The sequence below is a fragment of the Nitrospira sp. M1 genome (assembly GCF_965152605.1).
This window is the reverse complement of record NZ_OZ224217.1, coordinates 1,112,914-1,170,584: the sequence shown is the minus strand read 5'-3', so window position 1 is coordinate 1,170,584 and position 57,671 is coordinate 1,112,914. Positions and strand designations below refer to the sequence as shown.

Genomic DNA, 57,671 nt, shown 5'->3' with positions numbered 1-57,671 from the left:
TGGCGATTGAAACCCAACATCATAAATATGGAAACCAAGATGCATAAACTTCCGATCAAGATGGAGAAACGGAAAAGTGCCATCTAATGGCATTGACGGAGCCAGCTTCACAACCCCAGTTAGCATCAGTGGCGCCACTTCACCCGTGGCTCGCGAAATCGCTAAAATAAGGCCGGTTAAGATACCGGGCATCGCACATGGAATCACAACACGCAACAACGATTCCAACTTCGTAGCGCCCAACGCCAGTGATCCTTCACGATATTCACGCGGAACTGCCGACAATCCCTCCTCTGTTGCGACAATGACAACAGGTACCGTCATGAGCGCAAGTGTTAACGAAGCCCACAGCATCCCACCTGTCCCGAAAGTGGGATTGGGTAACGCTTCAGGAAAAAAGAGTGCATCGATAGATCCCCCAACGGCATACACGAAAAATCCTAAACCAAAGACACCGAACACAATGGAGGGTACACCGGCTAAATTGTTGACGGCAATTCGGACAATTCGAACAAGGACGCCTTGTGTGGCATATTCCTTCAAATACACCGCAGCCAACACACCAAACGGCACAACCGCAATACTCATGATGAGCACCATAAGTACCGTTCCAAATATTGCCGGGAATATACCACCCTCTGTATTCGCTTCTCGAGGTTCCTCGCTTAAGACAGTCCAAACATTCCCAAGATAGGCCCAAGCCTTTTCACCGAATCCCATGGCATTCGGTTGTAACATCCGAATAATTTGTCCGACCGCTAATTCCTTCTTCGTCCCATTCACATCTTCTAAGACAACTGAGTACTCATCCATCTGACGATACAACACTCGAAGCTTGTCAGCCTCTGCTTCATACTGGCTTTGCAGTGCCGCCACTTGCTGTTTGCGTTCGTCAACTTCAGATTGAGTACTCTTCTGCCCCTTGAGCTCCAGTGCCCTGAGACTGAGACGCTGCGCCTCTATTTCATGATTGATGTCACCAATGACGCTCCGTTCGAGATAATGAATGTCTTCTTGAATCTCATTAGCACGATCAATTAAGGGGAACAGCGCTGCCGTAGCCTCTTGATGTCCAGAAGCCACCACCTCCTCTCCCTGCGTCACGCGATACGGACGGCCATAGAAGTTCCCCCACTCCCGCCGTTCAAGAAACACGACATCCATAGGTGTGGACGTGGCTTGGATTTGACTTTCATCTATCCAGCGGAAGTCTAACCCGTACAAGTCTCGATTTCCCACCTTTAACTGAATGCGCCCTTTGCCTTCAGGTGAGTCTGAATTCACAGAATCATGAATGATTTCATGACCCGTGACTTCACCTAAGACGGACGAACCATCCTGTAAGGTGTACTGGACAAGATCTTTGGGCCAAAAATACCCCATGCCATTGATCAAAATGAGCACTAACAACCCACCGATCATCAAAAGCGAAAGAGCCAACCCGGCCCCGCACATCCAGACAAACAATGTGCCGGAATCGAAAAATTTTCTAAAGGATACAGTTTGCATACGCGTCAATACTGACTATATTTTGTGCGTAACCGCTGCCGCACAATTTCGGCAATGGTGTTGATCACGAACGTGAACGTAAACAAAAGGAGTCCTGAGAGGAAGAGGACGCGATACAGCGTCCCGCCATGCGGCGCTTCAGGCATTTCAACGGCGATATTGGCAGATAAGGTCCGAAACCCATTAAAGAGACTCCAATCCAGAATCGGCGTGTTACCCGTAGCCATCAGCACAATCATCGTCTCACCAACAGCACGCCCAAACCCGATCATCAAGGCCGAGAATATTCCAGGACTTGCCGAGATCAACACCAATCGTGTCAACGTCTGCCATTGCGTGGCACCCATTGCTAACGACCCGGCGATGAGATGCTTCGGAACGTTGGATATAGAGTCTTCAGAAATACTAAAGATGATGGGAATGACCGCAAACCCCATGGCCATGCTGATCACCAAGGCATTTCGCTGATCATAATGCAGATCAAGGACCGATCGAAACCATTGCTTATAATCGGCGTCAAATAACCAGGATTCAATAGAGGAATTGAGCATCAGACAGCCCAAAATCGTCACAAATAACACAATGATGAGTACGCTTAAATCAACACCGGACTGGCCTCGTAGTTGAATTGATCGCGGCATAAACTGCCATCCGATACACGCTGCGGTTACGGTGAGCGGCATCAGAATCATCATACCCACAACGGCAGGAAACACTTGCTCGAGCAGAGGGGCAAGCCAAAGACCGGCTAAAAAACCGAGCACGACTGATGGTAAGGCTGCCATGATTTCAATAATTGGCTTGACGACCCCTCGAAGCTTGGGGCTCATAAACATTCCCGTATAAATGGCTCCCATTACAGCCAGAGGTACGGCTAATAACATGGCATACATGGTCCCCTTTAAGGTTCCAAAAATGAGGGGCCACAGACCAAACTTTGGTTCAAACTCATCTGACCCACTGGAGGACTGCCAAATATATTCAGGGTTCGCATAGCCTTCATACAATACTGGACGAAAGAGCGTTTCCGTGGTGATCTCCGGATGAGCATTATCGATGCTGACGACATGAAATGTTCCTTCGGTATTAAATGCCACGGCACCGTTCGCTTTCGGAGCAAACATGAGTCCTTGAATGGATGCATCGCCTACCGTCATCTCTAGCAGTGTTTGGTTTGAGGTGGAGTGATGGAGAAACATTTCTCCCGTCGAATCAACCGATAAAAACCCCTTATCACGGCGAGAGGGAGACAATTGCGTCACGGAGCCATCATGAGACTTAAATGAACGAACCAGCTGATATGGGATCGGCCGTACAGATTCTTCGGATGGGACTGGCATCCATATGGAAACCGTCCCCTTATCTGTCCCGACCACCAGACTTCGATCGCCTAACAGAAACGAAAGTGCCGTTACCACATCCTTTGTATTTGGCAAGAGATATGTATGACTCAATACAGGTTCATTCAGCTCTTGCAGATTCCAGTGAAGCAAAAGCCCATCTGTTGTCCCGATCATTAACGTCTCAGCCAAACTATCTAACGCCAAGGTCGTGATCTGACCATCTGGGTATGTAGCAAGCAACGTTTGCGTGACAACGGGCTCATTAGCAAGCATCAGCCCTTCACTTTCGCCAAGGGCCGTTACCCATAATTCTCCGGATTGGCTCAGCATCACAACCGCAAATCCTGCATCGGTCTCCTGATAGGCCAGCTTTGCAATTCCAGACTCCGTCGGATCCACCAATATGGGTTCGTCATACGTCATGCTTGGGATGATCGTTCGAATACCGTCATGAAACGTCGGCGTTAACCCCACTTCCACCGGCACAATATGACCATCATCTGTCCCAAACGCAAAATGATGGCCACGGCCAGCCGAATGGGCAACGGACACGATCTTCTGCGTGAATGGACCCTGACCTGTTTCATACGGAATAGGCTCGCCACTGGGAACTTGAAAAAACCCAATGTGGCCCTTATGAATGAGATAGGCCACCTCTTGATATTGATCAATGCCAATAGCCAACGCAGGGTCCGTCAGCGGCTCGGTCATTCTCGATTGAAACGTCGCGGACGATTCACTTTCAGGGGGAATAAAGAGAGGAGCGACCTCTTTAAAGAGATACAGAAAAATGCCCATGATGCTCAGAATCGTGGCAAGACCGCCGACCCACACCACACCTGTCGCAACACGATCCAGCAAGGCTCGCACTTTTCTCTGAGAACGTCCTTGAGTCACGAGTCTCGACTTTGCCGGGGGCAAAGAGGGCAGATCATCTATCGGGGCGGTATAATCAGACGGTGGCATCGTATATCGTCAATGGAGAGTGAAGATGTGCAGACATCAGATGAGACAGGAGGGTTCGGTTGTTGAGAACACCTCCTGTCTGAAGTTGAATAATCACTATTGAAGTTGTTTAAGCTGAGGGGCAATGACTTCGGCGGACATTGGGAAATAACCATCCTTAATCACGACCGCTTGCCCTTCTTTGCTGTAGACATATTTCAAAAATTCTTTCATGAGAGGCGGCAATGGCTTCCCTGGCGCTTTGTTGACATACACAAAGAGAAAGCGCGCAAGAGGATATGCGCCTTTGGCCGCATTTGTAAATGTCGGTTCAACAAAAGGCTTACCTTCTTTGGCGGCTAACGGAATAGCTCTCACGCCGGAGGTTTTGTAGCCAATGCCGCTATATCCCATACCTGCGCGATCTTCAGTCACGCCCTGCACCACAGAAGCCGAGCCGGGCTGTTCTTTGACTTGGTTTTTAAAATCACCATTTTTTAAGACCGCCTTTTTAAAAAACCCATAGGTTCCAGATGCCGAATTTCGGCCATAGAGACTCACGGGATTGGCCTGCCATGAACCGTTCATGCCAAGGTCCCCCCATTTTGCAACATCTTTCGACGCGCCTCGTCTCCGTGTCTTCGAAAACGCAGCATCGACTTGCTCCATCGTCATCCCCTCAATGGAATTATCTTTATTCACATAGACCGCCAACGCGTCGATGGCGACAGGAAAGGCCGTCGGCTTATACCCGAACTTCGCTTCGAACTTATCCTGTTCTTTCCCCTTCATCTTCCGGGACATCGGTCCAAGCTGAGCCGTGCCTTCGATCAAGGCGGGAGGAGCGGTACTGGACCCCTTCCCTTCAATTTGAATTTTGACATTGGGATACTGTTTACGAAATCCCTCCGCCCACAAGGTCATCAGATTGTTGAGCGTATCCGATCCAATACTATTGACATTCCCAGACACGCCGCTGACTCGCGTATAGGCTTTCCAGTTAGGATCCTCCATAGAGTCGGCTCCTGCCCATACAGCTGAACCGCCGCCAACAACCAACCCCATGGATATACCGGCAATACCGACGGCGCGTACGATAGACGTGCGCATGACATTCATTCGTGGACTCTGTGTCTGTTGCATTAAAATTCCTCCTACCTATATTATGAATAATGATATAGAAATGACATTTCTGCCTTGTAACGTCCATGTTACGAAACTGTTAACTCGCTGAATTCTCACCCCATTTCCGCCTCCGCTTACCCACCAATTGGCCACGATCTTCCTCTGGAATCGAATGAATCATCAATTGGCCTTGATACTGCTCCAATTCAAGCCGCTCCTCTCCCCAGAGTTGACTGACTGCCCTGAGCACATCAACCCAACGGAAAAGGGGAATTTTCTCGACCAAGACCTCAACCGGCATCGGACCATGCAACTGAAGCGTTCGTAAAACTTTCTCATGAATCTCTAGTACCTCAGAGCCCGGACTATCGACAAAAGACCGTGGTGGTGTTTGTAGCAGTTCCATACGAACCTCCATAATGAGAATGTTGTTCGTGAGCTTGAGGCATCATAGTCAAGGAATATTACAGACCCAGGGGCACAACGTTACATCAGTGTAAAATTCTTTTTTGATAGATGCGCAGCCGCACACATCCTCAACGGAGACCTCGCACAGACAACATGACAGAGATGAAATGTGCCGTAGAGAAGACCATCGAAGAGTCTTTACTTGTTGAACAACACATACGCTGGTTAATGAAAACCTGGAAAGTCGTAGACTATACGGAAGCTATAGCCGTTACTTTTCACTTTCGCTTATGCGATGTGTGTTGTTACGCTGTGCACGTGATGCACATTCGGCTAAACGTTGTGTGGTTTCGCTATAATTAAATCGGCGATAGAGACTTGGGAGGAAAGAGATAGGAAATCTTTCAAAAGGCCTATGAACCTCTCACAGACAAACTGACCGGCAACGAGACACCCACTGTCGTTCCTTTTCCTAATTCACTGTCAATCTGAATGGTTCCACCGTGGACATGCACGAGATGCTTGACAATGGCGAGTCCAAGCCCTGTGCCGCCCTCTTCACGGGAGCGAGCCTTATCAACACGGTAAAATCGTTCGGTAAGACGAGGAAGATCTGCTGAGGGAATGCCTTGACCGGTGTCGCGTATTTGCAACGTCACATGCCCAGGCATTTCAGATGAAGAGACAGTCGTAAACGTAACATGTCCCTCCTTTGACGTATACTTTAACGCGTTGTCAACGAGGTTAACGATGATCTGACTCACTCGATCTCGATCCACCCATACATGGATATCCGGAGAAACCCGAGTCACAATGGACACGCCTTTTTTGATCGCTTCATTGTGATAGATACCCGCAACCTCGCTGACGACTTCAGCCAATGGGACAAGATTTCGCTTTAACGTAATTTTTCCTGTTTCAATATCTGAAAGATTCATTAAATCATTGACGAGCCGTCCTAAGCGGTCCGCGTGGGCCAGGGCCACGGAGAGGAATCGCCGATACATCGCCGGATCCGGAGATGATTCATCAAGTAACGTTTCTAAATACCCCTTGATCGCAGTCAATGGAGTGCGAAGTTCATGTGACACATTGGCAACGAATTCTGCACGTACTTTTTCTAGGCGACGAAGTTCGGTAACATCATGCAGCACTAAGACCAACCCGCGTCGTTGCTCGACTAATGCCAGGGGCATCGCATTGACCTCAAGCACTCGACGTTGAGGCATCGTCAGCACGACCTCTCGACTGCAGCGTTCAGATATATCAAGCGATTGACACCATTCGACCAAATCCGCCAGTTCCCGGTTTCGCACCACTTCTAACAGTGAATAATCCTCTAATGTGTCATGTTTGAAATCCAAAATTCGTCGGACACTTGGGTTGGCCACCAAAATTCGTCCCTGCTCATCAAGAGCCATCACTCCCTCAACCATGCTATCAAGAATAGCGGTGACCTTCGCCCGCTCACCTTCAAGCGTGTGCATTCGTTCACGTAACCGCGATGAGAGATGCGTCAACATTCGCCGGGTATCGTCTATTTCATCCCCATACTTGGCAATTGGTTCGTTAAGGCCACAGACAAGCGCCAGCTCTTCTGCGGCTTGTTGCACTTCAGTAATCGGAGACAGCCATTGCGTCATACCCCACAACGCACATCCAACAACAAGGCCCAACAGACCCAGTAGGAGAAGGCCAGGCACCACTGGCATTACGGAAAGACCCCAGCCAGCGGCAATTCCGAGCACCACGAGGGCAACAAGAACCATTGAAAGTTTTCGATACAATCGTGTGCTCATGCTCTACAGCTCTACTAATCTATTCCACGTCAGCATTAAATCGATACCCAACTCCTTTGACCGTCATAATCCGCACATGCTCGGGACCAAGTTTTTCACGCAAGCGTCGGACATGGACATCGACGGTTCGTGACTCGATATCAATCGCATTTGTATACCCCCACACGGACTCGAGAATTTGGTTACGGTTCAACACTCGCCCCTTCGCATCCATGAGCGCACAGAGGAGATCAAATTCTTTGACTGTTAATTCAACTAATTGCTCAGCCACCCGCACTTGATGCTTCGCTTCATCCACATCGAGTGCGCCCACCTTTTTCCGCGGACTCTCTGCCGGCTCCCGGCCACGCCGTAACACAGCTTTGACACGCGCCACAAGCTCGCGAGGGCTAAATGGCTTGACAATATAATCATCCGCGCCCATTTCCAAGCCCACAATCCGATCCACCTCTTCAGCTTTGGCGGTTAACATAATGATCGCGATATGCGCCGTAGCAGAGTCCTTTCGAAGCATTCGACAAATTTCCAAACCATCGATACCAGGTAACATCAAGTCCAGAATCAACAGGTCTGGCTTTTTCTCCCGTGCGAGGCGAAGGGCCGCTTCGCCCTCGATGGCCTCAAAACAGTGCAGTCCTTCTTTTTCGATGTGAAATCGGACAAGCTCCACGATATCAGGTTCATCATCAACAATAAGGACTGACTGTGCCATAACGGTGCATTCCTTTCTAAATGAGTATTGACTTCACTGTTTCCTGACGAACCCAAGAGTGAGAGTTTTCACACTCCAACAGCACTTCCACGTCTATGCATTTCAACGATACGGGAACTGACGTGCCATGGACGTTCAAGTGCCAGATTGTACATGGGAAATACCACGTTACAGATCATGCAATCGCGACATATATGGACTCATTGTACGAGGTAACTAGTAAGGAGTGTATCAGGAAGTTCACGATTGAAAAAGACAGGATTTTCGCTCTGACCAATTGTGAGCAAAGAGAGGGATGTATGCGACGAGGAGAAACATGAGAGAACCACTGCGACCCGTCACCGTCGAGGCGGCTCAGGAAAATGCATCATTCGCAGCGTCAGATACGCGGCTCGACAAACCCGCCCGAGCACTACATCACGACGGGTGAAAGGCGAACACAGGCGTCAATAATCTCCATCTTCTACAGCAGCCTGTTCTTCTTCCACGAAGAAGTACGTATGGCAAGCACGATCAAGCAGCGCCCGATCAAGCGTCGGAGGAATGTCTTTAAACTTCGCAATACTCACGATTTGGTCAACCAAATCCCGTGGGTGACAACTTCTCATACTGAGATGATATTTCTTATAAATATGTTCAAAGAGATATTCGACAGCCTCAGATTTATATGGGACACCTTTTTGGCCACACACGACTTCAAAGATATGCGCAAACTGTTTTTGAGAGGGATCGGCAATGTAGACTTTGTTCCGGATACGTCGCAAGAAGGCTTCATCGGCAAGTTTTTGCGGTTCAAGATTCGTGGCAAAAATGACAATCGTATCGAATGGAATTTGAAATACCTTTCCACTATGCAGCGTTAAATAGTCCACCCGCTTTTCGAGAGGAACAATCCATCGATTGAGCAAATCACGTGGACGAACCAGTTGGCGACCAAAATCATCAATCAAAAAGACTCCACCGTTCGCTTTCACATGGGGCGGAGCCTTGTAATATTTCGCAATGGGATTAAAGGACAAATCTAACATGGCCATGGTCAATTCTCCGCCGGCAAACTCGACGGGGCGATGGCAGAGCTCCCAACGGGCATCACGTTCAACTTTTGTCTCTAGAAACGAGCTTGAGGATTCGACAGGTGGACCAACCGTCACATGGGAAATCGGATCAAACACCTGGATAATTTGCCCGTCGACTTCAACGGCATGCGGAATATAAATCTCTCCACCGCCTACCATTTTCAACATGCGGCCGATAGCCTCCGCAATCACGGTTTTCCCATTGCCGGGAGGGCCGTAGAGAAAAATCGGCCACCCGGAATTAATGGCTTCACCAATTTGCTCGACCGTTTTTTCAGGAAGCACTAAATGCTCCGTGGCCTGCTCCACAATCGTTCGATTAATTTTCAGTTTTCCAATCGGTTGACAATTAATCATGTTTGCATAATGAGCAAGGGTCACCGGAGCCGGGCCCACATAGCGGCTGATCTCCATCGACGCCTGTCCCCGCCGTCTGCCCTCATCAGTTAATGTGTACCGGTACAACACGCCTAGTGGCTCACCATGCCCTCGAACTTCACACAACTTGTCTTTCTGGAGAATGGTAAACAGTTCCTTCATCACACTATACGGCAATTTCAAGAGCCCTCCCCCAGTCGCTTCCGTCAACTCACCCGTGACAATCAATGTTTTGAGCAAGAGCTGAGTCAGGAGTTCTTCAGAAAGCCCTGTGTCCTTGAGTGACGCAGGAGCGATAGGGATATTGCTTGAATGATGAGAAGTTCCATTCACCTCTGGCGTCGTTGCGATTCCGGCGGCATGACTCATACATTATCTCCACATGTTCGTTTCATACAGTAATAATGAGAACAAGACACATTGCTGTCTATCCCCTGATAATACGGAACTCTGAATACGTCTCCACCATGAGAGTTGGAGAAACTCGTCACATACGGTATCCTTAGAAGAAATCCATGGCGTGCGGACTTACCTACAAATATCTTCAGCGAAGCATGGCCTTCCACTCTGTGTTGGTCCTGACGATCCTGGTTCTCATCGGAGGCTGTTCTGAGCCACGCTCAGACAACACCCTGCGTTTTGGACTCGCCAATACTCCAGCAAACTTGGACCCGCGATTTGCCACCGATGCCACCTCGGCACGAGTAAATCGGCTCATCTATTCACGCCTGGTCGATTTCGACGAAGCCGCTCGACCGATTCCCTCGCTCGCGACATGGGAGCAAATCTCGCCAGTCCACTATCGATTTTCCTTACAAGACACTCGACAACCATTCCATCATGGAGACAGGCTCACGGCCAACGACGTCAAAGCCACCTATGAGTTCATCTTAAATCCCGATAATCTCTCTCCACATCGCAGCTCGCTCACGCTGATCTCAGAAATTCAAGCCCCCACGGATGACACGGTAGAATTTTATCTCGACAAACCCGACAGGCTATTCCCTAGCTATCTTGTTATCGGCATTCTCCCTGCGAACCTTATTCGCACCAATCACCCTTTTCATGAACACCCGATCGGAAACGGTGCTTTTACCTTTGTGGATCGGCCTGACGATACGCATTGGCGCCTGATGAGGCACGTAGACCGTCAATATGTGGAGTTTCTTCGAATTCCAGATCCAACAGTCAGGATTTTAAAGCTCTTGGCTGGCGAAATTGATATGATACAGAATGACCTTCCGCCAGAATTGACGGCCTACCTTGAAGAACATGACGACCTTCACATCCAAAGACGACAGGGTGCCAACTTCTCCTACCTAGGCTTTAACCTGGAGGACCCAGTTGTTGGACAACTCCACGTTCGACAAGCCATTGCACATGCCATCGATCGAACTAGCATCATTCATCACCTCTTACACGATACGGCGCACCCGGCCAATGCCATGTTCCCTCCGGAACATTGGGTCGGTGACTCAACCCTGTCCGGATACGACTATGACCCCCAACGAGCTCGAACCCTGTTACGACAGGCTGGGTTTGAAGAGACTCAGCCAGTTCGCATCATCTATAAAACTTCGACCGATCCCATTCGCTTGAGACTGGCAACCATCGTGCAAAATCAGTTGGCTCAAGTCGGGATTGAAGCCTCCATCCACAGTCACGATTGGGGAACCTTTTACGGAGATGTCAAAACCGGTCGGTTTCAAATGTTCAGTCTTTCGTGGGTTGGGCTCAAAACACCAGATATCTTTCGGTATGTATTCCACAGCGACTCCATTCCTCCTCAGGGGGCTAATCGCGGACGATTCATCGATGCACACAGCGATCGCTTGATCGAACAGGCTCAAGCAGCACAAGACCTTCTCGAAAAAAGCAAAATCTATCGACGCCTTCAATCTCATCTCCTCCACACGCTTCCGTATGTTCCTCTGTGGTTTGAAGAACATGTGTTTATCGCACGACGCAACGTCACTAACTACGGACTATCCGCAGATGGCAACTATGATGGACTCCTTACCGTGACACGAACGCCAACTCCCATGATCGCCACCCGACATGATTCCCAATCACGATGACTAGGTTTATCCTTGCGAGATTGGCAAGTGCTCTGCTGATTATTTTCGGCGTGTCTTGCCTCGTCTTCATTCTCATTCATCTCATTCCAGGAGATCCGATTGATGTCATGTTGGGAGAAACCGCGCATCCTACGGACAAAGACGCGCTTCGAAAAGCGATGGGCCTTCACCTCCCCCTCCACATCCAACTCCTCCACTATGTTCAACGACTCCTTCACCTTGACCTCGGGACATCGATTCACTCAGGCCGAGCCGTTACAGCCATCTTGCTCGAACGATTTCCTGCCACCGTAGAACTTGGAGCCGGCGCGATCACGATTGCGATTCTCCTGGCCTTTCCGCTTGGAATTTTCGCGGCGCTACGACAGAAAACGTTCATCGATGTCGGGGCCATGACGTTTGCACTGACCGGAGTTTCGATTCCAAACTTCTGGTTAGGCCCTCTGTTGATTATGGTGGGAGCCTTGTGGTTGGGCTGGTTCCCTGTCAGCGGACGAGAGGGGCTTCTCTCCCTTGTCCTTCCCGCACTGACTCTTGGGACAGCCATGGCCGCCATCTTATCTCGTATGATTCGTAGTGCCTTGCTCGAAATCATTCACGAAGACTTCATACGAACCGCACATGCTAAAGGCTTGAGTCAACGCCGGACGATCTTTCGCCACGCACTGCGCAACGCCCTCTTACCAGTCCTGACATTACTCGGTCTGCAATTTGGCGCGCTGCTTAGTGGAGCCGTGATCACCGAGACGATTTTTTCATGGCCCGGCATCGGATCATTGATGATTGAAGCCATTCAACAGCGAGACTATCCCATTGTCCAAGCCACCATGTTATTGATTAGCCTGATGTACATCGGCATCAACCTTGTAACCGACATCCTCTATGCCTGGGCCGACCCCCGAATACGCCTCAGGAGCCCAGCATGATTCGTCTGTGGGTTCCTCTGTTTATCCTTGGCATTTGGAGCGTTGTGGCGCTAGTCGGACCAGCCTTGCCGATCACTCCAAATCACATCGACTTGACGCAAATTTTGACAACACCTTCTGCCACGGCATGGCTCGGCCATGATGACATTGGACGTTCGATCGGCGATCGATTGATCATTGGAGCCCGAACATCGTTTATTGTTGCATTATCCGTCGTATTCATTGCCTCCATCGTTGGAAGTTGCATCGGCATCATCGGCGCCTATTGGGGAGGATGGGTTGATCATCTCCTGATCAGAATTATTGATATTTTTCTAGCTTTCCCAGGGATACTTCTTGCCATCGCGTTAGCGGGGGTCATGGGACCAGGCATTGAAAATGTCGTACTCGCCCTCACATGCGTCGGCTGGGTCGGCTATGCACGGCTGGCCAGATCCCAAGTTCTTGCCATCAAAGAAGCCGACCATGTGACGGCTGCTCGCGCACTTGGAGCCTCATCAGGCCGTATCATGTTTCGCCATCTACTGCCCTTACTCAGCGCACCCTTGATTATCGAATTAAGTTTTGGGGTTGCCAGTATTGTCATTGCGGAAGCGGGCCTCTCATTTCTCGGCTTGGGCGTCCAGCCGCCCGATGCGTCGTGGGGCAGCATGATTCGTGATGGAACCCGCTACATGCTCGTCGCTCCCCACGTCGTCATGGCACCGGGCTTCGCGTTGATGGTTGTCGTGTTCGCCATCAATGTGTTGGGAGATTGGATGCGGGACTGGTTAGATGTGAAATCGCTTACACGCGAACGGTGAGATAGGCGTAGCAGCGTGGTATAGTCTCATGTCTTGAAACCTGTTGACAGACCTTACTGATGACTATAGCGAATCCAAATACGTTCCAGTTGAATCATGCGGACTTTCAACGCGGTATCAAGCACTTCAAGGGTACGGAAGTTATAGCCGTTCCAATTTACTTCCGTCTGTACGACATATGTTTTTGCGCTATGTACATAATGTAAATTCGGGTGGAAGTTATTTGGTTTCGCTATAATTGAATCGGCTATAGGACACAGGACCATGCAACAACCAATTATTGGTTTCCATCAAGACGACGTCGGTGATTGGGTGGCTGATCTAGCCTGTGGACATGGACAACACGTCCGCCATAACCCGCCGTGGAGCGTCCGCCCATGGGTTGTGACCGAAGATGGACGCCATGCGCATCTCAACGAACAGTTGAATTGTAAACGCTGTGACGAGGAAGGTGAGGAATGCGATGTGAAATGAAAAGTGCACAATGAACAAGCAGCTAACACTCTTCTCTTCTGGACACATTCATTTTTTTTTACATTGTGCATTGGAGTTTATTGATGAGGAGACTCCATGACGAGCTGATACATGACATCACTGAGTTCCGTCAATGAATAGGGCTTTGTCATCACGGCATGAAATCCAAATCGTTGATATTGCGCCATGATGGGATCATTGGAATAGCCACTCGACACCACCGCTTTGACGTTCGGATCGATTTGAAGAAGTTGGACCATCGTTTCTTTTCCACCCAACCCTCCAGGTACCGTTAGGTCGAGAATCACCGCGGAAAATGGCGTATCGGTTTCTTTCGCCTGCTGATACAACGTAAGCGCCTCTTCTCCATTTTTCGCCATTTCAAAATGATAGCCGCACGCACGAAGCATCTCGCTCGCTAACACACGTATGGATTCTTCATCATCCATGACCAACACTTTCCCAGAACCATTCTTTTTCCCAATGGGAGCTGATGGCACGACCGTCGCCTCCTCAGCACACGCCGGAACATAGAGGGACACGCACGTCCCGACGCCGACCGTCGACTCAACCGTCAGATATCCCTGATGCTTACTCATAATGGTATAGGCTGAGGTTAAACCCAAGCCATAATGGTCCGGCTTCGTTGTAAAATAGGGATCAAACACTTTGGCCAAATCATCAGGACGTATACCTGAGCCATTATCAGAAAATGACACTTTCACGTACGGTCCGGATGGAACCGGAACGGCCAGTGAGGGGGAGGATTCCGTCAAACCTAGATTTTCCCATTGAACGATGAGGCGTCCATCATGAGACAGAGACTCAACCGTATTCATTACGATACTTTGGATCACTTGCCCCATTTGCCCCACATCGACCTCGACGAAGCGAAGAGGTTCATCGTAGACATACTCACGAGCGATAGCGGACCCCGACAAAGAAAACTCCACGGTATTCCTCACCAGTCCCTCCAACGACGTCACCTGCGTAATCGGGTCGCCTCCTTTGGCAAACGCCAATAGCTGTTGAGACAGTTCCTTGGCACGAAGACTCTCAGACTCAGCCATCCGTAAAAATCGCAATTCCGAACTTTGTTCCGACAGGAAATTTTTGGCAAGCGAAATGTTCCCCATCACACCCGTCAACAAATTATTGAAATCATGCGCGATGCCTCCCGCAAGCGTGCCAATCGATTCCATTTTTTGCGATCGTAATAATTGCGTATCCATCCGCCGACGAGTTTCTTCGATGTTCTTCCGTTCCGTCACATCACGACTCACGCCAACAAATCCGATAGCAACCCCCTGTTCGTTTCGAATAAAACTTGCTTGGATTTCCGCGACGATGACCGAACCATCTTTACGCCGATGCTCAAGTTCCAACGTTCGATATCGAGACGGGTTGGCCGTGCCCTGCCGCTCAATTGCCATCTCCTCCCCGATCATCATTCGCGCCGTATCCAGTGCTTCTGGCGTCAACAGATCCTTCAATGACAGGCGCAGGGCCTCATCCCTGGAATATCCAAGCACGCGTTCCACCGACGAACTCATGTAACTGAAACGCGCTCCATCCAACGTCATCACCCAAATCACATCGCTAATATTTTCAGCAAGAAACTGAAAGCGAGCTTCAGATATGCGTAATGAATACGTACGATTCTCAACCAACTGTTCAAGATGATCTCGATGTTGAATGAGCTCACGTTCCATGACCTGACAGGCATTGACTTCTTCAGAGAGCGTCCGGTTTAACACCTTGGCTTTATCCCGTTCTTCGGATAAGTGAGTAATCAGGCTGGAATTCTCTAGGTGAAGACGGATGGCATTCATGAGCACTCCATGGTTCCGCCGCATGGTCATGATCATCATACCCAGGAACAACATTCCCGCTATGCCCATTGCTAGGTGAAATTGGCTCCCGTCAAACAAAAACCTCGCAAGCAGCGGAGTAATTGAGCACACACTGAAGGCAAGAAACACTTCCTTCGAGGCAGCATGAACCGCAGTCGCACCAGCCACCTTGCCGCCAATAATCAAGGCCAGAAATATTTGATGTGGAATAGAGTCATGTGGGTAGAGAAACACTGGGAAGGCACCCCAGACAAGACCAGAGGCCACACTTCTCGCGAAGAATCGAGCACTCCAAATCTTGGCCTGCGCTCCAGTCTTCTGGGTTTGGTGATACTCATAAACTAGCAGGCCTCCAACAATATTGACAGTTAGCACACACCCTACCCAGACCATGATATGAGGGTTAGAAACAACATTCCATTGAACAAACGCAAGAATGAAGGCATTCACTAACGAGGCAATGATACCGATGGGAGCTTGCCCGTACAATTGCTCCACTTGCTGAACACGCACATGTTCGTGCTGATCAGAAAAGGCGGAAGTCGCAATAGGCATGGACGGCGAAAATGATTGAGTCGACATGGCAACAGAGAGGATTCTTTAAAAGAACCACGTGCGTGGGTACTTCAAAGACATCGCATAACGTGACGTGGGATTGAGCCAGTCCGTTACTTGACATAGCCAAGTAATTAGATTGCACTCGATCCCGCATAAAGTCAAGCAGCCTCTGACACGCCGGAAATTGCGTACAACAGAAAAACGGCACAACTCCAGAGGGCTTATCGACACACCGACCTCGCTCTAATCTCTTACGACCTCACGTGTTCAAGGTGCGGCTCCTCATCGCCGGAACAGGCTTATAGCCATTCCAGTTATGCCCAATCTATAGATCACCCCATTGAATACTGATTAACCCTTCGTGATTGAACCATCAATCGTCTGCAGGTCATCCAGGCGGGCATAACTTTCCTTATGTTCACGTTGTATCGTGCGGGGTTCGTTGGGCAACCTCGGTTGGAAGTTATTTGGTTTCGCTATAAACTATAACACTCTCTAGAAAAAGCATGAGTCATCGTCATGGCAAGAAAGTACCACCCAGTCTTCTTGGCCCCATCATCCACAATTTTCTCCGAACAGGACTCTCATCACTCTGGACTCAAGTTCGGCCCTAGACATTGTCAGACTCCTGCAGTCCTGACGTGTGAGCTATGCCCATGCTTGTCCCGTATCGATCACAAGTGATACGCTTTGGAAGACGGACCAAGACCGTATTACGTAAGATAAATCGAAAGCTCTTCGCGAGGCCCAACGGTTATGACACCAACCCTCAAACTCTGGACTTACTCGTCATGGGACAAAGTAATCCTCTGGACAATGATTTGCGTTGCCATGACTATCGTCTTTCCGACATCAGTCTTGTCCAGTGGGTTCCAGTCTCCAGAAGAATGTCTTGCCTACGCCGATAGCGCCCATTTAAATTGCCTCTATGCCTACATTGAAATTCAACAAGACACGATCGCAAAACTCGAAACCCGGATTACCGAAGAACAACGCAACGCGCAACAACTTCAAGAGCACGTGACACGCCAACGCTCTGTGAATGATGAGCTTGAACAGCGTATTCAAGATCACAACAATGTACGCAATGCCTATCGCGTCCCTCGAATACGCGGCTACTCGGGATTCTCCTATGGATTTGGCCGGCCAAGATATTACCGGCGTTTTTTTCACCCTCCCCCTGGTTTCCCTATGGGGTACTATGACCCTTATTGGTAGCAGACACGATCGTATTCACCTCACGAAAACACGCAACACATTTCACCCACGAACACTATGGCAACTCATCGTAAGCATGTGCACGCCCCCTCATCATCGTATTTCACTCATCATTCCATCTTCAGAAGGAGGTCTCTCTCATGCGTGAATTGACGTTCGTTGCTGCAGCATGCATGCTGCTCACATTATCAAGTTGCTCCAGTGCGGGCGGAAGCGCGGCATTAGGAGCACTCGGTGGCGCTGCAGTTGGTGCCGGTGGATACGAGTACAATTTAAAGACACAAAAAGATCGAATCGATCAAGATCTCAAGGATGGAAAAATCGACCAGACGGAATACGACATTCGGAAAGATCAGATCGAGCGAGATTCGCTCATGCAATAACCTCCCTCACAACAACCCTGACGACACTACTAAGCGACGTCAGGGTTGTCTATGACCATCTCTAGTGACTATTGGTTTTAATCATCGTCGTCACCTTTTCCATTTCCCTTCAACCACCCCAGAATACCATTCCAGCTCTTGAAACGATTCACGTGCAAGTTAAATGAATGCCCGATGCCAGTGAGCGTTTGAACCCGAACGGTTGGAGCCCGTGGGTAAAAACTCGCCTCCTGATCGGCCAGACTGGCAGGCGCCAGAACATCAAACTCTCCAAGCTGAATTAACACCGGGACACGAATCCGATTGGATCGAGAAAAATTCTTGATAAATTCCACGTCATCGGCATTTCCCCTCACCATGGCCTGAAGCAGTGGAAGCCCTTGAGTGAAAATACCACGAGGAGTCTGATCGGGAAGAAATCGATTGTCAAAATTCACCATCGATGGATCAGCTTTTGATAAAAAGTAGAAGGCCTGCGTTCGAAGTGCTGGGGGAAACCGTACATATGGACTTTCGAGAGCGGCCTGAACGACATCAGGCATCAAGACGACATGTGGAGCATACGCCCAGGCTGTCACAATTAACGCATCAGCAGCGTGAGGAAATGTTCCCAATGTGTGCACACTCAAAATGGCACCTAAGGAATGACCTACAACAATCACTTTTCTAAACGAACGACGAAGCGGATTATTCTTGGACTTCAAACGAAATAAGACTTGCGCAATGGTAAACGACGACTCGTTGAGCGTGATGAGATCTCCAGCCGGCACGTCAGATTTCCCACTCCCAAGCAAATCAAGCGCAAGCACGACAAAACCTTTTCTCGCCATAAACTGCGCGTACGAATAGTTCCGTCTATTAATCCTTGGCCCATTCCAGTAGTGATGATTATACGTAAGGCCAGGAATTAACGTTTGCAACGGCTTATTCCCCACATTCGCATGAATCAGGCAAGCCATCACCCAACGGTGTGAGTTGTACGACAGGCACGGGTTGACGCGTTTAACTTTAAAGTAGAAAAATCCCGCCATCGTCAATCTCTTACCAGTCGTGAGTGTTACGGGAAAATTGACGCGATGTTCCACAACAGTACCCCTGAGGGACAATACCTTCTTCGGTGTCCAATGGGTATTGCCATGCGCGAATGTCACAGCAGTAGTTACAAGCAGAGCACAGACAACAGACACGAATGCCATCAACAATCGATAAATCATCAGAAACCTCCTTCTGGGAATTCAATGAACACCATGTAACCACAGAGGGGTATCGTGGATTGAACAGATGAGGGAAAATAGCAAAGAAGAGGGGCCGACGGCCAGAAAAAAATGAAAGAAATGTTATAATTTACGCAACACCTTTACAACAGATTCAATGCGCCCTCCTCTGACAGCCAGTTATCATCAGCCGTCTCATACAAAAATTCACACGCGAGGGCCTCGCACAATTCAACCAAACCCTGATACACTCACACTCTCTCATGAACGACCTAGAAATACACAGACCATGTATGTGGGCGGTCGCGCTCGGTCTCGCAAAGCGCCTAAACTACAACAATCACGTAAAACGATGGCCCGCACTCACCGTGTGGTGTTGTCTGAGTATATTCTTCGTCCCCTGCTACTCTCTACCCGCTGACGTTCCACCCGAGTTACAACCCCACCTTCAAGGCATTGCATCGTTTGCTCAACCGTCTCCTCTCGTTTCGATTCCCGAAGGCTTGTTTCTCATGGGAACCAAACGGCGCGACGCTGACGCGTTCCATGTCGACACGCAATATGACGACACCGAATTTCCGCAGCGCAGCATTTGGGTAGACTCATACACAATCGATCAATATGAAGTGACACTCGGAGAATTTTTAGCCTTTTTGCAACAGGACACACGCCCCGTGTCCGACGAGTTACAAGAGTTAATCTGGCACTTGATTGACGTCCACTATATTCCAGATCAAGTGATTGCCCCATGGCCGGCTCTGTACGTGACGTGGCAGGAAGCATCCGCATTTTGCCAGGCTCAGGGGAAACGGTTACCAACCGAGGCCGAATGGGAAAAGGCTGCACGAGGCCTGGAAGGACGCGCCTTTCCGTGGGGACAAGAAAAACCCACAGAGACCGTTGTGGTCTTTGGACAATATCATATGCATCAAATTCCTCTGGTTGCGTCCGTGGATAGCTATCCGGAAGGACAAAGCGTCTTTGGCGTGTACCATATGGCCGGGAACGTCGCCGAATGGGTGGCGGATTGGTTCGGCTCCGATTACTATCCAATCATGCCGGAGCGAAACCCGCCCGGGCCGAAAAACGGGCGCTACAAGAGCGTGCGCGGAGGATCGTGGAAAAGTAAAACCGTCATGCTCCGAACGGCCACTCGCGGCGGAGCATTTCCCCAACAACGGGAAGCCACGATTGGATTTCGTTGTGCACAATAACCTGCATGAAACCATTATGATTTTTATGACGTTGCGGAGGTAGAGAACTATTGGAAACGATGAGAAGGGAGAGCACAGTTCATTCCCAAATCGTACGAACTTGAGAAGAAACGTGATGGAAACGTCTGGCAGAAGCTAACGGCTTACTATAGAGGCATTCGCCATCATCCGATGACACTCGCTCTTCGCCTGCTCACGACGTGAAGACTTCAACATGGATAGGTATGCATGTTACCTGAATCGATTCACACTGTATCCGTTCCGATACTTGGCATTCCTTCACCCGTGGCTACTCAGAGCACGATTGATTACATGGCCGGCGTCAGTGGTGCCGCACCGCACCTATGTGCTGTTCCTTTTAAAAAACAGGATTATGAGCAGAAGCAGAATGGGAAGGCGTAGATTGTACGGCAGCAGGATCAATGACGCCGTCTTTGACTCGAATCACTCGTTCAGTGTGTTCGGCGATATCTAGTTCATGCGTGACCAGCACGATCGTCGCTCCAGCTTGATGGAGCTGTGTCAATAACTCCATGACTTCGTAAGATGTTTTGGTATCTAAATTCCCGGTTGGCTCATCAGCGAGAATAACCTTGGGATTGGTTATCAGCGCGCGGGCAATAGCCACACGCTGACGCTCTCCACCTGAGAGTTCATTCGGAAAATGATTCGCGCGATGCTCAAGCCCCACTCGCGCCAAAAACTCACGCGAACGATCCTGGCGAGTCGCTCTCGGCACCCCTTGGTACATCAACGGTAACAACACATTTTCCATTGCCGTTTTAAATGGTAATAAATGAAAGGACTGAAAGACAAAACCTAAGAGCGTGTTACGATACATGGTGGCTTGCGATTGCGTAAGATCTTTAATCGGCTTACCCGCCAGCGTGTACAGGCCAGAATCATAGTCATCAAAGATACCCAGAATATTCAGCAACGTCGACTTCCCTGAACCGGAAGGCCCCATGATCGACACAAACTCCCCCTGTTCAATGACGAGATCAACACCTCGAAGAACCGGAACCACGCTTCCGTGATCTCGGTAGGCCTTACTCAGTTGCTGAAGATGGATCATGGACTCGGCCATTGCAGTCTCCCGGCGTATTCCTAGGCTCACCCCATCACATGCCCCATGCGAGATCGTGGTTCACCACGACAGCCTGAGGCATACGCCCATACGACTCGACAGCGGCTACTTTGTAAAGACGATGGATTTGATGCCGGATGGAAGAAAGTCCACGTCACCGAAGTCCGACTCCCCGCGAAAACGTCCGTCGATTCCCAAAGGAAACTTTCCGCTCTTGCCGTTGGTAAGATGAATAGTCAGCTCCGGCGCGTTCCCGTTGGCTTGCACCTGAATTTCTTTAATCGTTTCAAATTTCACTTGAATAGTCGCCGTGCCTTTTTTCACAGGAACATGGTGCAATTCATGGGGGACAAAGGACGTTTCATCCACTTGTTCTTCGTAATAAAAACGAAAATTTTGAATCTGGCTTTCGAGACCTTCCGCATCGATAACTGTGGCCTGAAACGGAGAGGCGCTTTCGGCCACAACGGCAACACCCACAACGCTGCACATCACGAGTACCCCTCCGATAACAAACTGACGACACCACGACCGCAATAGATTGATGCTCCTCATATTACCTCCTCATGCAGGCAACCAATGTACGGATTGGTTACGAGTACAATAATAAAGCTGGATGATGTATGTGAACACGAGACGGTCCAACCAAAGACCACAATTCCCTCATGCGCATCGCGCACGGTGGAAAAGATTTGAGATGCCTCACAAGAACAGTGTCGCGGCAAGGAGATTAATTCAATTTATAGACAATCGGAAGATCCACCATTACCACCGGATGCTTGATGCGATGACGTAACGTCAGCGGTGACGCCATTTTGATCGTATTCAACGCCTCTTGGTCCAACAGGTTATGGCCGGAACTTGCCAGCACTTGTACATCTTGAATCTCTCCAGCCGCATTAATTAACACTCGCAATTCAACCGTCCCTTCCCAAATTTTCCTTCTCGCGCGAGACGGATAGCGCTTGAGCTGTTGCACTCGTTTCAGCAGCGTATCGGCAACCCACCCATAGTCCGCCGCCGGAAGCGGCGTCGTCTCCAACTCGCGCACCACAACGTCCGGCAGTTCTTTTTTGATGGTTTTTCGTTGAATAGAGCGGCGAGCAACCGATTTCACCGGAGGCGCCTTCGCCTGCACCGGTGTATGAGGACGCGAAACAGGACGTGGTACCGTTCGGCTAATCGCCCCGGACACAATCGCCGGCACAGGTTTGCTGACCATTTTTGCTTTTGCCTCCACCGCATGGGTTGTAGGCTTGGCCCCATTCCGCGAAACCGCTTGAGCGGTTTGCACAACCGGTTGACTTGTTGGCTGGCGAACCGGTTTGGTCACAGGAACTTTGGCGGTTGAAACTGGACGATGTGTGGCTTGCGGCTCGGATCGAGTCTGCGGTTGCACCTGAGGCTGAACACGAGCCACCTCCGTTTTCGTGACTGGAGTTGGAGTAATTTTTTGTTGCACCGTTTCAGGTTTGAGATCCCGCTGTTGCTTGACCGGCACCGGAACCGACGTGACGGATTTGACCATCTGCCGCTTGACGGGCTCAGTTGGACGCCGCATCTCACGAACAATCTTTTGCTCAACAGGTTGTTCCTGAACAACCTGTTGCACCGGCTTTTTCCGAACAGGCTGACGCTCCAGCACCGGCTTGGATTCGGGAGTGTGTGTCACCGGTTGAGGCTGCTTGACCGGATCGGGGGGAAGCGTCACGAGTGAAATATCCAACCGAAAAGGATCCGGTTTTTTCACTTCCATGACCTGCGACATGGTCAGGACAATACCCGCAATCAAACCGCCATGGATCACGACCGAAAGCAACCATCCGTGAACGGCTTGCGAGGAATTTGAGGGGAACCCGTCACTTCGATCACTCATGACTAACAGGCCTCACGACATCCCAAGTATGAGGCCGATCATGAACGATCATGACAGATACAGTGGCAAGAACAACGCATATGGAACTTTCTTATTTCACGAACATGAAGAATGAAGAAACGCGGAAGAGATCATGTAGCCGGATGGCTGTGATTGACAACCCCACACGCTCTCCAAGCATCCCAATCTCTCAGCAAGAGACAGCCAGGCACAGCTATACATATACACCCCACATAGAATAAGACGAATGAAATGACGTTTTCCTGACCTCTACAATACTTTTATTTTTCCACAATCCCTCCAAAAATAGGTGAAATCACGTAACATTAAATCGCAAGCAATTGAATTAAAAGATAAATTAAAATATGAAAATTTACCCACACTCAAGGACATTTCAACTACAAAGGCAGTAAAACCCTACTTCACTCTACTTAACAAACAGCAAATCCAATACGTTCCGCATATAGGGTCAGACATGACTATTGAATATTATGGAACTTCGATTGCAGAGACACTCATGAGCTACCCTGAAATAAGCAAAACACGCGCTCACGCACATTGCGATTTTTTTAACAATAACAATCTAGTAGGGTAAAAAGAGAGCAATGAGAAAGGGTTCACATGACAACCACGTCTAGCACAATCAAATTGACCTATGAGGACTACCAGGGCTTCCCTGAGGATGGGAAACACCATGAACTCATCGATGGAGAACACCACGTGACTCCTGTCCCCCTCACAAAGCACCAACGTATTGCAAGCAATCTCCATGGTTATATCTTCCAGCATTGCCAATACACCAAGCTAGGCCGCATCTTCTCGGCTCCGACCGATGTTGTCCTCACTAACACTGATGTCGTGCAGCCCGACATACTCTTCATCCGTTCAGAACGGCTATCCATCATCACCCGTCAAAACATTCAGGGAGCGCCTGATCTGGTCATCGAAATCCTGTCCGAAACCACGCGTCAACGGGATGAACGCTTAAAGCGCACCCTTTACGAACAGCACGGCGTCAACGAATACTGGAGTGTCGACCCGGAACTCGACAGCATCAAAATATATCGCCTCCAAGAAGGCCGCTATGGCCCCTGCCAAGAATTTACATTGGAACACCCACAAACAACTCTTACTATGTCGCTCCTTCCAGGCTTCTCTCTACCTCTACCCAACGTATTTGCGTAACTAGGCTCTCAGTTTTCCTCGACGGGATGGAACAACACCTGACTCAGTCACGAACTTATCCAGCACAGTCTACACAGTTCCTTGTGAATCTGACGCCACAAAAGGAGAAGGTAATTATCAGGCGGTTGAAATTCGAATCGGACCTGACTGTTCCTCGACATCTACAGAATACCAAGCCTATGTCGCTCTTAAAAATCTTGAAGCATGCCTGCCCCACTATACACTCTGTCTTTTACATTTCTTCCCCTATCTCCTGTCTGCAACGCATTATAAAATTATCAATCATGTCTGACTCCATTTTAAGATCCAAGCACAGAGTCCTTCCCCCAAAGCGAAATGTTCTTTTTGACTATCGAATATTGACGATATTCGATGAGGCGGGCATAATAGAGACATGAAGAGGGAAAGGAAGACTCACCATGAGCAGCAGTCTCAACTTGACATTAACTGATGAACTGCGCGCATTTATCGATCGAAACTGCGGAGACGGGACGCTCTTCTCGACACCGACCGAATTTATGCGCGATGTATTGCGAGAGAAGAAAGAACGGCTCGAAGCCGCTGAAATCCGAGCGGGGATTCTCGAAGGGTATCAAGATGCCATTGCAGGTCGAACCACGAAATTTTCCGGAGACTTCAAAGCCGATATGGCTCAATTCAAAAATCGTACTCGCTAATCGTGCCGATCTCCCTCAAACTCACCGACAGAGCCCATTATGATCTTCAGAAGATTGAAACCTATTCTCACCGAAAGTGGGGACGGGCCGTCGCCAACCGCTATCTTGAAGACATCCAGACGGCTTTGTCTCTTCTGCAAGAAAACCCGGCATTATTGCGGAACAAACTCGACATTTCCGAACACTTTCAATTTTATCGTGTTTGCGAAGATTTGTTAGTCTGTCTCACCCTCAAAGATGTTCTGCTCGTGCTCACCATCAAACACGGACAAATGGACTTATCTCGTCGGCTGGTAGAGTTAGAGCCCACGTTGATTCAAGAAGCCGACCTTCTCTACCAACGACTGGTCGCTGCTGAAAAAAAACGTCGCAGATCCCGCCAGGCAAAGTCATAGGCCTGCCCCCATAAAGACATCATCACTCGTTCTTAACTCATTTCCGGCCTGTCACTTTACATACTCCGTTCCCCCTTCACCCCCATTTTGCACTTTGCCTTTTTCCCGCTTCACGCTTGCGCGTCGGAGCGCTACAGCGCGCAGGCACGAACGACGCTTCACTCGTTTTCCATCTTCCTCCGCTTCACCTTTCACGAATAACGCTTCACGCTTTTCAATCCGCCCACGGCGGGGTCCATTCCAGATCGGGATCAAATTTCACGCGCAACGTGCCAATCACGGTTAACGGCGCGCCGAATTGGTTAAACCCTCCTATTTGTCCAGGGCTTTCAATAAAGGTCTTATCCAACAGATTGCGTACATTGACCTGTAAATCATAGATTTTTTGGGGAGGTCGATAGAACACCACGGCATCGACGCGCTCAAACGAATCACTCCGGAATCTGTTGGGAAGCTCCAATTCAAATCCGCCATGAAAATACACACCTCCTCCAAAGCCGACCCCCTGCAGGGGACCAGATTGCAATTGGTAGGTGGCGAAGACACGCCCCACATACGAACGTGGAACAAATGCCGGCGTTTCTCCAACTCTGTCACTCGTGTTATCTTCAGTGATTTCCGCGTCCACATATGAGAAATTCCCATTCAGATTCAGCCCCGGCAACACCTGACCATTCATATCAAACTCGACCCCCTGATGCCGCTGTTCACCTATAGCAACCTGAAAGTTCGGATTGTTGGGATCTCGGGAAGAGACATTCTGGCGATAGGAACGGAATAAGGCAGCAGTAAAGAGGACGTTTCCGTCAAACAGATCGACTTTGGCCCCCACCTCATAATTCTCGCCGGTCTCTGGCGGCAACAGCGAACCATCCACAGTCATACTCCCGAAAGCGTTCACCTGAAAAGACGTTGAATATCCCCCATAGACTCGTATCCCCGGAAATAGTTCATAGATGACTCCTACACGGCCGGTTAACTCCTTATAATCTTCGGTAGCCGTACTGTCAGTCCGTCTATTAAGCACTCTTGCATCTGCCCAATCGTGCCGGAAGGCGCCAACCATGGTCAGTCGTTGAATCGGACGCGCTACTACCTGACCAAAGAGCCCTGTTTGAATTATGTCTCGATCTTGCGAGCTAAGGGGTGAAGCTCGAAGCACATCATCTGGAGGTGCCTGAAAATTCGTCGTTGGATTGAAGATGTTGTCGGTCCCGAGCAACTGGAACGCAAGGAGATTGGCACCCTTTTGGTCGCGATGATCAACGCCAAGTAAAACTTCATGTTTCTGCCCAAAGGCGTCAAATTCTTTGCTCACGAAGACCTCTCCGGCATAAGTCTCTACATCGGTATCACGCAACGATGCATAGATATTTCCCGTGCCATCTAGCGGAACACCGGTACCAAAATTATAGAGATACACGACTTTATCGTTATTTTCAGAGTGCGAGTATTTGCCTTTAGCCGACAAGGTCAAATCATTGAGAAATTCATGGACATAGTGGGCTTCATAATTGTGTCCTTCAAAGCGCGCGTTGGCTCCGTTATCGCTTCCCCCGCCAACATTTCTGGTCCGGGGAATGCCTAGGGGCTCCCCGTTGACCTGTAAGGGATTGCCCTTAAAACTAGAGCCATCAAACTTCCGATATTGACCAGTGAGCAACAGGGTCCCCGCACCGTCAAAGAGGCTCATTTCAACAGATGGTGCCACCGTGTATTGTCGGACATCGATATCATCAACAAAGTTCCCGCCTTCTTCTACGGCAAAAATCAGCCGTCCACGCACGTTGTCATTTTGCGGCAGCACGCCATTAGCATCGATCACACCACGATAAAAGTCATACGAACCGGCCTGAAAATCGGATATCGCGAAATTGAAGTCTTGTGGCGTTTTGGTGATACGATTCACCACCCCGCCAGGGTTAGAGGCGCCACCTACAATCGAGGCCGGCCCTTTGATAATCTCGTAGCGTTCGATAAAGGCAGGATCCGGGGTAAACACGTTATCTGCAGGTAACCCGTTTTGCCTAATCGAAGTTAAGGTATCCCCTCCACCAAGATCAAACCCACGAATGCTGAATTGCTCACCTCGCCCAAATCGAGTAGCCCCCCCCGACACGCCGCTGACATGCTCAAAGACGTCGCTCTGCTTCAGAGAAAACGTATCTCGAATCACATCCCGCGTGACCACGCCGATCGACGACGGCGTTTCAGTGATCGGCAACGCCGTGCGGGTGGAACCTGTGGATTCATCTGCTTTGTACCCATCCACCGGAGGCAAGAACACTTTGGAGCGCTCGATGGTATCGGTCACTTCCACCGGCTGCACTTCGACAACGGGGATATCAGATGCTGAATATGCTCCCGCCGCTGCTCCGGCGGCTCCGACCTCGCCGGTACCGTCCTGCGCAAACAGCGTCACAGTGTCAACATTAGAAAAGTGGTACTGCAGACCTGTGCCTCGAAGCAATCGTTGTAAGGCCTCTTCGGAGGTATACAGCCCTTCAAGTCCTTTTGTTTCAAGCCCCGCGACTAAAGCCGAAGGATACAAGAGCTGCAACCCACTTTGCTCCGATAATGCGAGGAGCGCCGGTTGCAGCGCTCCGCTCGAAATCTTCAGTGACAGTCGAGCAGGCTCCCCTTCTTTCTGACGCACGGCAAGCATGGGATGATGGCGGCCACCAATCGACAGCTCGGGATCCTGCTGGCGGGAATGACGGGAGGGAAACGATTTTCCTTCTTGCGCCAAGGCAGAATGATAGGTCCCCACGGCCAACGAGGAAAGTCCGACCATGATTCCCCATGCCATCCGCTGGGTCCTTCCAGCCGTTACGGAATTCGTCGCACTTTCAAAAACTGCATGAACGGCTTTAGCCATTGCCCGTCTTGCGAGCTTTCGCCGGTTTGATTTCATAGGATTTTTTCTCATGCTTACTGACAATCCTTTCTCGAAAACGACGGCTCCCTTCACAACGGAAGAGTGGGATCGGGAATCAGCGTTCTCTGTCCTCTAAAATGCCAAGAATAAATGAACAATAAAAACACATAACGTATGGAAGGAGCTTTGAATGAATCCATTGCAGATAAGACGATCGCAATTCACAAAACCTGACGTCTCCATTTCATTTTTTATTTGTAGGGTCAGGCATGAATTTTGATAAATAACAATAAAGGCTCAACACTGACCATCGAACCTACCCCTCCTTCACGAAATTTTGGGCTGCCGCTCTAGTACAATGAGATTCCGGTCTTTCCGGACAGGACGTAGAGCGAGAATATCCTCTAGAGCCTGAAAAAATCCGTTGATGTTATCAAGACGAAAGGAGCCACTAATGGGAACGCGCCCCAAACTCCGGTCACGAAGTCGAATACTACCCGATCGATAGCGAGCCCATTCGTGAAGCACCTCAATCAAGGGCGTTTCGACAAACACCAGTTGCCCATGCCGCCATGCCGCCGTCGTTTGAGTATTGAAAGATCTAATGGAAGAGAGTGTCCCTTCCGACGTGTACTCCACCTGTTCGCCCTGAACAAGCGGTTGAGAATTTGGTCCCGATTTCTCAGAGGCCTTTGTGTCAACCTCCACAGCTACGCGGCCTTCAAGCACGGCAACCTGCACATTCGTTGACGATTGGCGAACGAGAAATTGCGTACCAATATCATGAATGATACCGTTGACCGCCTGCACATCGAACGGACGTTGAGACTCATGAGCAACGGTAAACACAGCCTCTCCCCGTTGCATGGTCACCACCCGTGCCTCACTGGACATCCGCACAGATACCTGCGAGTCGGTGTTCAAGAGGATGGTCGACCCATCCACCAATGTCACCATCCGCTGCTCACCTTTGACTGTTTGGTAGGATGCTTCGTGAATTGGTGGACTGGGCGATCCCCACACCAACCATGCGACCATCACAACGGCAACGCTCATGACCGCAACGGCTGGCCTCCAACTCCAGCCTCCCCTCAGCGAACTCACCCAGGACTCTCGCGCATACTGAGTCCAATAGCGATCGGCTTCCGCCAGTTCGTCTTCGAGAAAAGGCGGCACGTGGTCAAGCGTTCCCCACATCTTCGTATAGGCTTGATATTCCTGGTGATGAGCTTGGTCTGCGTGAAGCCATTCTTCAAAATTTTTGAGGTCTTCCGGCGTCACATCTCCCGATCGCAAACGAACGACCCAAATCAGCGCCTGTTCACGGGCTGAAGACGAGGGCGGCTGTTGATGATGTTCGCGCATAGTTCGGTGAACCGGATATTTACGTTATGAGCACTGACTCTTCTATTTTCAACCTGTACGTTGCCCTATTTTCACTGACACTGCTCACGCAACGAGGTGAAGTCTTCGGCCCACTTTAATAATTAGAAAATAACAAGAGCAACGTGCGGGGGCTTGTGGATATGACGAATGGAGTGCTGCGACCCTGACCTTACGTGACAAACTTTATTTGAAAGTGAGTTTCATGTTTTCAGGCAAAGGTTTTCGTTGATGAGGGTTGAATACGATGTGGGACCAACCCCTAGATCCCACATTGGTGATGAGGCCATGGCGACTGATGTCTGGATTACAGGTATTCTTGAATACGGTCGTTGGAGGTTGCTAACCACCTCTCAGTCCCACATCAATGATGAGGCCATGGCGACTGATGTCTGGATTACAGGTATTCTTGAATACGGTCGTTGGAGGTAGCTAGCCACCTCTCAGTCCCACATTGTTGAGAAGACCATGGCGACTGATGTCTGGATTACAGGTATTCTTGAATACGGTCGTTGGAGGTAGCTAGCCACCTCTCAGTCCCACATTGTTGAGAAGACCATGGCGACTGATGTCTGGATTACAGGTATTCAAGTCGAGTACAGGTATTTTGGGATACGGTCGTTGCGAGTTGGTGCTCACTTCTCTGTTCCCCATTGTTGAACAATTCACAGCAAACTCTCGATAGACGCGCATTCTTGCAGCTGACAGTGAAAATAAAGGCGGAGGTTCATGTCCTCAAAGCTTTTCAAACGCCTCACGACACAAAAGACTCCCACCCCCCATGTCAGGAAACTACAAACAACAAGATTATGTCAGGCTGTCAAGTCGCTGACGACAGTGCGCTAACGCTTTTATGATGTGCTTTTCGACCATGTTGTGAGAAATGCCAAGATGTTCAGCGATTTCACGGTGAGATTTCCCTCGAACTTTATGCAGCAGAAACACGTGGCGGCATTTGGGCGGCAATTCGGCTATGACATGACCAAGCAGGGCTAACTCTTCTTTACCGACCGCTACCCGCTCTGGATCGGGGTGCCGTGCAGGAAGGTCATGCGCTTCCTCCAGCAGCACATGTCGCTGAGCCTGTCGCTGTTGTTTGCGAAAAAGATCGATGGTGATGTTCGTAGCGGTTTTATAGAGTAAGGCCCGAACATTCTGGATCGGTTGGGAGGACGATGCTGTGAAGAAACGGAGGAAGGTCTCTTGCACAACATCTGCAGCTTGATCCTTTGACCTGAGCCGACTGGTGAAAAACGCCAATAGTTCACCATAGTATTCGTGAGCCGTGGCCTGCATGGAAGAGGGGGCACTCATTGTCGGTCCCACCATTTTGACGTGGATATTATCGATCGCGTTCGATGGCGCTCTAGAACATTGTCGCGATGACAACCAACACAACAACCGACATACGGATTGCGGGTATGCCGAAAAGGCAACTTGCGACCAAACCTCAACATGATTTCATAGCCCAAATATTAATAATAGTATTCATTCTCAATATTACGACAGACACAAAAATGAACCCATATGGTAGGTGTCCATCGACCTATTTGGCCATGTTCAAATACCAGAAAAACATGCGTGGTCACTGGAAACCTGTGCGCAGCGCCAATGCGGTTCAGACACCGAACGACTCGAGGTGAACCCCAGGAAGAATCCCCTACCAACAGAAAGCAGGGCCAGTGCGTCGAGCACACATGGCAATAGAGAACTTCATATCTTTAGTTCGCTTGGTCAAGCTGCGCACGGCAATGCTGGAGAGCTTTTCGAAGATGTTTTTCAACCATGTTTTTGGAAATACCAAGTTGGATGGCAATCTCTTGATAGTCCATCTGTTCAAACTTTCGCATCATAAATACTTCCCTGCAGCGCGGAGGCAGTTCTTCGACAGCACGGAGCAGAAGCGACAGCCGTTCCCGCCCTTCCACCTCTTGGTCCGCACTCGGCGCCTCATACGGTATCGTGTCCTGTAGCGGTTCGGGTGAGAGATATTTCGATCGTATGCGTTCTTTTCGATACAAATCCGTGGCAAGATTATTCGCAATGCGATACAGATAGGCCCGAGGGTTGGCAATCAAAAGATTCTGACGAATTTTCCCAACTCGAAGATAGGTTTCATGAATGACTTCGGAGGCTAACGAAGCAGAGCCAAGTTTTTTCGTAAAATATCCAACAAGTTCCCCATAGTAATATTCGACGAAACCTGGAAGGTTCGATGAGTCCCCGTCGATGATCACTGGCGTTTTCACATTCAAACCTGTCAGGCCTCTGAAACGTATGTCGCGTATGACTTTGGATACCCTGGGTCAATGCCGTCGTGTGACAGCGAATACATGCCATGCATCACACAGCAGACTCTACCGAATGCCAGACGCACAGCAACATGTTCATTCGCCAGATCAATATGTTCAATGGCAAGATACACTCGCGTGGAAATCAAGCGGTCGGCAACGACAAGAAACACACATGGAGGTGGGAACAACTCTCGTTCTATTGCACAGGAGATGAATGAGAATAAGACTGGCCGGAAAAAACCAACGGTCCTCACCCAACATTACACAAGATTACTGGCGAGGGAGAACACGAAAACGCTCGTCTTGGTGTAAGCCATCTTGAACTTCAACCACTAATCCATCCGAGAGCCCGAGCGTCAGCACACGTTCTTCAAAGCGCTCAGGGTGAGTTTCAACAGGCACAAAGGGTTGACCGTCTTTAAACAGCAAATTTCGTTCAGAAATAGCTAACACCTGCTCCCGACGATCCACCACAATGCGGGCCACGGCACTGTAGCCTGCCCGGACAAACCGATCCGCTTTCAAGGAAACACTACTGCGCACCTCAAACGTCGTCCGTCCATCTTTAACCAACGCCTTGGGCGAGAGAAATTCAATGGCCCCAGTAAACGCCGTCTCCGGAAAGGCTCCGACAGTCAACGCAACAGGCATTCCAACATCAAGGAGCCCGGCATCGGGTTCATCAACTTGCCCTTTAAAGATCAGGTCCGCCATATTCGCAATCGTCACAATACTGGTTCCCACGTTAAATTCATTGGACTCAATCACAAATGCTCCCACCTCAACCGTCCGTTCCAACACCAAACCACTGACCGTTGCCCGAATTTCCGACGCACTCTGCTCCAATTCGGTCGACGCACCGGATCGAACAATTTCTACATTCCGTTGCGCGGCTCCTAAATTTTGTTTGGCCAGTTGCAGTTCCAGGTATGAGTCGTCAAATTCCACGCGCGTGATATATTCTTTTTTATAGAGTTGCTGCACACGCGTAAACCGATGCTGTTGATGTTTGAATCGAATTTGCGCATCCCGAAGTTTGGACTCGGCCTCACTCACATCGATGGGATCGGGGTAGGGTTGAATTAACGCGAGAAGATCGTTCTGCTGTACGGCATCACCAGGTGTGACGTACAGCTCTTTAATGACGCCGGAGATGTGCGGTTTAATCACCACCTCTTGACGAGGAGTGATCGTTCCGTTGGCCACAATCGTCCGTTCAATATCGGCGAAAAACGGCACAGCCGTCTGATAGTCATCCGATGTACTTGCTGACCGCGTATAGAGAAAATAGCCGGACACCGCCGAGAATACGAGAATCGACACGACAAGCAACAGCCCACGCATCATCGCCATACCTCACGGCGAGACCATACATTCGCATCGACAAGACACGGTCGTCCTTCGCGCTCATTCATGCCGCAACGCCTCGACAATATTAATCCGTGCCGCCTGTCTGGCAGGAATATATCCAGCCCCCACGCCTCCGCATACTAGAACCGTCAGGGCCCAGAGCGCCACGCCAATGTCGACTTCAGGATCGCGAAAATACTCCAACTCCAACCCCAGCGAACGAATAAACTCTATCCCCACCACCCCAGCGAGCAAGCCGAGATACCCGGAGACCAGCGTCAGAACCAACGACTCCGACAGAATCATCGAGAGAATCTTGGGAGGTGTGGCACCGATCGCTTTACGAATACCAATTTCGCGAGTCCGCTCCCGAACGGCGATAAACATCACATTCGTCACGCCAATTAACCCTGCGCACAACGTACCCAGCCCGACAATTCCCACAAAGACATGAATGCCGAAAAAGAGTGATTGAAATTTTTGATACGTTTCCAACGAATTATACACATAGACTGCGGCAAAATCCGTAGGCGCAAAACGAAATTGACTCGCTAAGACCGTGCGAATCGAACGATCAAAGTCCACGTCATGAAACCCGTTTTTAATAGTAAAAATGATCATCTCCAATGTTGGATTGGGATCGACCGAACGCAAATACGCCGTGTACGGGATATAAATCCGACGCAGTTCGTTCTCCCCGCCCACGTCCGTAAACGTTCCCACCACAAGGTACGTCATTCCATGAATCGTGATTCGCTGCCCAATCGGATCATACTGATCGCCAAACAACAGGTCTGCCACGCGAGCGCCAATCACGGCCACACGCCTGGACTGCGAAATATCCAACTCGTTTAACAGTCGACCGGACAACAACTGCGTCTGTTCAACCACATGATAGCCTGGAGCAATGGCCAAAACCGGAAACGCGCCACTCTGACGTTCAAAGACAACCGGCTCCGTCGTCACAAGCCGAATACGCGGCGTTACATTTTCGACGCCGGAGAGTCCCGAACGGAGAAGATCCAGTTCTTGAATCCGCAACGTAATCTGCCGCCCCGGCGTTAACCCGTCAAAGGGCACAGAGGTCTTTCCCCCTTCAACCCAGACACTATTATAGGCATCGTCTTTAAAAATTTGGACTAAGCCCCGCTCTAACCCTTTTCCAATTCCGAGCAGGAGCACGACCATAAAAATTCCCCAGAACACACCAAACGCCGTGAGAAATGCGCGGAGTTTATGCCGACGAACACTCAGAAAAATATCTTCCCAGTGATCAAGCATACCCATGATCAACACCTCATCCGTCTGGACCAAGCCACTACATCGCCAGCACATCCATTCATGGGGACGAATCGCCGTTCACATCCAGCATCCACCGGCCACCAGGACACATGGCCTGGACCATCACTGTCGCAACACATAGCGGCTCCCACGCCTTACGCGAAAAAATCGTGCGATCATCTATGGCCAACAAACAAAGAGAAAGGAACGGGCGAGAAGACGTCACACCGACGATCGCCCTTCATTGAATTCGGCAAACGCCACATCCAACTCTGGAAGGTAGTCACGGTAGGTTTTCCAACGATTCACGGAACGCGTGTAAATAGGTTGCCGAACTTGCCACCGGCTCGGCGTCTGGACAGCACGATCCACACGGTGAAAATCTAAGCACCGATCATCCCAGTGTACGTCTAGAAAATCAACCAGCCGTCGCGCCTGGCCCTCAAGATCCGCCACCGTTTCTTCGTACTGAAAATCCAAAATCGGAAGTGGAAGCGCCACCTGCCAATGTTGCATCAACCGGCGCGACTCTGCAGCAAAATAGGCCAGATCCGAAAAGTCCGTCGAATACCGTTGATCGGGATTGAAGTTTTCTAACCAGATCGACAGCGCATTGTCACGAACCCCACGATGACAATACACCACCCGGGCATTGGGAAACAGCACGGCGACAAAGGCGAGCTGAAAAAAGTTCAATGGCTGCTTATCACTGATCCGCAAGCGCCCCCTGGGCGCCCCCTGTCGCAACACATCCAAATATCGATAGGCATGCTCCCGGCTCTGCATCTCCGTCAGTCTGAAGGCCGCTTGCCACGGGGCGTCGCCTTCCTCATGCAACGCGCGGCCCGCTAGTCGTGCAAGATCCGGCAATTCCCCGGCGCCATGCATCTGCGGATGGGCCGATAAAATCTGCTCGGTCAACGTCGTCCCCGAACGCGGGAGCCCCACGATGAACACGGGTTGATCGGTTCCTACCCCATAGTGCTGCCGTGCCTCAAAGAACTCCTTGGTATACGTCTGGATGACATGATCCACCCGCGCGGTCAACGCCTCACGATCCAAAGGCCCCGCTTTCGTCCGTCGCGCCGCATTGGCCAAAGTTCCGGCTTCGGCCGCCAACCGATACTGACGGCGGCGATCGTGATATTTCGCAAGACCATAGCCCAACAACGCGCGGGCTTCCTCTGGCGTCTGATCGTGCCCAAGCGCCTTGTGCGCATGCACCAACCACATACCGCTGTCCGTGTCTTCTTTCACTAGCCCCAAGTAGTGACCTAGGGCCAACGCATTACCCGGATACCGCCGCAACACATTCAGGTAACACCCGAGCGCTGCCTCGGCTTGCCCAAGATCTTCCAATGTCCGGCCCAAACCGAACCAACTGGAAATATCATCCGGATCTAAGCCCAACGACTGTCGAAAGAGCGACTCGGCTTGTGTGACCTTACCCTGCTGGGACAATTCCTGCGCCAAACGACTGCGCGCGCGAGCCATCGAGGGATCATGCACCGCCGCCCACTGAAAACACTGAATGGCATCTTCGAGTTGCTCAGCCTCAACCAACAGATTGCCAAGCGTGAGATACGTTTCCGCACGAGTCACATCAATCTGGAGCGCTCGCTTCAGTGCATCAAACGCGCCCTCGCGGTCACTCATTTGCTTACGTGCCGTTCCTAGGTTATGCCATCCATCGGCATACTGCGGATCAAGGTCGACCGCGCGGGTGAAAGCATGAATCGCATGAGACCATTCACGCAGACGCACCTGCACCCGCCCCAAATCCGACCACGTTCTCGGGTCCTCGGGCGCGAGCTCCGTTGATCGTTGGGCAGATGCCAGCGCCGCCTCGCGCTCGCCCAGAAGTGAATGAATTTGGCCAAGATAACGATGAGCATCGGGATCATTCGAATCGGCCAGCAGCTGCTCACGACACAACTGCTGGGCAATAGACCAATTCCGCTCTTCAAGCGCTTGTTGAACGTGTCGCAATAATGGAGGTTGAGGGCTCTCTGGTTTGGTGGCAGTGGACATGGTCATAAACAGTACTTAGCCTTTAACAGAATAGAATGATGGAAGAATTCAAAAAAATCGATACACTCCGAGCGCAAAGGTTCTTCGCCCTCCTACATAATAAGACGATTACAAACACCAAATCCTGACCCCTCAAGCAAGATTTTTACAAATTCAAGAAATTCCACGTCCAATATGCACAACTCACTACGGCACATCCTCAATCTCAACTGCCTATCAAATGTACATTGCACCAGCAACTATCGTTTCCAAGGACACTCACCTCGCTCTCGTTCCTTGCCAGGACACTCTAACTACTTATTAGTACGTATATCCTGACACCTACTGGAAATCCATCGCAAATTCGATGTTAAAATACCAAAATCAAAATAATTGAGGAATCAAAGAAAAAAACGTGCAGACCTTTCACAGAACTTCTGACAATTACAATGACGGATTGAGAATAAAACAATCGACCTCAGAACAATAAAACCTTTCTGAATGGGTCACGACATTACCGTATACAACCACACCACATTCCCTCCACACATAATCGGTAATCTCTCTTTTGTATTCAAACCTCACCCAAGATTCAGCAGTCTAAAACTCACCTTCACAAGTCTTAAGTCATGCCTGACCCCAATGAATGACAACAAAAATGAAGTAGATCGTGCGATAAAGGCTGACTCTGAAAAGAAGGTCAAAAAAGATATTGGGCTGTGAAGGTCAGACTGTACCTTGATGAAGATGTCGATATTTCTCTTGGGAAGGCTCTAGAGCAGAAGGGCATAATCCAGTCTGAGCAAAGACCGAGAGGTGAAATGCTTCGTGTCCTGAGTCAACTCACCTTTTCACTGCCCGCCGCAGAGATGAAGAACAGGCTGGAATTTCTCGGCCAAAGAAAAGGGGTCGGGAGTCTTTAACAAGCCCCCGCAACTTTGGTGGAGTGTTGTCAACGGAGTAAACATGTGAAGACCGCATCGAAAGAATCCGCAGCTCTAAGCAAGAACTCACGGAACAACCCGTACATTCCATGAGCTAAAAAAACTCCGGACCCCTTTTTCGAGTTGTGTCATGAGACCAAGGAGAGTCAACAATCAAGCCATGACTTTGTATGCAAACTATTCTTCTACGTCTAGAGGTGAAGACAGGGGGATTTCAATAAGGGTAGCTGGTTGAACTTTGGCGATGGCTTCACGGATACGAGGAAGCAGGTTCGTCACTGCTGGGACTTGATTTGTTGGAAGTACAATAATCGAGAGTTGTTTACCCGTCAGGTTTTGTTGATAACGCAAGTGTTGATCCGCAGTGATAAAGATCGTGAAGTGTTGCTCTGCGGCTTTGAGCAATTCCCCATTTTTCATGCCAGACCATCCCATTTCTTGGACGGTCGTAATAGGCAACTCGAAAAGTTGTGTTTTTACAAGACGTGGAACCGATTCGTCGAGAAGAATGGTCAAGAGGTGCGACCGAGTTTCAGAAGGGTCGCTTTAGAAAACTCGAGGACTTCCAAGGCTTGTTGACGAGAAACAGAAGGAAAATTATCAAGAAACGCATCGACTGTGAGACCAGCTTCTAAATTAGAAATCAATGCATCCACCGGAACACGGGTTCCTGTAAACACAGGAGTGCCGCTGAGCACATCAGGATCAAATGAGACAGGCAATCGAATCAGTTCTTGTTCGTCAATTATGAGAGCCATAAGTGTTTCCTACAATAAACAAACACTTATAATTATACTCTAAGACAGAGCAGACGTCTATGGTTTCGTGCCAGTGGTCTCTCTGCAGTCCCTTCCAATGGAATTTGTCATTTCAGTATAGATCAAAATGCTATATCGACCTCATCGTTACCTACTCACCAAATTCCTCATCTGTTTTGGTAGGGCCTCACATTCTAGAGGACACGGGCAAAACTGAGATCTTGAAGAATAGAACCATCTCAACTCAGACGTGAATCATAACCGAGTTCTGGTTGACTCACGACGCACAACAACCAATATTTCTCTGATAAAGGAGAAAATCTGATGACTTTTTCACAGCGTATGCTGATTTTTGCGTTCACTCTCCTGGCGCCTCTCTTACTGAACCCGAGCAGCAGATTCGAGATGTACTGGCGTATATTCGAACGTTAAGCCTCTGACAAATGTGGGAAGAAGCAAGCTCACGAATCTTTCGTGAGTCTTCGAGGAAATTCCCCACATCTCAAACTCTAAATTCGAAGTGCAAACGTCAACACACGTTCCAGTAACGAAAGAAGCAAGGCCTAACACGCTTGGAACTATTCAAACGGACTTTGTGTATTGCGCATTTCAGACATGTGTGGATTTTCTAGATTTCTGGCATGACTCTGCAAAAAACGGCTTCGCGCACGTGAGTTTGTTTGAGATTGTAATATTCAGATTTCTTCTCTCGCGGGTATTCCCCTCATTCGTCTTACGCCCCGTTCCCCTTCGCCTCCATTTTTACCTTTTACACTTTTCCTCTCGCCTTCCTCCCCGCCTCCCGTTTCTCGTCTTCCGTCGATCGTTACTCGCCTTCCACTTCCCATTCTTCGTCCCCATTTTGCAATTTACACTTTGCACTTTGCATTTCCTTCTTCACTCTTCAATCCACCCACGGCGGTGACCAATCCAGATCCGGATCGAACTTCACGCGCAGGGTGCCGAAGACACTGACTGGTGCGCCAAATTGATTGTACGCCGCTAAACCTCCAGGACTTTCAATATAGGTCTTATCCAACAGATTGCGCACGTTGATCGTAAAATCATACGCCTTTTGCGGCGGTCGATAGAACACCACAGCATCCACGCGTTGGTACGGATCCGTCCCAAACCGGTTCGGTGCCGTCAATTCGAAACCACTATGAAAAAAGACGCCGCCGCCAACTCCAAAGCCTTGCAACATTCCCGACTGCCACTCGTACGTTCCAAACACTCGCCCCACATAGGACCGCGGCACTCTTGTCGGCACGCTCCCTTTCAGATTAGCATTCGTATCTTTCGTGATTTCCGCGTCGATATAAGAGACATTGGCTGTGAGGTTCAATCCGGGTACTGGTTGCCCGTTGACGTCAAACTCGATGCCTTGATGCCGCTGCTCCCCAACCGTGAGGGAAAACCCGGGATTGTCTGGATCGAAAGCGGCCACATTTTCTCTATAGGCGCGAAATACTGCAGTGGACAGCAATAGTTTCCCATCCAAAAGATCGAGCTTCGCGCCAACCTCGTAACTGTCACCGGTCTCTGGTTCGACTAAAACACCATCCAACGTACGCCGAAAGGGAGTGACCTGAAAGGATTGTGCATAGCCCGCATAGACATGCAGACCCGAGACAATCTCATACGTGGCTCCGACACGGCCGGTAAAATGAGAAAATTCACCATTTCGTGTTTCGTTGGTGCGCACATCTTTATTTGTCAGATCTGCCCAATCGTACCGACCGGCCGCCACCAACGTCAGCGGAGCGAGAGGACGCACCACGACTTGCCCAAACAATCCCGTTTGAATCAAATCCACCGTCCGCGGATTGAATCCGCCTCCGCGAGCAAATAAGTCTGCGTCTGAAGAAATCTGAAAATTATTGGCCGGATTAAAGACATTATCAATACCTAATTCGGTGTAAGAAAATGCGTTAAAAAAGTCTTGATTCATATCGCGATGATCAGCCCCAATCAACACTTCATGGCTTTGCCCGAACGCTTCAAATTCTTTACTGACAAAGATCTCCCCAGCATAGGTTTCGATATCGTTTATCCGCAACGTGTCGGTGATCCTGGCATCGCCATTCAATTGAATACCATCAAAACCAACCACATCATATGCATAGACACTCTTGTCACGCACATCGGAATGGCCATACTTCCCTTTGATTGAGAGGGTCAAGTTATCGACAAATTCATGAAGATAGTGCATTTCATAATTCTGTCCTTCAAACGTCAAATCGGCGCCTGTCTTCGTTCCACCACCGATATTCCGGGTCCGTGGAATATCCGGCACCGTGCCATTGACTAACAACGGAAACCCTAAATAACTGGAGCCATCAAACTTTTGATACTGGCCGGTCAGCAGCAAGGTCCCGGCCCCGTCGAAGAGATCAATTTCAAGCGACGGTGCGACGGTGTATTGCCGGACATCCACATCATCCACAAAGTTTCCGCCTTCTTCTACCGCAAAGATCAACCGCCCTCGCACATTCGGTGTCAGCGGCAAGACCCCGTTGGCATCCACCACACCTCGGTACAATCCAAAGGAACCGGCTTGAAATTCTGAAGTAGCGAAATTGGCCGCTTGCGGCGTTTTGGTAATGCGGTTCACGAGACCACCCGGGCTGGACGCCCCTCCAGAAATCGAAACCGGCCCTTTGATGATTTCATACCGCTCAATCAAGGCCGGATCCGGCGCAAAAGCGCCATCCGTCGCCAACCCATTTTGCCGAAGCGAGCTGAAGGCATTCGCGAAATCCCCGACGAAGAAGCCTCGGATGTTGACACCTTCGGCCCGGCCCATACGACTTGACGACCGCGATACCCCACTGACATGCTCCAGCGCATCACCCTGTCGTAGCGAATACGTGTCTTTAATGACATCTCTCGTCACCACACCGATCGACGTGGGCGTTTCAGTAATCGGCAAAGCTGTACGGGTGCTACCAGTTGTTTCGTCCGCCTTGTATCCATCGACTGGCGGCAGGAAGACTTTATTCCGTTTGATGGTATCCGTCACTTCCACCGGCTGGACTTCAATAACAGGGACCTCAGACTCAATGGCTGCTCCCGCCACCACTGCGGCTCCTGCGGCTCCCACCGCACCGGTATCGTCTTGCGATAACAGCGTCACGGTATCGGCATCCGAAAAGCGGTAGATCAACCCCGTCCCATCCAGTACCGCTTTTAAGGCCTGTTCTGGCGTCATCTTGCCTTGTACGCCATGCGTCTGTCGTCCGGTTATGAGTGCCGGTGGGTACAGAAGTTGTAAGTTCGTTTGCCGTCCCAACGTCAACAACGCCGGGTGTAAGTCTCCGGGTTGAATATCCACTGACAAGACTGAAGCGTTCTGAGGGTCTTGGTTCGCTGCCATACGTGGGCTAGCATCACGAGCCTTTGCTGTGCCCTTCCGTATATCCCACGCATCTTCAGCAAGAGCGGGACTGTATGCAGTCAGCGCTAAGGATGAGAGGCCGACGATGAAACTCCAGGTCAAACGTTGCCGATGCGGGTACACACCGGTGCACTCGCGCGCAATCACGCGTTGCGCAGTCTGACGTATCGAGGATAACCGCTCTTCACCTGAACGCTGAGACTGCTTGGTGTGTCGAGGCCCTGTTCTTCTGTCGCGCATTCGGTGTGTCCTTCCTTATTCGACTCGACAATAAAAAAATTATGAGTGCTACCTATGGATAGGGTGGGCTCCCTATTCGTGCCTCTTTCCTCCTCACCCGTGTGACCGGCATAGCTTGCAGCCCGTATCCATGATGACGAAAGACTGCCTGCACACCTGACCTCTGCATTGTCTTTTGTGCAGTCAAAAATCAAAAATGGAACGATTGTGAGGATTGAGCCGTGACGAGAGGTGGCGAAACGGGAACAATCAGGAGGAGGACTTGCGGTCTAAGACGACCAACTGCGGATTGATCTGCGTAGCCGTAATGGGAAAGGCTTCTTGCAGTGCCTGCGGGAAACGTCCAAGATTCTCAAGGTTGAAAATACCACTGATAGGCAAATCTGCAAGAGTGGGGTCCAGCAAGCGAATTTCGCCAGGTGCGTAACGGGCAAGTTCGACGAGTACGGATTTCAAAGGTTGAGCATGAAACACCAGCTTGCCTTCCGTCCATGCGCGAGCGATGTGCTCTTCGAACGGCTGAATGGACGACATCTGCCCATCGGCGGTATACCGTACCTGTTCGCCTTGCGTGAGGAGGCGGCGACCGGACCCGGCGGCAGATGCCGCCGGCTCAAGCACACCAACCTCCACTCGACCTTCAAACACAAACACCTCCACCTGACTCGACAGATGTTTGACGATAAACTGAGTCCCGAGATCGTGAATCAGGCCATTCCCCGCTTTGACAGAAAACGGTCGATTCGCATCATGCGTCACGGTAAACCGGGCTTCGCCCTGCTCAAGTTCGACCACCCGGTTCTGGTCGGACAAGCGGACCGAGAGCATGGTGTCCGTGTTCAGCATGACGGTCGATCCATCATCAAGAGTAATCGTCTGCTGCTCCCCCTTCGCGGTCTGATAATAATTGGCGTTGCCGCCGGCTCCAACCCACCACCACATGGCCAGCACTATCACTGCCGCCAACGCACTCCACGCCCCAAGGTTCAACGGTAGAACGGCCCACCGATGGCCGGCGGACTCCGACTGTGGCGTACGGGCATGTGACGCCCAAAAGACCTCGGCCTCCTCCAACTCTTGTGTCAGGAACGGTTTTACGGCATCGAGATCTTTCCATACCTCCTGAAATTCCGGGGGAGTAGGATCTTGCCGTTCAGACGTACTCATGCATGCGCACCTTTCCTTGCTTGTGTTCACACCCTCGTTGCCGTGCATAAACCACGAGAGACGGCTCTCTATACATGATGACGCCACAACTCCATTCAACCTGATGCCTCCCGTTCCACAAGTTCATTCGATGACGCGCATTAGTCATGCCCATTTGCTCCTTTGTCTGTTCTTTCGTAAGACACGGAACAGTCACGCCTCCTGTGCTTGGGGCGCATCGAATGACCTGCTAGCGAAGCCACATTGACATCGTCCAACCGTCGCTTACAATGGGCCAGGGCTTTCATGACATGCTTTTCCACCATATTCTTTGAAATGCCCAATTGTATGGCGATTTCCATTTGAGACCGTTCTTGAAATTTATGCAACAAAAACACGTGCCGGCATTTCGGCGGCAACTCTTGAATGGCCAGGTACAACCGATGCAGACGCTCCTTGCCTTCAACCCGCTGCTCCTGATCAGGCTCAACGGTCAGCGCCGATTGAATATCGTCTAATTCCAAGGACACATGGGTATGCTTTCGCTCTCGTCGAAACATATCGATGGTTAAATTTCTCGCGGTTTTATAGAGAAAGGCACGTGGATTGTCGATAGGGTGTGACGATTTCTGGCTCAACACGCGCAGGAATGTTTCCTGAGTCGCATCTAAAGCTTGCTCATGCGATCCCAATCTCCGAGTAAGAAATGTCAGCAATTCATCGTAGTATTGACGGAAGTGCAACAACGCAACTTTGGATTTAGAATCAGACATAGACGCATTTCGAGAATCCCCGCCAACCAATGTCGGCAAAAGCGAGGAGTAACCAACCGTGAATAAACTGCATGCGTCAATAACATACGGCGACCGAACATGACCATGCTCATTTTCCGGTTGCGCATATAATCATGGCCTCACAACAAGAGAAGAACATGTCAAAACACAAACCTTGCGACTACCTTTTTCTTTAAAGAAAATACAGCTCAACCCGAGAGACAGCCCATCCCCACTCAAACGCCAATGGGGTCAGACATGATTATTGCTTATTATAAATATCCTCCATATTTGTTTCCTACCCAGAAGACCTGTCTACGGTTTTCATTCAGAGCACTCCTCCAGAAAAAGAGGGGTCTCTAAAGGAATCTTCATTAAATCAATAGTAATGTCTGCCCCCTAAGTAACTATGATGCTTTCATTACTTTTCAGTACATATAACCTGGTACCTGTAGGAAATCCATCGCCAGTTCAGGCTAAAAGTAACAAGACTAAAATAATTGAGGAATCAAAGAGAAAGACGTGCAGATGTTTTACAGAACTTCTGACAGTTGAGATGACGGATTGCGAATGAAACAAACGACCTCAGAACAATGAGAACCATACTAAATAGGTTTCGACATCACCGAATACAGCCGCACCACAGCTCCCTCCACACATAATCGTCAATCGCCCCCTTGCATTCAAACCTCACCTAAGATTCAGCGGCCGAAAATTTACCCCCATAAAGCCTTAAGTCATGTCTGACCCCAATATTAGAACCCACATTGACTCAAGAGGCCGATCTTCTGTATCAAAGACTCGTCGCTGCCGAAAAAAAGCGCCCAAGTCCCGCCACACAAAGTAGTTGGCCTTGCCTAACATCATCCCTCGTTCTTACACCCGTCTTCCGCTCCACCCTTCACGCTCTTCGCTCCCCATTTTGCAATTTGCACTTTTCACTTTGCATTTCCTTCTTCCCTCTTCAATCCGCCCACGGCGGGGTCCACTCCAGAGTGGGATCAAACTTGAAGCGCAGAGTGCCAAACACACTCACTGGTGCACCGAAATTGCTATAATTGAAATTATTATTCCCAACATTGTCCAAATATGTCGTGTCGAACAAATTTCGTACATTAATCGTGAAATCGTAGGCTTTTTGTGGCGGTCGATAGAACACCACCGCATCTACCCGCTCATACCCATTGACCGAAATAGTATTGGGAATCCCCAGCTTGACAGGACTTTGAAAATAGACTCCTCCACCAAAGCCAACCCCTTGCAACGCTCCCGACTGTAGTTCATACGTCACAAACCCTCCACCGAAATACCGAGGAACTCCGTTCGGCGCACTCCCGACTGCACCATTACGGGTGTCTTTAGTGATTTCCGCGTCGAGATACGTGAAATTTCCAGTCACGTTTAAACCCGACCAGAGCTGGCCATTGACATCAAACTCCACGCCTTGATGACGTTGCTCACCTATGCCAATAGAAAATCGCCCATCCGTCGGATCGGTTGTCTCCGCATTTTGTCGATAGTTCCGAAACAGTGCTGTCGTTACGCGCAGTCGTCCATCCAAGAGATCCACCTTTCCCCCTACCTCGTAGTTCTCTCCGGTCTCCGGGTCTAATAGACCGTTTCTTGTCACAGCGAAGGCATTGGTTTGAAATGATTGAGAGAAGCCAGCATACACTCGAAACCCGGGAAGTAATTCGTAGGTTGCCCCGACGCGACCAGTTAACTTTCGAGATTTATCCTCATTCACATCGTTCGTGCGGGTATCTTTTTGCGCAATTTGCGCAAAGTCATATCGACCTGCCGCCACGATCGTCAGTGCGTCAAAGGGTCGAACGACTACTTGACTAAAGAGACCGGTCTGCCGCAAGTCAGTCGTGCGTGGATTAAAGTTGCCACTTGCCGACGTTCGAAGATCGGTCTTGGATTGGACTTGAAAATTGTTGGCTGGATTAAAAATGTTGTCGATACCTAAAGTACTATAGGCAATCACAAAATCCAGATTCTGATCTCGATGATCGACACCTGCTAACAGCTCATGTTTGTGCCCAAATGCCTCGAATTCTTTGTTAAGAAAAATTTCACCAGCAAACGTTTCAATATCGAATTGACGCAACCCGTCTCCAATTGTGACATCTCCACTTAGTGGAATACCACCAATATCATAGGCATATATGACCTTATCCGACAAATCAGAATGCTCGTACTTGCCTTTAATCGATAGGGTTAAGTTATTCACGAATTCGTGATTGTAGTGCAGTTCGTAATCTTGTCCTCGAAAGGTTAACTCCGCACCGTTCTCGCTTCCGCCCCCAATGTTACGCGTACGAGGAATATCAGGGATACTCCCATCTTGCATTAACGGAAACCCACCGTAGCCGGCCCCGTCGAATTGCTGGTAATGGCCGGTCAGGAGGAGGGTGCCAGCTCCGTCAAAGAAATCCATTTCGATCGAGGGAGCCACCATATATTGCCGCACTGGGACGTTATCAATAAAATTCCCCCCCTCTTCCACCGCAAAGATCAGTCGCCCGCGTACGTTGGGATGCTGCGGCAAGACTCCATTCGCATCTACAGTGCCTCGATAGAAATCATAGGACCCCGCCTGAAATTCGGAAATAGCAAAATTCGCATCTTGCGGAGTCTTGGTGATACGATTAACCACTCCGCCTGGACTCGACGCACCGCCTGCTATTGAAGCTGGGCCCTTGATAATCTCGTAGCGTTCAATCAATGCCGGGTCTGGAGCAAAGAACGTGTCGGTCGGCAACCCATTTGATCGAAGCACACTAAAATTCTCTACACCATCGGAAAATCCTCGAATTTGAAAACTTTCCGATCGGTTTGGACGTATCCCTCCATTTGATACTCCACTCACATGCTCCAACGCACTCCTCTGTGAGAGCGAAAAGGTATCGCGAATGACATCCCGCGTGACCACACCAATTGACGTGGGCGTTTCGTTGATGGGAAGTGCTGTCCGGGTGGACGAGATCGTTTCATCCGCTTTGTACCCGTCAACGGGCGGCAAAAATGCTTTATTCCGTGTGATCGTATCCGTGACTTCAATTGGCTGTACTTGGACGACAGGGATATCCGATCCTGAAGGTACTCCCGCCGCTGCTCCGGCGATTCCTGCTGCACCAGCATCTTCCTGTGCAATAAGGGTGACGGTGTTGGCATCCGAGAAACGATAGGTGACACCTGTGCCTGTCAACAATCGTCGTAAGGCTTCCTGTTTCGAGTACGTACCTTGAAGGCCTTTCGTGTGCCGTCCAGCAACAAGATCCGACGAATACAGAAGCTGCCAGTCGACGAGACGCGCATAAGCCTTTAACGCTGTTGAAAGATTTCCTTCGGGAATATCGAATGACTGCGTTGACGCAATTGGCCGGTCTTGTTCGGCCACAAGACGTACCGCTCCAGAATGAGGATCAGCCGCCACATCCCTGCCAGGCATCGGTCCTGTCTCTTGCCAGTCCTGTGCTAACGCTGGATGATAGCCCCCCAAGGCCACGGAGGACAGGCCAACGAGAAATCCCCACAAGAGATTCTGACGGTGAGATCCTTTGACGCTACCCGCCGTCGCATCGACAAGCTGATTGAGACGATCGAGCATTGCCTGACGACGGTGTGCGCGCCTCAGTTGTTTGACTTTTTTCTGACGCATTCGATGAATCCTTCCATACATAACCCCATCCGGTTATGGCAGGGAACGGGGTGCTCAATAAGGATCAGGAATCGGTGTTCTCTGCCCTCTTTGACATACACAATGAATGAATATGACTGTGAATAATATTGGCTCGTCATGAACTATGACGAGTTCATGCGTCAAAAAGGGACGTGGCTTTTTAAAAAAATTTTTGATGGGTGGTTTTTGGGGATGCGCAGAACACGCGAGAAGTATGGGAAGGCACGTTCAATTGACGCGTGCTCCCTCAACGTGCCGTTCCAACAGGATCACCTGCGGGGCAAGATGACGGGCATGAATGTCCAGTGTGTTTTCTAATGCGTGCAAGAAACTGTCGAATTGATCGATACGGAATTTTCCGCTAACGGGAATGTTGCCGAGACTTGGCTCTTGCAAGCGAATTTCTCCAGGCCGGTACCGTGCCCATTCTTCGAGGACCTCTTTGAGGGGTTTGGCGTCAAAGTACAGCGTCGCGTTCGTCCATGCCGTGACGATGGCTTGATCGAATGATTCCACCTGAGAGAGACGGCCTGTGGCCTGATACCTTACCTGATCACCCTCTTTAAGAATATGCGGATGTTTCGTTGACTGGGCGTTAACCGCATTCTTCACCTTTACTTCGACAATTCCTTCAAGTACTGAAACCTGCACATTGCCTGAAGATTGTCGAACGAGAAACTGCGTACCGATATCATGGATGATCCCGTTGGCGGCATGCACATCGAAGGGACGCTGTGCATCATGTGCTACGGAGAACAAGGCCTCTCCCTGTTGCATGGTAACCATCCGTGACTCCTGAGACATGCGCACGAACAGCTGCGAATCCGTATTCATCAGAATGGTTGAGCCATCCGAGAGATTGACCATTCGTTGCTCACCCTTGGCAGTGCGAAACGATTCTTCCAACACTGGCGAATCAGGCCACCACCATACCCCCAACATCAACACGATCACGAACATGGCGGCAACAGTCGCCATATGATACAGCCTGTGCCTCATGGCCTCTGAACGCACAAAGGCGTGTGTGGAGGTTTTCGTGCGGGAGAAGCTCTTCGAGGAACGATGGGATCCTGTGAGAAGCGGCTCAACCTCATCAAAGTCTCCCCACATCATTGCAATCTGTTCATATTCCTCACGATTCACTGGATGCTCGTGCAACCAGGATTCATGGCGTTCAAGATCACGAGCTGAAGCTTCGCCGGATTGCAAATGCAGAAACCAGTCGATGGCTTGGTCTCGTGGAGAGTGGGGTTCCGTTGGGTTTTGATCGTCGTTCATGCGTGTCCACGCTCTCTGTTTTTGTCGCTCGTCGTTCGTTGCTCGTCTCAAGATGCGGGTCTACAGACGGCCATTTATGATCGATTGAAATAAAATATTGAATAGCTCGACTATCACAGTGCGGCGGTTCATTCTAAATGCCTTGGGGAAAGAGGAACAGCCAACACACAGCATGCCCTATTCTTTATGACGAATGAGGCTGTCGCGCCCTACCTCAAGATATGGGAAAAACTTGTGTATCGTGTCACCCCTCGATAAGCATGGCTCATGGAAAGTACTCAAAAAAATTGACTCATGACTCTCAAAAATCAATATAAATCAATAATTTAAAATTACTCTTGTATTTTTTTGATAAAGATATCCATTATCATTGTCTTCTTCGTAGACCTATGCGATACTGCTGCCCTCTTTATATTTCGACGTTACTTGGTTCTTGATACTTTTTATTTCATACATTCGTCTAATTTTTTAAGCTTCATCCGTTCATGAATCGGACACCTTCATCTTCCGTCGCCTTTCAGCGCCAAAAGACTGCAACCCGGTCTCAATTGCGACGCCGAACGAACATGGCCTGGCTTCTGTCCCTTGTGGCTCATAGCTGCGTGCTGACGGTGATTGGTGTGCTGTTGAACATTGAGTGGATTACCCCCACGCAATCCTCCTTTGCCTGGAAAGTACAATTTGTGCAACTCGATCCGCCTCCCCCTCCAAGCCCACCAATTCGGCCAGCGTCACAGCCTGTTCGCAAGCGAACGGTTGATGCCGCGCCACCACCGCAGCCCTTGATTCAAACGAAACGGCAAACCTCACATCGGCTTCGTCAAATGAAAGCGCGCTCTGGACAGCAGGGCTCCGTGCCCATTCCCTCGCCTACCCGTCCAGTATTTAGCGACACTCCCGCTCATGCCAGCATTCCACATGAGACGGCCAGACCTGCTCCACCGGCACGGATGAAGAAAGAAGCTCAATTGACGGCACATCTCACGTCGCCTCGCCCAACCCGTCAACCGTCCCCCCTTCCCCAAACCAATCTCCCTCGCGCCAATACGATTCATTCCCAATCCGCCCAAGCAACCAACAATACGACCTGGAGTGAAGGGATTCGCCATACCACGCAACAGGAACCTGACTTTTCGGTCACGGGGCAAACACGTATCGCTCCAGCCACCGACCCTCAAGCCTTGAAACCAAGGGCCACGCTGGCACACACACCGCAACAAGCCGATTTTGGGTGGTTAGTTGCAACGTTGCATGAAAAGGTTCAACGATTAAAGCAGTACCCCGCTCGAGCCAAACGGCAAAGCCTTGAGGGGCAAGTTACCGTGCGCGCGACCATTACGCGAAACGGACTGCTTGGCAACCTGGTGATTGAACGATCGTCTGGCCATCACCTGTTGGATCAAAATGCACTTCAGACAGTCAAACAGGCCTTTCCCCTTGACTTTCAAGAACAATTACACCAACCTCAGGTCGTCCTGCTGCTTCCCATCAATTACACGCTTCAGAATCTCTAGTTTTTCAACTTTTTTCTAACCGTTATTTTCGAAAAAAGGTCAGGATTTGGCCGACTCCTTCGTCTTATCTATAGAGGGGTTCTGTGCACCCTCGCCTTTCTTCAGTCATCCATCCATGGTGAACCAATCATGATACGCCGCCCAACATGGCTACTGATCCATCGCTATATTGGACTGGTGATGGCCTTTTTTCTACTTGTTTCAGGCATTACTGGTAGCCTCTTGGCATTCTACGACGAGTTGGATACCGCGGTGAATGCGCAGGTTATGACCATCACACCGCCGTCCCCCGACGCTCAACCCTTGGACCCGGTGCTCCTACGTGAACAGATTCAAGCGCGTTATCCAGCAGCCTTGATTTATTGGGTAACTCTTGCGCTCGAACCAGGTCAGACGTGGACCTATTTTTTGGAGGGCCTTCCTGACCCTGATACCGGCGAACATGTAGACGTCGAACACGACACGCTCTTCGTTAATCCATATACCGGAGAGGTGCTGGGCGGACGAAGGTGGGGGGACATCAGACAAGGGCTCACCAATCTAATGCCCTTTATTTACCTCCTGCACTATAGTTTAGCCCTGGGCACGGTTGGGGAGTATCTCTTCGGCATTGTCGCGTTACTGTGGACGTTAGACTGCTTTGTCGGAGCCTATCTCACCTTCCCCGCCTCAGCGCGTGCGCATGGGAACGCGCTCAACTCTCAGATCCCTTCCTCTCGGAACTATCCCAAGAAACACTGGTTGGCCCGGTGGTGGCAATCCTGGACCGTGCGGTGGAAACGCGGCAGCTACAAAGTGAACTTTGATCTGCACCGCGCCGGTGGACTGTGGCCATGGGCGATGCTGCTTGTGCTGGCCTGGTCCAGCGTCGGCTTCAATTTAATGGAAGTGTATAAGCCAGTGATGGGCGTCTTCTTCACCGGCCAGACGCGGACGGAACACATACCCGATCTCGACAAGCATCAACCGACCCCTCCCATTCCATGGACTCAGGCGTTGGTGATCGGGCAAGGACTGATGGAGACGGAAGCCCGCCGTCAAGGGTTCGAAGTGCTGACAGCCAAAGCGTTGTCATATGACCCTGAGAAGGGCTTGTACCGGTATACCGTCAAGAGTGACCGGGATATTGCCGATCATCGCGGTGCCACTTCGATCTGGTTCGATGCCACAACAGGGAACCAGCGAGCCATCTACCTCCCGACTGGTGCAGCAAGCGGCGACACCGTCAGCAATTGGCTGTTTGCGCTGCATATGGCAAAGGTAGGCGGGGTGGCCTTTCAGATTTTTGTGAGCGTGATGGGAATAGCCGTCGCGATGCTTTCCATCACCGGCGTCGTCATTTGGTGGAAAAAGAGAACCTCGCGGAAGCAGTATCAAATCCGTCAGACAAAAACCTCTCCCCTTGAGCCTTCACATCCAAGCCACCCATCAATTGAATGGGAATCAAGTGTCGCGAGAAAACAGTCGCTGCTGTAATCTCCACCCACCCCGTGCTGGTGACTCTTCTCTTTTTCAATTAGGTCGTGTGGCGAGAAGATTAAGCCAGGAACCTTTGCGTTCTTGATGTTTCACGCGCTCAACGGAAACAATGTTCCAGGCGGCCGCGTGGACCACGCGCTTCAACTCTGACTTATGCCATTTCGCGAGATACCGGCCAGCAATCCACTGCTTTTGAGGAACACCCACTTCACGACCATACATGACGGTGAGCGCCAACCAGCCGCCCGGCTTGGTCAAGGTCAACAATCTTCGGAATAGGGTCCGGGCCTGGGCTTTGGGAAGATGAATAATCGAAGCCGCAGCCCAGATCCCATCAAAGGTCTGAAGCGGAAATGGCAGCCGTCGCATATCCGCTTGAACTACCGGTAAGCGAGGGGCGCGTGCTTTGGCGGCTTGAAGAAACGACCAGGTGAGATCGGCTCCACACACATGAAACCCTTGCCGACGTAGATAGCGAGCGTCCTGACCCGGCCCACACCCGACATCTACTATCAATCCGGCCTTCGGTATGCGAGCGATCAAATTATGTAAATGTGGCGGCACCTTGTACCGACGGGCGTTCCATTCGTGAAGATAGATATCGTGCTGTGCTTCGTAGGCTTGAACTGTTCGCTGCGTTGGAGTCAGTCGAGTGGCCATGACATCTGAGACAGGAAGGAAACGTGAAAGAATAAGGATGGATGGACTGCAAAGCCGCCGTCACTCGCATCTCGTGAAAGACTGTGTAGCCTTTCTACGAGATACGATTCACGCTTGCGCGCCGGAGCGCTGCAGCGCGCAGGCACGAGCGACGAATCTGACAGCCCTTACGGCTTAATGTAGATATAACCTGCCTTTTGTAAGTCGGCAATACGCTTCACCGCCACGGGATGTTCCGTTGGGGTAAACCCTGCCACCAGTTTTTCCAGTGGGGTGCCAAAGAGTTTCATCGACACTTGGCACATTTCTGCACCGACGCCTTGGTCGATTACGGTCTTGAGTTTCGCCTTAAGATCTGGATCTACAGTATCCGCTTCAAAAAGCGGGAGCGCAGGCCCATGAACGACGAGTTTGATATCGATCTTATCTGGCCCACCTTCTGCCTCAATATGTTTATTGATAAGGGCCAGAGCATACTTGGCCGTTGCCAAGTCATGTCCATCGACATGATAGACCACTTTGGTCTTCTCCGTTTCCGCAACGGCCTCACTCGAGAATACGCCCGGACTCAGCAACAGGATGCTGAGACTCAGCAATACGAATGAATACATTCGCCGCCGTTGTAAGATTCCCATGATCGCCTCCTTCACTATAATGTAGAATAACCGTCTAACTGCATGCATGCTGCCTCCATTATCACAGCTTTATCAAGACATGAGCAAACAGCAACGACTTGCCGGGAGGATGACTGCCTTTGCTACAATTTCTTGTACGCTCGTCCTAAGCCATGAGGAGAACACGTATGTACATGCCACTTGCACAATGTAAAAATCCAAAACCTCTAGACAAATTCCTGCGATACACAGTGATCAGTGTCTCAACCATTGCATGGCTTGTGTGTTCTGCCACTTTCACCTTTGGCAACGAAGGACACCAAAACACTCAGCTACGCACGAGAACAACCACCGGCCACCATGTTCCAGGAGCCACGTTTCAAGTGTTTCTCCAGCCTGGCAAAGGTGCAGCCGAGGGCATCGTACTGGACAAATCGGTTGCTGACGATGCCGTTCAAACATTGGTGGATGCCTTGGGCACCATGATCCAACAACGCCATCACTATTCAAGATTCGATGAAGCCGTAAAAAAAAATATTCTCAAGAAAGTCGTCATCGAACCTAAAGTGTTTAATCGTTTTGTCAAAGAATTTCCATTTCTCGTGGCTAGAATCAAAAAACAGAAACAGGTTATCTTGCTCGTCAACGCTTCGAAGCTTAAAGAGGAAGGCTATCTCAATCATTCCGAAAAGCTCATCCCGCGCCTTGAACGGGAGTTTCAGTGGGTCTTGAGTAAGGCCGCTACGCAACCAAAACCGAAAAAAGTCTCCATTCAACGAGACCTCGCCCATGCCCCAATTAAGACAGTCAAAGAAATCAAAACGATGTCCGGAAATGAACGGGAACAAGCGATTCAGACGCTCTTTGAATCGTATCTCGTCACGGTCGATGACTATCAAAGCCTCATGCACCAACCGGCCTACGATGTTGGCTCGACACAATTCATGAAACCTGCCCAGCCAGATTCGACTGTGAAGCTCTATGACATTCGGATTCGCGAAGCGCTTCAGTTACTCGTTCGCGAGCCAGCATTTCTTGAGCAGACGCCTAAAGCGGTCAAGAACTTATTGAATGGACGAATTTGGAATGTGTCGTTTGTGAAAATTGACTCACGTGAGTGGGCCACGCGAACGCGAGTGGCGCCGAAAGATAAGTCTGTGGTGGTCGGAAAGAATGAGACGTCCATTCAACCAGCCAAAATCTTGATTAATTACCATCGGACAGCCATACCGGAAGATCCGTTTTATACGGAAACCGAAAGCCTGCCCATGGGCGCGCTATCAGCCGATCAACTCGCTCACGTCATCGCCCTGGAAATCGAAAAGAATATCACCGACAAATCCATGCGGGGCCATGTCGCACAAGACGAGCAGACAGCACCGGAGTAAACATCTGTCGCATCTGACTTATTTCCTGATTACATTGGGTGGCAGAGTCTGACCTCAAATACAGTTAGTCGCGCCTGACTCCACTGAATATTGCCTCGTGATTATTGAATATATGCGGTATACTATAGCGAATCCAAATAAGTTCCAGTTGAACCATAAGGACTTTCGACGCGGCATCAAACGCTTCAAGGGCACGGAAGTTAATTGAATCGGCTATAGACCTAAGAGTTGTCATGAAAGTCAGAACCAACAAGAAGGATATGGCATGAATACAGAGGGAATCCTGTCCGTCTTACAAACCCGACATCATGAAATCAGCAATACCTTTGGGGTAAAGTCTCTCGGCCTATTTGGCTCAGCGGCACGACAGGAATTGCGTCATGACAGCGATATCGACATACTTGTAGAATTTGATGGCCCGGCTACCTTTGATGGTTACATGAACTTTAAATTCTACCTTGAAGGCTTGTTCAATCGCAGCGTAGATTTAGTCATCGATACAACCATCAAACCCCGCATGCGGTCTCTCATCGAAAAAGATTTAATTCATGTCTCGTGATCCGACGTTTTTCTTAGAAGACATACTTCACACTACGGACGATTCTATCTGTTGTCATTTCCCAGTTTGAAAGGTAGTATAAAGACCATGGACTATGCACATATCATCACCATTGAACCGGGAAAACGTAGCGGGAAACCCTGCATCAGGGGAATGAGAATCACAGTCTCAGACGTTTTAGAATATCTGGCATCGGGAATGACAGAAGATGAAATCATTAGCGATTTCCCTGAACTCACTAAAGATGACATCCACGCGTGCCTCGCCTTTGCTGCTGATCGCGAGAAAAAGCTATCCGTGGCTAACACATGAAACTGGTCTTAGACCAGAACCTTTCCTATAAGCTTACTCTTGACCTCAACCAATTCTTTCCAGGTTCGAAGCATGTCAAGGATTTCGGTCTCACCGGCAACGACGATGAGGCCATCTGGCAACTGGCCTTGGATCAACAATTTACGATTGTTTCCAAAGACACTGACTTCTTGCATCGAAGTTTCCTCCGTGGCCACCCACCAAAAGTTATTCAATTGCGAACGGGAAACTGCTCCACACGGTATATTCATGATCTGTTCATCCGAGAAGAAACCGTAATCAAAGAATTTCTCGACAACCCTAATGAAGCTTTGTTGGTCATCACTTGAGAAATATAGACATCCAAAATTATGGCCTACCCATGGGCACTTAATCAGCTAGCCAACCGGCATGCGACATAGCACTGGAAATCGAAAAAATCTCACAGACAGATTGATGTGCAGTCATGTCGCACAGGATGAGCTGACAGCACCGGAGTAAGCCTTTCTAGCATATCACTACTCCTTGATGACGCAGGAGGCAGACCCGAGTGAGAAATGCATCTTCTCTGAAATGTACTACCATAACCTAAAGTTGCTAAATCGAGCATGACACCTAATAACACAAAAAAGAACGGAGCAGAGGATCCGGGTAGGTGTTGGGATTATGAGCTTAACTCGAGGGAGTTGGAATCGAAGTCACTTTGTGATGAGAGCCTAACGCCGTACCCGCTAGATACAACGTGTCAAAGCTGAAGTCTTGTTCATTCGGCCATTCAACGCTGCCAGCAACCACTTTAACCGCTCGAAAGTAGGATAAATCCTTAAGCTCTACAAATATTCCTTTTTCGAGATAGGGTTTCACATCAAACTCTCGAACTTCTTGGTTTGAAAACGTCACAATCAATGTATGATCTTCTGTTGGTTCCACTTGTTGAACTGTTGGATTCATCTTCTACCTCAAAGGAGCAATCGTGAACACTTTCTGTCCTTCGATTGCAAGCTGCCAGTCAGCCAATAACTCTTCTTGATGGATTTCAATCCAGGCCTGCACCAATTTCAATTTATTCGCTTTAAGCTCTCCACTCAGAACATCACACTCAGGAATTCCTAGCACAACCCGTTGCTCACCATACTGCACATGGACATGTGGAGCCTTATGCTTCTGTGTATCGAAGAAATACATCCGCACAATCAAGCCGTAAAACATTGAGATAACTGGCATACGTAGATGTTCTCGTTCCCATAATTAACGTACCACGTTGGAATCGTTCCTTACGTCTCTACCCACGAACACATCAATGATAATTGAAATTCTATAATCTTTGTTCGCGCATAGCAAGAAACACCTCACTCGTCAACACGCACACGGTGAAGGTTCAAAACTTGGGCAAGCAACAGCCGCCCAAGCCCCATCACAAACAACGTGACGCCCCTGGTGAGTATTCGTAGGCAGCCTATCAGCCCATCAACTCGCTCGCGTCATCGCCTTGGAAATCGAAAAAACACCACCGACAAATCCATGCGGGGCCATGTCGCGCAAGATGAGCGATCCGCCACGGAATAAGGATTATTACAATAGAACGCTACAGTTTAACCGCTCCATGCTCACACGGTTGGATTGATACGTATCACTGCCCCTTTCTACGACACAAGTGAACCCATCACCGAGCAGGCTTCCCTCACTGGACCCATTTCGTACAAAGATGTACAATAAAAGACAAGTAAGAAAACTGTCATACCCTACACCTTCAACCGGCCTAGAAGGAACTCACCATGAAACTCCCAATCAGTGAAGCACGACGGCGATTGCCCGCCTTAGTTCGGAAAGTACGAGAGGACGCTGGAATCCGTGTGCAAATCACACTCCATAACGAAGTCGTGGCGGAATTGCGAGCTGCCCAGCCAGAGCCCCAGCCAGGAGAAGCAGCGCAGAAGCTCCTTGAGCTCGCGAAGCAGATGCCGAAATCACGAGGCCACAAGACGAACATCTCTTCTCATACCAACGCCTATCTCTACGGGCGCAAGACCAAAAGTCAATGACCCCCTTCCCTCAACGACTATTCTGCGACACATCGTTCTTTTATGCCTGTTTGGACCCCAAGGATCGAAATCATGAAGTGGCCTTGGCTTTGCTCACAGAAGCCCAGGTCGTCGAAGCGAGGTTTTATACGACCTGGGATATTGTTAGTGAAACAGTCACACTCCTGCGTTACCGGAAAAACTATCAGACGGCCAAGCGTTTTCTCGTTGACATCAAACCTTCGTTGCACATTGTCTGGCACGGAGATGGCGTACACCAAGAAGCGGAAGAGATCTTTTGCAAATTTGGGAATGAACGGCGACTCTCATTTTGCGATTCGATATCATGTGTTGTGGTCACGACCCTCCTCGACCATATGCCGTGCCTGGCGTTTGACGAGGACTTTCGAAAACTTGGCCTCACGATCATCACTCCATAACTTCGATTTTCTTTGGGAAAAAACCAAGCTTACGACAAATGAACCATGT

The 57,671-nt window shown here is 49.9% G+C and carries 50 protein-coding genes (1 of these 50 running past the window's edge); 20 read left to right on the top strand and 30 right to left on the bottom strand.

The window, feature by feature from the left end:
- From pstA to ACWHX8_RS05555, 7 genes are all read right to left on the bottom strand, one after another.
- Window positions 1-1,509, bottom strand: the 5' portion of a protein-coding gene (gene pstA, locus ACWHX8_RS05585; RefSeq protein WP_447970974.1) for a phosphate ABC transporter permease PstA. Its footprint begins 132 nt before the window's first position; only the first 1,509 of its 1,641 coding nucleotides appear in the window; its start codon is at window positions 1,507-1,509; its stop codon lies beyond the left edge, outside the window.
- A 5-nt stretch (window positions 1,510-1,514) separates the two neighbouring features.
- Window positions 1,515-3,818 (bottom strand): ABC transporter permease subunit, encoded by a 2,304-nt coding sequence (locus tag ACWHX8_RS05580; RefSeq protein ID WP_447970973.1) that lies wholly within the window; start codon window positions 3,816-3,818, stop codon window positions 1,515-1,517.
- A 96-nt stretch (window positions 3,819-3,914) separates the two neighbouring features.
- A complete protein-coding gene (locus ACWHX8_RS05575) occupies window positions 3,915-4,862 on the bottom strand; it encodes a PstS family phosphate ABC transporter substrate-binding protein (protein ID WP_447971866.1) in 948 nt (315 codons plus the stop codon).
- 157 nt (window positions 4,863-5,019) lie between these two features.
- Window positions 5,020-5,328 (bottom strand): hypothetical protein, encoded by a 309-nt coding sequence (locus tag ACWHX8_RS05570; RefSeq protein ID WP_447970972.1) that lies wholly within the window; start codon window positions 5,326-5,328, stop codon window positions 5,020-5,022.
- Between the two features lie 415 nt (window positions 5,329-5,743).
- Window positions 5,744-6,817, bottom strand: coding sequence for an ATP-binding protein (locus ACWHX8_RS05565; protein ID WP_447971865.1), 1,074 nt, complete (start codon window positions 6,815-6,817; stop codon window positions 5,744-5,746).
- A 331-nt stretch (window positions 6,818-7,148) separates the two neighbouring features.
- Complete coding sequence (locus ACWHX8_RS05560) at window positions 7,149-7,841, bottom strand: response regulator (RefSeq protein WP_447970971.1); 693 nt, start codon at window positions 7,839-7,841, stop codon at window positions 7,149-7,151.
- 446 nt (window positions 7,842-8,287) lie between these two features.
- Window positions 8,288-9,664, bottom strand: coding sequence for a hypothetical protein (locus ACWHX8_RS05555; RefSeq protein WP_447970970.1), 1,377 nt, complete (start codon window positions 9,662-9,664; stop codon window positions 8,288-8,290).
- 146 nt (window positions 9,665-9,810) lie between these two features.
- Between ACWHX8_RS05555 and ACWHX8_RS05550 the strand changes: the two genes are divergently transcribed.
- From ACWHX8_RS05550 to ACWHX8_RS05535, 4 genes are all read left to right on the top strand, one after another.
- The gene (locus ACWHX8_RS05550; protein WP_447970969.1) at window positions 9,811-11,373 is read left to right on the top strand and encodes an ABC transporter substrate-binding protein; all 1,563 of its coding nucleotides are present in this window, start codon (window positions 9,811-9,813) and stop codon (window positions 11,371-11,373) included.
- Window positions 11,370-12,299 (top strand): nickel ABC transporter permease, encoded by a 930-nt coding sequence (gene nikB / locus ACWHX8_RS05545; RefSeq protein ID WP_447970968.1) that lies wholly within the window; start codon window positions 11,370-11,372, stop codon window positions 12,297-12,299. The genes ACWHX8_RS05550 and nikB overlap by 4 nt, the downstream gene beginning before the upstream one ends.
- Window positions 12,296-13,102: an ABC transporter permease gene (locus tag ACWHX8_RS05540; RefSeq protein WP_447970967.1), complete on the top strand. Its 807-nt coding sequence runs from the start codon at window positions 12,296-12,298 to the stop codon at window positions 13,100-13,102. The genes nikB and ACWHX8_RS05540 overlap by 4 nt, the downstream gene beginning before the upstream one ends.
- A 264-nt stretch (window positions 13,103-13,366) precedes the next feature.
- Window positions 13,367-13,576 (top strand): DUF3565 domain-containing protein, encoded by a 210-nt coding sequence (locus ACWHX8_RS05535; protein ID WP_447970966.1) that lies wholly within the window; start codon window positions 13,367-13,369, stop codon window positions 13,574-13,576.
- A 77-nt stretch (window positions 13,577-13,653) separates the two neighbouring features.
- On the opposite strand, the gene ACWHX8_RS05530 is transcribed toward ACWHX8_RS05535, so the two are convergent.
- A complete protein-coding gene (locus ACWHX8_RS05530) occupies window positions 13,654-16,011 on the bottom strand; it encodes a hybrid sensor histidine kinase/response regulator (RefSeq protein ID WP_447970965.1) in 2,358 nt (785 codons plus the stop codon).
- Window positions 16,012-16,818: 807 nt separating this feature from the next.
- On the opposite strand from ACWHX8_RS05530, the gene ACWHX8_RS05525 reads away from it, so the two are divergent.
- Together ACWHX8_RS05525 and ACWHX8_RS05520 are read left to right on the top strand one after the other, a co-directional pair.
- Window positions 16,819-17,205, top strand: a complete 387-nt coding sequence (locus ACWHX8_RS05525) for a hypothetical protein (RefSeq protein ID WP_447970964.1) — start codon at window positions 16,819-16,821, stop codon at window positions 17,203-17,205.
- A gap of 140 nt (window positions 17,206-17,345) precedes the next feature.
- Window positions 17,346-17,588, top strand: a complete 243-nt coding sequence (locus ACWHX8_RS05520; RefSeq protein WP_447970963.1) for a hypothetical protein — start codon at window positions 17,346-17,348, stop codon at window positions 17,586-17,588.
- Between the two features lie 77 nt (window positions 17,589-17,665).
- Here ACWHX8_RS05520 and ACWHX8_RS05515 read toward each other — a convergent pair whose 3' ends face one another.
- The gene (locus ACWHX8_RS05515; RefSeq protein WP_447970962.1) at window positions 17,666-18,802 is read right to left on the bottom strand and encodes an alpha/beta hydrolase; all 1,137 of its coding nucleotides are present in this window, start codon (window positions 18,800-18,802) and stop codon (window positions 17,666-17,668) included.
- A 263-nt stretch (window positions 18,803-19,065) separates the two neighbouring features.
- Between ACWHX8_RS05515 and ACWHX8_RS05510 the strand changes: the two genes are divergently transcribed.
- Window positions 19,066-20,016, top strand: coding sequence for a formylglycine-generating enzyme family protein (locus ACWHX8_RS05510; protein ID WP_447970961.1), 951 nt, complete (start codon window positions 19,066-19,068; stop codon window positions 20,014-20,016).
- A gap of 358 nt (window positions 20,017-20,374) precedes the next feature.
- Here the strand turns inward: ACWHX8_RS05510 and ACWHX8_RS05505 are convergent, their stop codons facing one another.
- From ACWHX8_RS05505 to ACWHX8_RS05495, 3 genes are all read right to left on the bottom strand, one after another.
- Window positions 20,375-21,091 (bottom strand): ABC transporter ATP-binding protein, encoded by a 717-nt coding sequence (locus ACWHX8_RS05505; RefSeq protein ID WP_447971864.1) that lies wholly within the window; start codon window positions 21,089-21,091, stop codon window positions 20,375-20,377.
- Window positions 21,092-21,208: 117 nt separating this feature from the next.
- Window positions 21,209-21,658 carry a hypothetical protein gene (locus ACWHX8_RS05500; protein WP_447970960.1) on the bottom strand — a complete coding sequence of 150 codons (450 nt, stop codon included), beginning with the start codon at window positions 21,656-21,658 and terminating at the stop codon, window positions 21,209-21,211.
- Window positions 21,659-21,833: 175 nt separating this feature from the next.
- The gene (locus ACWHX8_RS05495) at window positions 21,834-22,979 is read right to left on the bottom strand and encodes a TonB family protein (RefSeq protein ID WP_447970959.1); all 1,146 of its coding nucleotides are present in this window, start codon (window positions 22,977-22,979) and stop codon (window positions 21,834-21,836) included.
- A gap of 621 nt (window positions 22,980-23,600) precedes the next feature.
- On the opposite strand from ACWHX8_RS05495, the gene ACWHX8_RS05490 reads away from it, so the two are divergent.
- From ACWHX8_RS05490 to ACWHX8_RS05480, 3 genes are all read left to right on the top strand, one after another.
- A complete protein-coding gene (locus ACWHX8_RS05490; protein WP_447970958.1) occupies window positions 23,601-24,164 on the top strand; it encodes a Uma2 family endonuclease in 564 nt (187 codons plus the stop codon).
- A gap of 419 nt (window positions 24,165-24,583) precedes the next feature.
- On the top strand, window positions 24,584-24,841 hold the full coding sequence (locus tag ACWHX8_RS05485) for a ribbon-helix-helix domain-containing protein (RefSeq protein WP_447970957.1): 258 nt from the start codon (window positions 24,584-24,586) through the stop codon (window positions 24,839-24,841).
- Window positions 24,842-24,843: 2 nt separating this feature from the next.
- Window positions 24,844-25,236, top strand: coding sequence for a type II toxin-antitoxin system RelE/ParE family toxin (locus ACWHX8_RS05480; protein ID WP_447970956.1), 393 nt, complete (start codon window positions 24,844-24,846; stop codon window positions 25,234-25,236).
- Window positions 25,237-25,450: 214 nt separating this feature from the next.
- On the opposite strand, the gene ACWHX8_RS05475 is transcribed toward ACWHX8_RS05480, so the two are convergent.
- Window positions 25,451-28,165, bottom strand: a complete 2,715-nt coding sequence (locus ACWHX8_RS05475; protein ID WP_447970955.1) for a TonB-dependent siderophore receptor — start codon at window positions 28,163-28,165, stop codon at window positions 25,451-25,453.
- A 276-nt stretch (window positions 28,166-28,441) separates the two neighbouring features.
- Complete coding sequence (locus ACWHX8_RS05470; protein ID WP_447970954.1) at window positions 28,442-29,479, bottom strand: FecR family protein; 1,038 nt, start codon at window positions 29,477-29,479, stop codon at window positions 28,442-28,444.
- A 249-nt stretch (window positions 29,480-29,728) separates the two neighbouring features.
- On the opposite strand from ACWHX8_RS05470, the gene ACWHX8_RS05465 reads away from it, so the two are divergent.
- On the top strand, window positions 29,729-29,929 hold the full coding sequence (locus tag ACWHX8_RS05465; protein WP_447970953.1) for a hypothetical protein: 201 nt from the start codon (window positions 29,729-29,731) through the stop codon (window positions 29,927-29,929).
- Window positions 29,930-30,304: 375 nt separating this feature from the next.
- Here ACWHX8_RS05465 and ACWHX8_RS05460 read toward each other — a convergent pair whose 3' ends face one another.
- The 5 genes from ACWHX8_RS05460 to ACWHX8_RS05440 all read right to left on the bottom strand — a co-directional run bounded on the left by ACWHX8_RS05460 (window position 30,305) and on the right by ACWHX8_RS05440 (window position 36,459).
- The gene (locus ACWHX8_RS05460) at window positions 30,305-30,811 is read right to left on the bottom strand and encodes an RNA polymerase sigma factor (RefSeq protein WP_447970952.1); all 507 of its coding nucleotides are present in this window, start codon (window positions 30,809-30,811) and stop codon (window positions 30,305-30,307) included.
- A 407-nt stretch (window positions 30,812-31,218) separates the two neighbouring features.
- Complete coding sequence (locus tag ACWHX8_RS05455) at window positions 31,219-31,746, bottom strand: sigma-70 family RNA polymerase sigma factor (protein ID WP_447970951.1); 528 nt, start codon at window positions 31,744-31,746, stop codon at window positions 31,219-31,221.
- Window positions 31,747-32,061: 315 nt separating this feature from the next.
- On the bottom strand, window positions 32,062-33,138 hold the full coding sequence (locus ACWHX8_RS05450; RefSeq protein ID WP_447970950.1) for an efflux RND transporter periplasmic adaptor subunit: 1,077 nt from the start codon (window positions 33,136-33,138) through the stop codon (window positions 32,062-32,064).
- A 60-nt stretch (window positions 33,139-33,198) separates the two neighbouring features.
- Window positions 33,199-34,428: an ABC transporter permease gene (locus ACWHX8_RS05445; RefSeq protein WP_447970949.1), complete on the bottom strand. Its 1,230-nt coding sequence runs from the start codon at window positions 34,426-34,428 to the stop codon at window positions 33,199-33,201.
- A 216-nt stretch (window positions 34,429-34,644) separates the two neighbouring features.
- Window positions 34,645-36,459 (bottom strand): tetratricopeptide repeat-containing sulfotransferase family protein, encoded by a 1,815-nt coding sequence (locus ACWHX8_RS05440; protein WP_447970948.1) that lies wholly within the window; start codon window positions 36,457-36,459, stop codon window positions 34,645-34,647.
- A 692-nt stretch (window positions 36,460-37,151) separates the two neighbouring features.
- On the opposite strand from ACWHX8_RS05440, the gene ACWHX8_RS05435 reads away from it, so the two are divergent.
- Window positions 37,152-37,355 (top strand): hypothetical protein, encoded by a 204-nt coding sequence (locus ACWHX8_RS05435; RefSeq protein ID WP_447970947.1) that lies wholly within the window; start codon window positions 37,152-37,154, stop codon window positions 37,353-37,355.
- A gap of 198 nt (window positions 37,356-37,553) precedes the next feature.
- On the opposite strand, the gene ACWHX8_RS05430 is transcribed toward ACWHX8_RS05435, so the two are convergent.
- The 7 genes from ACWHX8_RS05430 to ACWHX8_RS05400 all read right to left on the bottom strand — a co-directional run bounded on the left by ACWHX8_RS05430 (window position 37,554) and on the right by ACWHX8_RS05400 (window position 48,656).
- On the bottom strand, window positions 37,554-37,892 hold the full coding sequence (locus tag ACWHX8_RS05430; RefSeq protein WP_447970946.1) for a DUF5615 family PIN-like protein: 339 nt from the start codon (window positions 37,890-37,892) through the stop codon (window positions 37,554-37,556).
- Window positions 37,889-38,134: a DUF433 domain-containing protein gene (locus tag ACWHX8_RS05425; protein WP_447970945.1), complete on the bottom strand. Its 246-nt coding sequence runs from the start codon at window positions 38,132-38,134 to the stop codon at window positions 37,889-37,891. Before ACWHX8_RS05425 ends, ACWHX8_RS05430 begins: the two co-directional genes overlap by 4 nt.
- Window positions 38,135-39,038: 904 nt before the next feature.
- Window positions 39,039-41,771: a TonB-dependent siderophore receptor gene (locus ACWHX8_RS05420; protein ID WP_447970944.1), complete on the bottom strand. Its 2,733-nt coding sequence runs from the start codon at window positions 41,769-41,771 to the stop codon at window positions 39,039-39,041.
- A gap of 249 nt (window positions 41,772-42,020) precedes the next feature.
- Window positions 42,021-42,938, bottom strand: a complete 918-nt coding sequence (locus ACWHX8_RS05415; RefSeq protein WP_447970943.1) for a FecR family protein — start codon at window positions 42,936-42,938, stop codon at window positions 42,021-42,023.
- 140 nt (window positions 42,939-43,078) lie between these two features.
- The gene (locus ACWHX8_RS05410) at window positions 43,079-43,690 is read right to left on the bottom strand and encodes an RNA polymerase sigma factor (protein WP_447970942.1); all 612 of its coding nucleotides are present in this window, start codon (window positions 43,688-43,690) and stop codon (window positions 43,079-43,081) included.
- Window positions 43,691-44,654: 964 nt separating this feature from the next.
- Window positions 44,655-47,357: a TonB-dependent siderophore receptor gene (locus ACWHX8_RS05405; protein ID WP_447970941.1), complete on the bottom strand. Its 2,703-nt coding sequence runs from the start codon at window positions 47,355-47,357 to the stop codon at window positions 44,655-44,657.
- A gap of 249 nt (window positions 47,358-47,606) precedes the next feature.
- Window positions 47,607-48,656: a FecR family protein gene (locus ACWHX8_RS05400; RefSeq protein ID WP_447970940.1), complete on the bottom strand. Its 1,050-nt coding sequence runs from the start codon at window positions 48,654-48,656 to the stop codon at window positions 47,607-47,609.
- A 485-nt stretch (window positions 48,657-49,141) separates the two neighbouring features.
- Between ACWHX8_RS05400 and ACWHX8_RS05395 the strand changes: the two genes are divergently transcribed.
- Together ACWHX8_RS05395 and ACWHX8_RS05390 are read left to right on the top strand one after the other, a co-directional pair.
- A complete protein-coding gene (locus tag ACWHX8_RS05395; RefSeq protein ID WP_447970939.1) occupies window positions 49,142-50,170 on the top strand; it encodes a TonB family protein in 1,029 nt (342 codons plus the stop codon).
- A gap of 129 nt (window positions 50,171-50,299) precedes the next feature.
- On the top strand, window positions 50,300-51,646 hold the full coding sequence (locus tag ACWHX8_RS05390) for a PepSY-associated TM helix domain-containing protein (RefSeq protein WP_447970938.1): 1,347 nt from the start codon (window positions 50,300-50,302) through the stop codon (window positions 51,644-51,646).
- A gap of 36 nt (window positions 51,647-51,682) precedes the next feature.
- On the opposite strand, the gene ACWHX8_RS05385 is transcribed toward ACWHX8_RS05390, so the two are convergent.
- Both ACWHX8_RS05385 and ACWHX8_RS05380 read right to left on the bottom strand, forming a co-directional pair.
- Window positions 51,683-52,309, bottom strand: coding sequence for a class I SAM-dependent methyltransferase (locus ACWHX8_RS05385; RefSeq protein WP_447970937.1), 627 nt, complete (start codon window positions 52,307-52,309; stop codon window positions 51,683-51,685).
- A 167-nt stretch (window positions 52,310-52,476) separates the two neighbouring features.
- Window positions 52,477-52,944: a DsrE family protein gene (locus ACWHX8_RS05380; protein ID WP_447970936.1), complete on the bottom strand. Its 468-nt coding sequence runs from the start codon at window positions 52,942-52,944 to the stop codon at window positions 52,477-52,479.
- A gap of 167 nt (window positions 52,945-53,111) precedes the next feature.
- Between ACWHX8_RS05380 and ACWHX8_RS05375 the strand changes: the two genes are divergently transcribed.
- From ACWHX8_RS05375 to ACWHX8_RS05360, 4 genes are all read left to right on the top strand, one after another.
- Complete coding sequence (locus ACWHX8_RS05375) at window positions 53,112-54,311, top strand: hypothetical protein (protein ID WP_447970935.1); 1,200 nt, start codon at window positions 53,112-53,114, stop codon at window positions 54,309-54,311.
- Window positions 54,312-54,576: 265 nt separating this feature from the next.
- Window positions 54,577-54,870, top strand: a complete 294-nt coding sequence (locus tag ACWHX8_RS05370; RefSeq protein ID WP_447970934.1) for a nucleotidyltransferase family protein — start codon at window positions 54,577-54,579, stop codon at window positions 54,868-54,870.
- A gap of 87 nt (window positions 54,871-54,957) precedes the next feature.
- Window positions 54,958-55,182 carry a DUF433 domain-containing protein gene (locus ACWHX8_RS05365; protein WP_447970933.1) on the top strand — a complete coding sequence of 75 codons (225 nt, stop codon included), beginning with the start codon at window positions 54,958-54,960 and terminating at the stop codon, window positions 55,180-55,182.
- Window positions 55,179-55,511: a DUF5615 family PIN-like protein gene (locus ACWHX8_RS05360; protein WP_447970932.1), complete on the top strand. Its 333-nt coding sequence runs from the start codon at window positions 55,179-55,181 to the stop codon at window positions 55,509-55,511. The genes ACWHX8_RS05365 and ACWHX8_RS05360 overlap by 4 nt, the downstream gene beginning before the upstream one ends.
- Window positions 55,512-55,833: 322 nt before the next feature.
- Here ACWHX8_RS05360 and ACWHX8_RS05355 read toward each other — a convergent pair whose 3' ends face one another.
- Together ACWHX8_RS05355 and ACWHX8_RS05350 are read right to left on the bottom strand one after the other, a co-directional pair.
- On the bottom strand, window positions 55,834-56,112 hold the full coding sequence (locus ACWHX8_RS05355) for a DUF2442 domain-containing protein (protein WP_447970931.1): 279 nt from the start codon (window positions 56,110-56,112) through the stop codon (window positions 55,834-55,836).
- Between the two features lie 3 nt (window positions 56,113-56,115).
- A complete protein-coding gene (locus ACWHX8_RS05350) occupies window positions 56,116-56,385 on the bottom strand; it encodes a DUF4160 domain-containing protein (protein ID WP_447970930.1) in 270 nt (89 codons plus the stop codon).
- Between the two features lie 551 nt (window positions 56,386-56,936).
- On the opposite strand from ACWHX8_RS05350, the gene ACWHX8_RS05345 reads away from it, so the two are divergent.
- Both ACWHX8_RS05345 and ACWHX8_RS05340 read left to right on the top strand, forming a co-directional pair.
- A complete protein-coding gene (locus ACWHX8_RS05345) occupies window positions 56,937-57,203 on the top strand; it encodes a hypothetical protein (RefSeq protein WP_447970929.1) in 267 nt (88 codons plus the stop codon).
- Window positions 57,200-57,622, top strand: coding sequence for a type II toxin-antitoxin system VapC family toxin (locus ACWHX8_RS05340; RefSeq protein WP_447970928.1), 423 nt, complete (start codon window positions 57,200-57,202; stop codon window positions 57,620-57,622). Before ACWHX8_RS05345 ends, ACWHX8_RS05340 begins: the two co-directional genes overlap by 4 nt.
- The last annotated feature ends 49 nt before the right edge of the window (window positions 57,623-57,671 follow it).

What these genes read in the sequence shown, in the direction of transcription:
- ACWHX8_RS05440 (WP_447970948.1), bottom strand. Translation starts at nt 36,459, where the DNA reads ATGACCATGTCCACTGCCACCAAACCAGAGAGCCCTCAACCTCCATTA.
- ACWHX8_RS05515 (WP_447970962.1), bottom strand. Translation starts at nt 18,802, where the DNA reads ATGATTTATCGATTGTTGATGGCATTCGTGTCTGTTGTCTGTGCTCTG.
- ACWHX8_RS05540 (WP_447970967.1), top strand. Translation starts at nt 12,296, where the DNA reads ATGATTCGTCTGTGGGTTCCTCTGTTTATCCTTGGCATTTGGAGCGTT.
- ACWHX8_RS05505 (WP_447971864.1), bottom strand. Translation starts at nt 21,091, where the DNA reads ATGATCCATCTTCAGCAACTGAGTAAGGCCTACCGAGATCACGGAAGC.
- ACWHX8_RS05525 (WP_447970964.1), top strand. Translation starts at nt 16,819, where the DNA reads ATGACTATCGTCTTTCCGACATCAGTCTTGTCCAGTGGGTTCCAGTCT.
- ACWHX8_RS05510 (WP_447970961.1), top strand. Translation starts at nt 19,066, where the DNA reads ATGAACGACCTAGAAATACACAGACCATGTATGTGGGCGGTCGCGCTC.
- ACWHX8_RS05560 (WP_447970971.1), bottom strand. Translation starts at nt 7,841, where the DNA reads ATGGCACAGTCAGTCCTTATTGTTGATGATGAACCTGATATCGTGGAG.
- ACWHX8_RS05465 (WP_447970953.1), top strand. Translation starts at nt 29,729, where the DNA reads ATGAGGGTTGAATACGATGTGGGACCAACCCCTAGATCCCACATTGGT.
- ACWHX8_RS05370 (WP_447970934.1), top strand. Translation starts at nt 54,577, where the DNA reads ATGAATACAGAGGGAATCCTGTCCGTCTTACAAACCCGACATCATGAA.
- ACWHX8_RS05500 (WP_447970960.1), bottom strand. Translation starts at nt 21,658, where the DNA reads ATGAGGAGCATCAATCTATTGCGGTCGTGGTGTCGTCAGTTTGTTATC.
- ACWHX8_RS05445 (WP_447970949.1), bottom strand. Translation starts at nt 34,428, where the DNA reads ATGGGTATGCTTGATCACTGGGAAGATATTTTTCTGAGTGTTCGTCGG.
- ACWHX8_RS05520 (WP_447970963.1), top strand. Translation starts at nt 17,346, where the DNA reads ATGCGTGAATTGACGTTCGTTGCTGCAGCATGCATGCTGCTCACATTA.
- ACWHX8_RS05345 (WP_447970929.1), top strand. Translation starts at nt 56,937, where the DNA reads ATGAAACTCCCAATCAGTGAAGCACGACGGCGATTGCCCGCCTTAGTT.
- ACWHX8_RS05495 (WP_447970959.1), bottom strand. Translation starts at nt 22,979, where the DNA reads ATGAGTGATCGAAGTGACGGGTTCCCCTCAAATTCCTCGCAAGCCGTT.
- ACWHX8_RS05385 (WP_447970937.1), bottom strand. Translation starts at nt 52,309, where the DNA reads ATGGCCACTCGACTGACTCCAACGCAGCGAACAGTTCAAGCCTACGAA.
- ACWHX8_RS05570 (WP_447970972.1), bottom strand. Translation starts at nt 5,328, where the DNA reads ATGGAACTGCTACAAACACCACCACGGTCTTTTGTCGATAGTCCGGGC.
- ACWHX8_RS05415 (WP_447970943.1), bottom strand. Translation starts at nt 42,938, where the DNA reads ATGAGTACGTCTGAACGGCAAGATCCTACTCCCCCGGAATTTCAGGAG.
- ACWHX8_RS05460 (WP_447970952.1), bottom strand. Translation starts at nt 30,811, where the DNA reads ATGAGTGCCCCCTCTTCCATGCAGGCCACGGCTCACGAATACTATGGT.
- ACWHX8_RS05565 (WP_447971865.1), bottom strand. Translation starts at nt 6,817, where the DNA reads ATGCACACGCTTGAAGGTGAGCGGGCGAAGGTCACCGCTATTCTTGAT.
- ACWHX8_RS05380 (WP_447970936.1), bottom strand. Translation starts at nt 52,944, where the DNA reads ATGGGAATCTTACAACGGCGGCGAATGTATTCATTCGTATTGCTGAGT.
- ACWHX8_RS05450 (WP_447970950.1), bottom strand. Translation starts at nt 33,138, where the DNA reads ATGATGCGTGGGCTGTTGCTTGTCGTGTCGATTCTCGTATTCTCGGCG.
- ACWHX8_RS05390 (WP_447970938.1), top strand. Translation starts at nt 50,300, where the DNA reads ATGATACGCCGCCCAACATGGCTACTGATCCATCGCTATATTGGACTG.
- ACWHX8_RS05475 (WP_447970955.1), bottom strand. Translation starts at nt 28,165, where the DNA reads ATGAGAAAAAATCCTATGAAATCAAACCGGCGAAAGCTCGCAAGACGG.
- ACWHX8_RS05470 (WP_447970954.1), bottom strand. Translation starts at nt 29,479, where the DNA reads ATGCGCGAACATCATCAACAGCCGCCCTCGTCTTCAGCCCGTGAACAG.
- ACWHX8_RS05575 (WP_447971866.1), bottom strand. Translation starts at nt 4,862, where the DNA reads ATGGGGTTGGTTGTTGGCGGCGGTTCAGCTGTATGGGCAGGAGCCGAC.
- ACWHX8_RS05580 (WP_447970973.1), bottom strand. Translation starts at nt 3,818, where the DNA reads ATGCCACCGTCTGATTATACCGCCCCGATAGATGATCTGCCCTCTTTG.
- ACWHX8_RS05355 (WP_447970931.1), bottom strand. Translation starts at nt 56,112, where the DNA reads ATGAATCCAACAGTTCAACAAGTGGAACCAACAGAAGATCATACATTG.
- ACWHX8_RS05530 (WP_447970965.1), bottom strand. Translation starts at nt 16,011, where the DNA reads ATGTCGACTCAATCATTTTCGCCGTCCATGCCTATTGCGACTTCCGCC.
- ACWHX8_RS05405 (WP_447970941.1), bottom strand. Translation starts at nt 47,357, where the DNA reads ATGCGTCAGAAAAAAGTCAAACAACTGAGGCGCGCACACCGTCGTCAG.
- ACWHX8_RS05375 (WP_447970935.1), top strand. Translation starts at nt 53,112, where the DNA reads ATGTACATGCCACTTGCACAATGTAAAAATCCAAAACCTCTAGACAAA.
- ACWHX8_RS05340 (WP_447970928.1), top strand. Translation starts at nt 57,200, where the DNA reads ATGACCCCCTTCCCTCAACGACTATTCTGCGACACATCGTTCTTTTAT.
- ACWHX8_RS05350 (WP_447970930.1), bottom strand. Translation starts at nt 56,385, where the DNA reads ATGCCAGTTATCTCAATGTTTTACGGCTTGATTGTGCGGATGTATTTC.
- ACWHX8_RS05535 (WP_447970966.1), top strand. Translation starts at nt 13,367, where the DNA reads ATGCAACAACCAATTATTGGTTTCCATCAAGACGACGTCGGTGATTGG.
- ACWHX8_RS05555 (WP_447970970.1), bottom strand. Translation starts at nt 9,664, where the DNA reads ATGAGTCATGCCGCCGGAATCGCAACGACGCCAGAGGTGAATGGAACT.
- ACWHX8_RS05485 (WP_447970957.1), top strand. Translation starts at nt 24,584, where the DNA reads ATGAGCAGCAGTCTCAACTTGACATTAACTGATGAACTGCGCGCATTT.
- ACWHX8_RS05420 (WP_447970944.1), bottom strand. Translation starts at nt 41,771, where the DNA reads ATGCGCGACAGAAGAACAGGGCCTCGACACACCAAGCAGTCTCAGCGT.
- ACWHX8_RS05425 (WP_447970945.1), bottom strand. Translation starts at nt 38,134, where the DNA reads ATGGCTCTCATAATTGACGAACAAGAACTGATTCGATTGCCTGTCTCA.
- ACWHX8_RS05395 (WP_447970939.1), top strand. Translation starts at nt 49,142, where the DNA reads ATGAATCGGACACCTTCATCTTCCGTCGCCTTTCAGCGCCAAAAGACT.
- ACWHX8_RS05410 (WP_447970942.1), bottom strand. Translation starts at nt 43,690, where the DNA reads ATGTCTGATTCTAAATCCAAAGTTGCGTTGTTGCACTTCCGTCAATAC.
- ACWHX8_RS05360 (WP_447970932.1), top strand. Translation starts at nt 55,179, where the DNA reads ATGAAACTGGTCTTAGACCAGAACCTTTCCTATAAGCTTACTCTTGAC.
- ACWHX8_RS05365 (WP_447970933.1), top strand. Translation starts at nt 54,958, where the DNA reads ATGGACTATGCACATATCATCACCATTGAACCGGGAAAACGTAGCGGG.
- ACWHX8_RS05400 (WP_447970940.1), bottom strand. Translation starts at nt 48,656, where the DNA reads ATGAACGACGATCAAAACCCAACGGAACCCCACTCTCCACGAGACCAA.
- ACWHX8_RS05490 (WP_447970958.1), top strand. Translation starts at nt 23,601, where the DNA reads ATGACAACCACGTCTAGCACAATCAAATTGACCTATGAGGACTACCAG.
- ACWHX8_RS05550 (WP_447970969.1), top strand. Translation starts at nt 9,811, where the DNA reads ATGGCGTGCGGACTTACCTACAAATATCTTCAGCGAAGCATGGCCTTC.
- nikB (WP_447970968.1), top strand. Translation starts at nt 11,370, where the DNA reads ATGACTAGGTTTATCCTTGCGAGATTGGCAAGTGCTCTGCTGATTATT.